Source organism: Dehalococcoidia bacterium (genome assembly GCA_025060295.1).
Classification (GTDB): domain Bacteria; phylum Chloroflexota; class Dehalococcoidia; order Lucifugimonadales; family HRBIN23; genus HRBIN23.
Map to the genome: position 1 here is coordinate 112,308 of JANXCH010000002.1, position 56,726 is coordinate 169,033.

Genomic DNA, 56,726 nt, shown 5'->3' on the forward strand with positions numbered 1-56,726 from the left:
GGGTCAAGGCGAGCACGCGGGTTTTGGCGCGGGGGGCCACCAGGCGCACCAGCCCCGCCACCGTGTGGGAGCCGCCGGAGCCGGCGTCCACCACCGTGCACACCCCGCTATGCACCCCCGCAATGTCGGGATCAATCCCGTTGGGTGTCGCCCCGGGGTAGACATGGGTGTGGATGTCGATTAGCCCAGGCACCACCAGGCATCCGGTGACCCGAACCACCCGCCGGGCCACCCCCTCGGCGATGTCGGGGGCCAAAGAGGCGATGCGTCCTCCACTGACGGCCAGGTCCAGGCGCTGGTGGAGGTTCTGGCTGGGGTCCACAACGGTTCCCCCCTTCACCAGTAGGTCATAAAGGGGGACGGCGGGGGCTGTAGTCATGCACACCTCCCCAGGGTACTGGGCTTATTGTACTACGACGGTGCCGTGCTGCCCACTGGGCTATTAGGGCGGCAAGGAGATGCAATAGAGGCCCTTCTCCTCCCGCACTTGCACCAGGCCCTCGCGGTGCAGGGCGTGGGCCAGCTGATACCCCAGGGCGGTGTCCAAGCCTATGTGCACACAGAGGTCCTCCAGAGGAACACTCTGCCCCGTTGGCACCCGGCGTAGGAAGGCCAGCATCCGTCCCCGGAAGTAGCGGGGGGAACCTGGGAAAGGGGCTGGTCGCCGTTGCGGGGAGCCGGGGGGCATCCCCCGTGCCCGCCATGCGCACAGGTCACGCCACGGACATATCCCACACCGGGGCAGTCGGGCCACACACACCGTCGCCCCCAGGTCCATGAGGGCCAGGTTCCAGGTCCGTCCCATCCCCTGCGGCACCAAGCCCTCCGCCACCTCCCGCAGAGCGGACGGCCAGGCGTCTTTTTCCCCCAAGATTGCGCGCGCCAACACTCGGCGCACATTGGTGTCCAGCACGGCCACATCGTGGCCAAAGGCGAAACACAGAATGGCGTTGCGGGTGTAGGGGCCGACCCCCGGCAAGGTGGCGAGGGCTCGGGCATCCTGGGGGAGGCGTCCGCCCCAGTGCTGCACCACCCGCTGGGCGATGCGATGAAGCCATACGGCCCGCCGATTATAGCCCAAGGGCTCCCACGCCCGCACCACCTCACCGAGAGGGGCTTGCGCCAGGGCTTCCCAGGTGGGCCAGCGGGCCAACCAGTCCTTGTATTTGGGGAGCACCCGTTCCACCCCTGTCTGTTGAAGCATGATTTCGGAGACCACGATGGCGTACGGATCCCGGGTCTCCCGCCAGGGTAGAGAGCGGGTGTGGGTTGTGTGCCACTGCAGGAGGCGTTCCTGCAAAGGGGTGAGGGTCATCGGGCGAAGCGCTCCAACCCGAACGGCCCGATGGGGATGTCGGTGTAGCCCTGGGTGATGAGGTCGGCGATGGCCTTGCCCATAGCCGTGCACAGCAGGATCCCCTTGCGCCCGGCTCCCCCCGCTACATAGGCCCCTCGCAACCCTGGTACGGGGCCGATAATGGGCAGGTTGTCCGCCGAAAGGGGGCGCAGGCACGCTGTCTGCAGCACCACCTGGGCCTCCCCCAGGTCGGGCAGGACGCGCCATGCCTCTTCCAATAGATAATGGCGCACCTCGGGCGTAGGAGCCTCGTGGAAGCCGATGTCCTCCTCGGTGGTGCCGACCCAGATGAGGCCGTCGGGCTTGCTGGCAGCATAGCCGATGCCCCACCACAAGTCAGCCCCCAGGGGTGGGCCAGGATGGCGCAGGCGCAGGATTTGCCCCTTCAAGGGGCGCACGGGCACGGGTATGCCCAACCAGGGCACTAAGCCCATCCAAGGGCCTAACGCCACCACCACCCTATCGCAGGGGATAACCTCCCCACTGCGCAGGCGCACCCCCCGCACCTGGCCCTTGTCCACCACCAGGCCCACCGCCTCTCCGTGGCGCACCATTCCCCCCCGTTGCTCCACTGCTTGCACCAGGGCTAGCACCAACTTATAGGGGTCTAACATTGCCGTGTCCTGATTATGCACCGCTCCCCTGAGGGCCGGGGTCAGACGCGGCTCAATAGAACGAGCCTCCTGGGCGTCTATCCAGCGGACGCGAAAGCCGTGGCGGCTCTGCCAAGCCAGGGTCTCCCGCAGCTCGGCCTCCTGCTCCTCGGTGAGGGCCAGGTGGAGGCTCTGGGTCATGCGGAACTCTGTGCTAATGCCCGTCTCTTCTTGTAGGAGGGGGTGGAGGGTGTAGTGGAGGGTGAAGGCGGCGCGGGTGATGGGGTGGTAGGCATCGCCGTAGGGGAAGACGCCTTCCGAGGGAGCCAGGCCCCCTAGGGCAAAGCCCGAGGCGTGGCTGGCCAGGGCATCTCGCTCCACCAGCAAGGGGCGCACACCCTGACGGGTCAGGTAGTAGGCAACGGCACATCCCGCTGCCCCCGCCCCCAGAACCACCACATCGTAGCCAGCGGGGGGCATAGGCACCTCCTCGGGCTTATTGTAGCAAGAGTGACGGGCTTCGTTGGAAGAATGAACACCTCCTCAAGGGAGAGGCGTTGCGGGGGCCGTCTGTGCCCTTGAAGGTTCCGCCTCTATGATAGGCGTGCTTGGTGGGACCTGGGGTTTACTGCATACGGCCCATAGAGGGGCGGGCGTAAGGCAAGGGGTGAGGGTGAAGGCGGTGCAACGGGGGCGCCCGGGCGACGGGGTGAACAAAGTGGAGGCCTAATGGGGGTCGTTTCGCCCCAAGCCCTGTAAAAGGGTAGCCATCTGGATGGCAGCCAAGGCGGCGTCGTAGCCCCGGTTGCCCATTTTGCCCCCGGCCCGCTCTAGGGCTTGGGCCGTGTCCTCGGTAGTCAACACACCAAAGATGCAGGGAACGCCCGTTTCGCGTGCCACTTGGGCGATGCCCGCAGCCGCCTGACTAGCCACATATTCAAAGTGAGGCGTCTCCCCGCGGATGACAGCTCCCAAGCAGATGACGGCGTGGAAACGCCCGCTGGACGCCAGGTGTTTGGCCACGACCGGGATTTCAAAGGAGCCGGGCACCCAGGCCAGCAGGATGTCCTCCTCCCGAACCCCCGCCTCCCGCAGGGCGGCCTGCGCCCCCTCCACCAGGCGCTCGGTAACCAGGGAGTTGAAGCGGGAGGCGACGATGGCGATGCGCAACCCCTCCCCGCGTAGGGAGCCCTGCACCTCCCTCATACCGTCGGCTCCCGCGGGGTCAGGGGTTCCAGCAGGTGGCCCAGTTTCACCCGTTTCGTCTCCAAGTAGTGGCTGTTCTCGGCCGTCGCAGGGGCGATGATGGGCACCCGCTCCACAATCTCCAGACCATAGCCGTGCAGGCCCACCACTTTACGGGGGTTATTGGTGAGCAGGCGGAGTTTGCGTACTCCCAAGTCTACCAGAATCTGCGCTCCCACCCCATAGTGGCGCAGGTCCGGGGGGAAGCCGAGCCGTTGATTAGCCTCTACCGTGTCCCAGCCCTGGTCCTGCAGGGCGTAGGCCCGTATCTTGTTGTGCAAGCCGATGCCGCGTCCCTCTTGACGCAGGTACACGAACACGCCCCGTCCCTCTTGGGCGATCATTTGGAGGGCGCGGTGCATCTGCCAACCGCAATCGCACCGCTTACTGCCAAACACGTCCCCCGTAAGGCACTGGCTGTGCATGCGCACCAACACGGGCTCGCTAGCGGGGATATCGCCCATGACGAGCGCCACATGCTCGTTGGGGTCCACCACTGAGCGGTAGGCGTAGATGGTGAACTCACCCCACTGGGTCGGGAGGCGGGCGGTGGCTACCCTCTGCACTAGGCGCTCGTGCTGGTGGCGGTAGGCGATTAGTTGGGCGATGGTGATGATTTTGATATTATGCTTGCGGCCGAAGGCCTCCAGTTGGGGGAGGCGGGCCATCGTCCCGTCCTCGTTCATCACCTCACACACCACCCCCGCAGGGTACAGCCCCGCCAAGCGGGCCAGGTCCACCGCCGCCTCGGTGTGTCCTGCCCGCACCAGCACACCCCCCTCCTGGTAGCGCAAGGGGAAGATATGGCCGGGGCGTGCGAAGTCCTCGGGACGGGCTTTGGGGTCGATAAGGGCGCGAATGGTCGCCGCCCGGTCGTAGGCCGAAATGCCTGTGGTGGTGCCCACCTTGTAGTCCACCGAAACGGTGAAGGCGGTGCCGTGGGAGGAGGTGTTGTCCTGCACCATCAAAGGGATTTTGAGTTCGTCCAAACGCTGCCCGATGATGGGCACACAGATGAGCCCCCGCGCCTCCTTGGCCATGAAGTTGATGTGCTCCGGGGTAACCTTCTCCGCCGCCACCACCAGATCGCCCTCGTTCTCCCGATCCTCGTCGTCCACGATGAGGACGAAACGGCCGGCGCGGATGTCGGCGATGGCCTCCTCTATTGTGGCGAAGGGCATACTCTACCTCCGTCTCTGGAGGGAACCCTCCAGCAGACGCTCCACATACTTGGCCAGGATGTCGACTTCCAGGTTGACCACATCCCCCACCTGGCGCTGGCCCAGCACCGTGTGGTGGAAAGTGTAGGGGATGATGGCGACGCGGAAGGCTTCCTCCAGCACCTCCACCACCGTCAGGCTAATGCCATCCACGGCGATGAAGCCCTTTTCTACAATATAGCGCATCAGGGGCTTGGGTGCCGAGAAGGTAAAAAGGTGGCTATTGCCCTCGGGGGTGATGGCCAGCACTTGCCCTGTGGCGTCCACATGCCCCTGGACGAGGTGGCCCCCCACACGCCCCCCATAGGGCAGGGGGCGTTCCAGGTTTACAGGGTCGCCCGGCTGCAGCAGGCCCAGGTTGGTCCTGCGGAGGGTCTCGGGGGAAAGGTCTACGGCAAAACCTCGGGCAAGCAGACGGGTTATAGTCAGACAGGCCCCGTTGACGGCGATGCTGTCCCCCACTCGCAGGCCCTCCAGAACCAGGGAGGCGTCCACCTCTAGGAGGGGGCCATCCCGCCGAATCACTCGGCCCACCTCTTCCACAATGCCGGTGAACACGCCCCTCACCTCTTGGGGAGATAGCCTACCACGAGCAGGTCAGGGCCAACGCGCTCCACCCGCACCCGTTCCAGGGTAAGGGCATCAGCGATCCGCGGGATACCCGCCCCTTCCACTGGGGTCGGGGCTGACTGCCCCCCGATCAGGCGGGGTGCGATACAGGCGACCACCTTATCCACTAAGCCATAGGCAAGCAGGGCTGCATTGAGGTTGCCCCCTCCCTCCACCAGGAGGCTGGTTACCGCCCGCTGGCCCAACAGGCGACATAATGCAGGCAAGTCAACGCGCCCGTCAGGGGCGGGTACACGTACCACCTCGACCCCTGCCGCCTCCAAAGCGCGGAGACGCTCCTGCGGGGCGCGCCCGACGGCGATGAGGGTTTTTCCCCCCGGGGCCGTCAGGCACCGCGCCGAGGGTGGGGTGCGGGCGGAACTGTCCACGATGACCCGCAGGGGTTGGCGGGGGAAAAGGGTGCCATCGGGCCGACGGGCGGAGAGGGCAGGGTCATCGGCCAGGACGGTGCCAATGCCCACCATGACGGCGTCGCTGACGAAGCGCAAACGGTGGGCCACCTCTAAAGCGGGGGGACTGCTGATCCAGCGGGCATCCCCGGTGGTGGTGGCGATTTTCCCGTCCAGGCTCATCGCCCATTTGAGGGTCAAGAAGGGGAGGCCCGTGCGGTGCCACTTGGCGTGGGCCTCTACCAGTTCTTGGGCTTCCTCCTGGTGCTCCCCTACCACCACCTCCACCCCTGCCGCCTGCAGGGAGCGCACGGCGTGCCCATTGACCTGGGGGTGGGGGTCCAAGGTGGCGATGTGCACGGAGCGGATGCCGGCGCGCAAAATGACCTGCACGCACGGTGGGTGGCGTTTCCCCTCCCAGGGGTAGGGGCCGCAAGGCTCCAAAGTGGTATACAGGACGCCTCCCCTGGCCTGTTCCCCCGCCTGCTCCAGGGCCACCACCTCGGCGTGGCGTCCGCCTGCGGGTTCGGTTACCCCTTGGGCGATGACCTTGCCCCCTTTGACTACCAAAGCGGCGACTGTGGGATTAGGGCTGGCCTGTCCCTGGTGGGCACGGGCCAGGGCGATGGCCTGGGCCATGAAGTCCGTTGGGGAGGGGGATTCGGGAGACTGCACCAGGGGCTCCGCAGAAACCATATATCAGGTATTGTCCCTGGAGTGTTGGTAGTCCTGATAGGCGCGACTGGGGGTGGGCACCTGTTGCCCTTGGTATTTGCTCCCTAGGCCGGGAGAGCCATATAGGCGTTCGGCAGGGGAGGTGAGGCGCAGGAACGAGATCTGGCCAATACGCATACCGTAATACAAGGTGATGGGCAAACGGGAGACATTGCTCAGTTCCAAGGTCAGATGCCCCTTCCACCCCGGGTCGACATACCCTGCCGTGGAGTGGATCAGAAGGCCCAGGCGTCCCAGGGAACTCCTTCCCTCTAGGCGGGCGACAAGGTCGGCGGGCACCTCCAGGTATTCCAGGGTGCTCCCCAACACAAACTCTCCTGGATGCAGGATGAAGGGGGTGTCGTCGCTGATCTCCTCCATCTCCATCAGGTCGTCCGTGGGCTTGCGCACATCAATGTAGGGGCGGCGATTGTTCCGGAAGACGAGGATGCGCCGGTCCAGGTGCACATCCACACTGGAGGGCTGGATGCACGACTCATCCAGGGGGCGAATGACCAACCGCCCCTCCCGTAACGCTGCACGGATATCCCTGTCGCTCAGTACCACGGTGGGCCTCCCCTGCACGGCCATTGTAGCCCAGCCGCAGGGGCGGGGCAATGCGCCACAAGCCTTTGTGCACCGTCCCCCTGGGAGGACAGTTCCGTGGTACTCCCCAAGGCTGTAGGCAAGAAGCCTGCTACGGGGGTGTGGCCTCCTGTCCTCGCACTTGGGGGGCGAACACCCTCGGCCTTTGGGTTTTTGTCTCTCCCACTGCCGGTGGTCGCCCCTAAAGGGGTTGGCGCAGGTGAGCACAGCAGGCTCAGCAGTCCCACGGGGGCGGATGCCCAACCCACCCCTGGTGGGTGTTTGGGCGGTAAGGTTGCGCCCTGTTAGACCAGAAGGCGGGGGTCTTCGTGTTTAGGGAGGCTGGTGAGAGGACGCACCTTCCCGTTCTCCAGCACCACCGTGTCCTCTATGCGCACGCCCCCCCAGCCGGACAGGTAAATGCCTGGTTCAACGGTAAAAACCATCCCCTCCTCGAGGGGGGTTGCGCTTTCCGGCCCCAGGCGGGGAGCCTCGTGCACCGCCAGGCCGATACCGTGCCCCAGGCTATGGCCGAAGTTCTCCTTATAGCCCGCGTCCTCTATAATCTTGCGAGCGATGCTGTCAGCGTCCCCGGCCTTCATGCCTGCCTGGATGGTGGCCATGGCCGTCAGTTGAGCGGTGAGGACGATGTCATACACCTTGCGGAAGGTGTCGGAGGGCCTCCCGAGGCAAAAGGTGCGGGTGAGGTCGGAGCAATAGCCCTGATAGCGCGCCCCGAAGTCGATCACGATGGGTTCTCCGGCCTGAATGGGGCGGTCGGCGGCGCGGTGGTGGGGCAAAGCGGCGTTGGGGCCGCTGGCCACGATGGTCTCAAAGGCCACCCCCTCGGCCCCCAGGTCCCGCATGGCCCGCTCCAGACGCCACGCCACAGCCCGCTCCGTCTCCCCCTCCCGGATGGTGGGAGCCACCTGGCGCAAGGCCTGGTCGGCGATGGCCACTGCCCGGGCAATGAGGGCCAGTTCCTCTGGATCTTTGCGCATCCGCAAGGCCTCCACTACTCCTTGCGTGGCCTGCAAGGACACCCCCTCGGCTTTGGCCTCCTTCAAAGCGGAGACCAGGGCGTGATAGGTGGCCACAGTCAGGTGCCCGGCCTCAAACCCCACTTTACGGGCACCAACCTCTTGGACCAAGGAGGGGAACCAATCGTAGCCGCTTTTTATGCGCACCACACGGAAGGCGGGGGCCTGCTGGCCGGCCTGCTCCACATAGCGGAAGTCGGTGGCCAGCACCGCCTCGTGGGGGGTAATGAGGAGCCACCCCGCCGAGCCGGTGAAGCCCGACAGCCACCGGCGGTTTTCCGGGGTAGAGACCAGCAGGGCATCCAGCCCCATGTCTTGCAAATGGGCACGCAAGCGGGCAAGGCGCGTCTGCATTACTCCTCTTCCTCCTTGATATGAGCCGATAAGAAATCCAGGGCATACAGGTAGCCGCGCCATCCCAAGCCCGATACCTGTCCCACGGCGATAGGGGCAATGACCGATTTGCTTCGCCATTCCTCCCGTGCGTGGATGTGGGACAGGTGGACTTCGACAATGGGGAGGCGGGCATCGGCCAAGGCGTCCCGCAGGGAGTAGCCGTAGTGGGTCAGGGCGCCAGGGTTGATAATGATGCCCTGGGCGCGGGAAGCGTGCTCCTGGACGAAGTCCACCAGAGCGCCCTCGGCATTGGACTGGAAGAAGAGCAGTTCCACACCCAGTTCTTGAGCGCGCTCCTGTAAGCGCTCCTGGATGTCCTGGAGGGTGAGGGTGCCGTAGAGGGCGGGGTCGCGCGCCCCCAAGCGGTTCAGGTTGGGCCCGTTGATGACCAAGATACGCCGCATACTAGGCCTCCCGCCACACCTGGTAGGCATCCTTCCGATGCACAATGCGTTGGATGATGATGACCTCGCCCGTTATCGTAAAAAGCACCCGACTAGTCGCCGACGCGCAAACGATAGGTGTCTGCGGTTTTCAACCGTTTCACCCCAGGCATACGCCTCCTGGGGTTCTTTTCTAGCATATCCAGTTTGTGTAGGATGCGGGTTGCCGTTTTTGGGGCACCGCGTCTGATGCCTTCCAGATCCTCTTGTGCCTTTTTACTCAAAAGCACCTGTCTGGGCAAAGCGCTCCTTTACCATCGCCAGGGGCACCAGCGCCCCCTCACTACGCGCCCGCTCTGCAGGGTCAGCGGTAGGGGTGGCGGCGAGGAAGCGATCCTCGATCTCCCCCATATACTTGTCCAAAGCTTTGGCTAGAAGGCGCAAAGGCATATGCAGAGCAGGCGCAATCTCTTTGTGATGTGCTACAAAAGCTAGCACGGATATAATAATACCAGCTTTCTGCACTGATCTCCAAGACTCCAGGAGAATGTTTACGAGAGTCCAGTCCACCCTATCAAAGTATTCCACGATGATCTGCAGAAATGTGCGATAACTCTCCAGTGCCTGCTCAAGGCGACGGCGAGTGGGTGGGGGCAAGTGGGGCTGAACCTTCTGGCGGATGGCAGAGAGGCCCTCATCCACGGCCGCCAGAATTTCCGCCTGCATTTCAGAGGGGTGTTTACCTTTAAAGTGGGCCTCAAGAGCTGCGGCTACGCGCGCCGCGAAGTCCGGATAACTGGCAAGGACTTTCTCCACACTGCGCTCCATGTCCCGGGGTGTCCGCGCCTCTAACATTGGGCCTACAAGGGCGTTCAGGTCGTGCCAAAGTTCCTCGTCACTGGGGCGGGCTCTCAACAGCAAGGACAGGGTCAAAGGGGCAGGAATAACCATAGCCCACTCCTCACTACGGTGCAGGGGCTGTCCCCCTTGCATCATACACCGCATCCTCTACCGGGTATAGACTGCACGCCTTTGGGCCAAGCCTACCGCACAGGGGAGCATTTTAGCCCACCGCACCTACGAGCACCGGGGAGGCGGTGCACTCGGGGGTCAGGAGGTGGGCGGGCCATCGTGTCCACCCCTTGCTTCCTCGTTCCCCCTACGGGCGCGGGGATGGCTGGCCAAGTACACCCGCCGCGTCTCGGGCTGGCTGATGTGGGTATAAATCTGGGTCGTTGTGGGGGAGGCGTGCCCCAGTAGTTCCTGTACCGCCCGCAGGTCTGCCCCTCCCTCCAGCAGATGGGTGGCGAAAGAGTGGCGGAGGGTGTGGGGGTGCACCCAGCCGTCCACCCCTGCCCGCACTGCCCATCGCTTCACCACCACCTCCATCCACCGCACCGACAGGGGCTGTCCCCAGCGGTTGAGGAACAGGGCGTCGCAGGTCTGGTCTCCTTTAAGGGCAGGGCGTCCCTCTTGCAGGTAACGGGCCAGGGCCTGCTGGGCCGGCACACCGAAAAAGGCGATGCGCTGCTTGGAGCCTTTGCCCCACACCCGCACCTGGCGCCGAGCCAGGTCGACATCCTGCAGGCGCAACCCCGCTGCCTCACTCACTCGCAGGCCAGCCCCGTAGAGTAGTTCCAGAAGCGCCCGATCGCGCAAAGCCAAAGGGGTAGTGCCCTTCGCCTCCTCCACGATGTGATGGGCCTGGACGCTGTCCAATACTTGCGGGAGGGTGCGCCCCAGTTTCAAGCGGGCGAGGTAAGCCGTCGGATTCTGGGGGATATGCCCTCTGCGGTGCAGGAAGCGGAAGAAGGAGCGGAGGGCGCTGACCTGCCGGGCGATGCTGCGGGGGGCATAGCCGAAGCGTCGGATGCGCCCCCCTACTTGGACCGGCTTCGCCTCGCTCATGAGCCAGTGCAGATAGCGGCGAAGCAGGGGAAGGTTCACCTGCTCCCATTCCTTCACGTCCTCCCTCTCCAAAAGGGTCCAGAAGGGGGCCAAATCGTTTAGGTAGTTGCGCCGGGTGCGGGGTGCCAACCCCCGTTGGGCCACTAAGTATTCCGCATAGGCGGTATAGAAGGGGTGAAGCCAGGATGCCCCCCCAGGGCACCCCGGCCCACACGGCTTGGGGGGATGGGGGAGATGGGGCATCTAGCCCTCCAGGGCGGGCACCGGTTCCCCTTCGGGCACCGGCCCCTTCCATGCACACTGCAGGCATTCGGCCCGTTTGCCCCGCGCCGCCACCACCAGCCCTCCACACTCGGGGCAGGGTTGGGGCAGGGGGCGACGGTGAGTAGCGAAGGCGCAGGTGGGGTAGTTGGAGCATCCATAGAAAAGACCCTTGCCCTTGCCGCGGCGCGCCTTACGCTCCACCAGGTCGCCCCCACACTGGGGGCACACTGCCCCCGTGCGCACCTGGTAGGGCTTAGCGTTGCGACAATGGGGGTAGCCGCTACAGGAGAGGAAGAGCCCATACCGTCCCCGCCGTAAAAGCATGGGGCGCCCACACTGCGCACAGATCTCCCCCGTGCTGATGTCTACCCGTTGGGCGCGGGCTTTGGCCTGCTCCAGGTCGCGGGCGAAGGGCTGGTAGAAGGCTTTCAGCACCTCCACCCGTTGGCGCTTCCCCTCGGCGATGGCGTCCAAGTCCTCCTCCATCTGGGCGGTGAAGTTATAGTCCACAATATCGGGGAAATAGTGCACCAAGAGGTCGTTCACGGCGAAGCCCAAGGGGGTAGGCACCAGTCGCCCATTCTCTCGCCGCACATAGCCCCGCTCCTGTATGGTGGAGACCGTGGGAGCGTAAGTGCTGGGGCGCCCAATGCCCCGCTCCTCTAGCGCCTTAATGAGGGACGCCTCGGTGTAGCGGGGCGGGGGCTGCGTGAAGTGCTGCACCGGCTCCAGGCGGGTGCAGTCCAACAACTCGCCTTTCTGCAGGGAGGGAAGGTTCCCCTCGGCCTCCTCCTCGGGCTCGTCTTTCCCCTCCTCATACACAGTGCGGAAGCCCAGGAACTTCACGGTGGAGCCACTGGCCCGAAACAGATACGAGGTGCCCGATAGGGTGCGGGCGTGAATGTCCACACTGACTGTGTCCAGAACGGCGTCGGCCATCTGGGACGCCACGAAGCGCTTCCAAATGAGGTCATACAGGCGGAACTGGTCGGGGGTGAGGTAGTCCTTGACCTGGGAGGGGTCCCGATGCACCGAGGTGGGGCGGATGGCCTCGTGGGCCTCCTGTGCCCCCTTGACCTTGCTGGTATAGGCGCGTGGCGAGGGCGGGAGATAGTTAGCCCCCCACCGCTGGCGGATATAGCCCCGCGCCTCTTGCTGGGCGGTCTCGGCGACGTGGGGCGAGTCGGTGCGCATATAGGTGATGAGGCCCACAGCCCCCTGGTCGCCCAGGGGAACCCCCTCGTACAGTTGCTGGGCGATAAGCATCGTCTGACGGGCGGACATGCGCAGTTTGCGCCAGGCCTCTTGCTGGAGGGTGCTGGTGATGAAGGGGGGCGGGGGCTTCTGGTGCACCTCCTTGGAGCGCACCTCGGCCACCTGCCAGTGTGCCCCCTGCAGGTCGTGCACGATGCGTTGAGTGGTCTCCTCATTGGGGAGGGGCAGGCGCTCCTTCTCCCCGAGGCGGCTGAACAGGCGGGCGGTGAAGACGGCCCCCTGGGGGCGCTTGCGCAGGTGGGCTGTGAGCGTCCAATACTCCTGGGGGACAAAGGCCAGAATTTCCCTTTCCCGCTCCACCACCAGGCGCAAAGCCGCCGATTGCACCCGCCCCGCCGACAGGGGCCCCCGCCAAATCTTCTGCCACAAAAAGGGGCTCAGGGTGTAGCCCACCAGACGGTCCAGGATACGGCGGGCCTGCTGGGCTTCCACCAAGTGCATATCAATGGGACGGGGATGGCGGAAGGCCTCCCGCACAGCCTGTTCGGTGATTTCGTGAAACGCCACCCGCCGCACCTTGCGGGGGTCCAGCCGCGCCGCCTGCACCAAGTGCCAGGCGATGGCTTCCCCCTCCCGGTCGGGGTCTGTGGCCAGGTAGACCGCCTCCGCGTCCCGAGCAAGCCTCTGCACCTCTTGGATGACAGGGCGCTTGTCGGGCAGGGTAACATAGGTTGGCTCAAAGCCGTTGGCGATCTCCACGCCCAGGCGGTCTTTGGGCAGGTCGCGCACATGGCCTTTAGAGGCCTTCACCACATACCCCGTGCCCAAAATGTGGGCCAGGGTGCGCGCCTTGGCGGGGGATTCCACAATCACCAGGCGATCTGGCATACCACCCTCATCTTGCGCTGTCGGTGCGCACGAAGTGCATCCCCCCCACCTGGCGCACCCGCCCACTAACCTCCAGCATGGTTAAGGTAGCGCTCACCACAGGCATGGGCAGGCCGGTGCGCCGGCGCAGGTCGTCAATGTGCATCGCCTCCGTCCCGAGCGCCTCAAGCACCAACGACGCCTCATCGCGCACGGCCGATGAGGGCGGTGAGGCGGGGGGGCTAGGCTCAAGAAGGAAGGGTTGCACGGCCGGGGTCTCCAGGCGCAGTTCCTCCAGGATGTCCTGCACCTGCGTAACCAGTTTGGCGCCCTCTTGGATGAGGCGATGGGTGCCCGCCGAGGCAGGGGAGGTGATGGGGCCGGGGACGGCAAACACCTCCCGCCCCTGGGACAGGGCCCATTGCACTGTGGACATGGCCCCACTTTCCAAAGGGGCCTCCACCACCAGGACACCCCAGGCTAGCCCGCTGAGGATACGGTTGCGGCGGTGGAACTGGAACGGTTCGGGGCGCGTGCCCAGGGGGTATTCGGTGAGCACCGCCCCCTGGGTGGCGATGCGCCGGGCGAGGAAGCGATGCTGTTGGGGATACAGGCGGTCCAGCCCCCCCGCCACCACGGCGATGGTGCGCCCCCCGGCCTCAAGGGCGGTCTGGTGGGCGCAGGCGTCTATGCCCTGGGCCAACCCGCTCACGATAGTGAACCCCTCCTCCACCAGGGCGCGGGTCAAGAGCCGACATGCCTCTAGGCCGTAGGGGGTGGCCTGGCGGGTGCCCACTACGGCCAGGGCGCGGTCATCCTGCGGTTGCAGGTTGCCCTGCACAAAGAGCACAGGGGGCACGTCGGTGGTCTCCCGAATTTCCTTCAGGCGACGGGGGTAAGCCGTGTCGTGCCAGGTGAGAGCGGTGGCGCCCCAGTGGTGGAGGGTCTCCAGTTCCTGGAAGGGATCGATGCGGGCACGTGCGTGCAGAATGGCGTCTACCACAGGCGGCTCCAGCCCCGCCCCCCGCAGGCGGGAGGCGTCGGCGCGCCACGCCTCCTCCAGGGAGCCGAAAGCCCCCTCCAACAGGCGGAAGCGTGCGGGCGTCATCAGGGGGATGCGGGCGAAGGCGACCCAGTAGGCTAGTCCTTCCATAGGGGGTTCACACGCGCAAGGGTGGCGGAGAGGGTGGGATTCGAACCCACGAGGGCCTTGTGGGCCCTACGCGCTCTCCAGGCGCGCCTGTTCGACCGCTCCAGCACCTCTCCCGGAGGCAATCTGCGGAGAGGGTGGGATTTGAACCCACGATCCCACGGGGGGATACCGCATTTCGAGTGCGGCGCCTTCAGCCTCTCGGCCACCTCTCCGTGCCCTAGCTATTATAGCATAGGTCTAAAACACAAACAGGGGCTTATCTTTGGTGATGATCCGTTGCTCCTCAGCCAGGGCCTGGCGCAGGTACTTGGGGAGGGCGAACAGGGCGGGGTGTATGGTGCCATCGTAGAAGCGCAAGCCCTGCACCTCCCGCTGGGCCAGGGTGGTATCCACCGCAAGCGGTGTCAGGGCGCGAGGGTCGGGGCCGGTGGATGCCAGCACGAAACCCCACGCCTCTCCAAAGGACTGCATCGGCACGATGTAGGGAACGGTAAGGGGGAATACGGTGGACAGGGTGCGGTGAATGGCCGTGAACACCTCGGTGTAGTTGACGATGCTGGCGGGGCCGGCCTGGGTAACAAGGATGCCTCCAGGATTAAGGCGCGACCGCACCAGGCGGTAAAACTCTTGGGTATAGAGCAAGTAGGCCGTCCCGCCCTCGATGGGGTCGGGCAGGTCCAAGATGATGACATCATAGCACGCGGGGGACTGCTCTAAGAAGGCCAGGGCGTCGGCGAAGTGCAGGCGCAGGCGAGGGTCGTCAAAGGCTCCCTGGTGGTGCTGGGGCAGGTGCTGGCGGCACAGATGCACCACCTCCTCGTCCACATCCACCATGACCACCTGCTGGACGGTGGCGTGGCGGAGCACCTCCCGGGCGGTGGATCCCTCCCCACCCCCGCCGATGAACACCCACTGGGGGCGGGGATGGGCAACCAAGGCGGGATGCACCAAAGCCTCGTGATAGACGAACTCCTCCCCTTCTGCGGATTGGGTCTTGCCGTCCAAGACCAGCATCCGCCCGAAGGCGGGGGTCTCCAGGACCTCCACCTGCTGGTAGCGGGTGCGCCCGCTGAACAACACGCGCGAGATACTAGCCCCGTGCAGAAGGTCGGGGGTCAGCGCTTCCAAGAACCATTTGGGTCTACCGGGGAGCATAAACCTCCTAGGAGGGTGAAGCGGCGGCGCGCTGCTCCAGGCGTCCCCGCTCCAGTTCGGTGATGTCGGGCTCCTGGCAGTGGAGCCGCTCAATCACCCACTGGGCGGCCCGATGGGGGCTGAAGCGCTCCCCGCAGGTGAAGATGTCCACCGCCGCATAGCCGTACTCTGGCCAGGTGTGGATGCACAGGTGGCTTTCGGCGATGGCTACTACCCCGGTTACCCCCACGGGGTGGAACTTGTGGAAGGTCTGCCCCACGATGGTCGCCCCGGCTATCTGCGCCGCCTCCAGAAGGGTCTGCCGAATGTACGGCAGGTCATCCAGCAAGCGCGGGTCGCATCCCCGCAGTTCCAGGATGAGATGCCGTCCGAGCGCCTGCAATCACCTTCCCTCCTTTGTATGGTTCACAATTCTCCATTATACGCCGTTCCCCCAGGGGGTCTAGGGGTGTGGGGGCAATTTTCGCCGCAGGGGCCGTGGGGTAGAATAGCCCTTGAGGAGAGCGGGAGTGCCGTCTATGGGGCGCTGGCTTCTGGTGCGCCACGCTGAAAGCACCTGGAATCAGGAGCGTCGTCTGCAAGGGCAATCCGACCCTCCGCTAAGCCCGCAGGGGCAGGCTCAAGCCCAGGCCTTGCGCCAGCGCCTGAAGCGCTTTTCCATTGCCCACACCTATGCCAGCGACCTGACCCGCGCCGTCCAAACGGCCCACATTGTGTTGGAGGGGCGCTCCATCCCCCTCACCCTTACCCCTGCGTTGCGGGAGTTCGCCTTCGGCCCCTGGGAGGGCAAACTGTACGACGTTCTCACCCGGGAGGACCCCATCCGCTTCCGCCAGTTCATGACGGGTGACCCGTCCTTTGAACCCCCACCCGGTGGGGAGACGCGTCAGCAGGTGCTGCAGCGGGTGGGGGCTTTTATCGCCCACGTCAGACAACACCACCTGCAGGACGACATCCTGATTGTCTCCCACGGCGGGTGTTTGCGGGCGGTGGTGGTGGCCCTGTTGGGTTTGCCCGTGGAGACCCTGTGGCGTTTCCGTCTGGCCCCCGCCAGTATCTCCGTCATAGAGGTAGACACCCACAACGCCCGCCTGGTGGTGTGGAACGATGCATCCCATTACCTCAACGGCGACCTGCCCCGCCCGGGCGGGCCGGCCGCCTAGCAGGGCTGTGCACGGCCATGCAGACCCCCCGTCGTCTGGAGCGCACGCTCCTGGAACGCCTGGCACGCCAGGTGGGGTTGGCCGTGGTGGGGTGCACCACGGCGGATGCCTTCCCCCAGGCCCGCCAGACCGCTCTGGAGCGCCTCCAGCAGGGGTTGATGGGCACCCTCCCCTGGTACCACACTGCGCGTGTCTTGCGGGGCACTGATCCCCAGGTCCTTTTGCCGGGGGCGCGCTCTCTCATCGCTGTGGCGGTCAGTTACTGGTGGCCCCAGGAGCCTGCACCCCGCCCCCTGACGGGGCGCGTCGCCCGCTACGCCTGGGGGCTGGACTACCACAAAGCCCTCAAGGAGCGTTTGCGCACCCTGATGCACCTCCTGGAGGCCCAGGTGGGCCCCTTCCGCTGGAAGGTGTATGTGGACGATGGCCCCCTCTTGGAACGGGAGGTGGCCCGGCGCGCCGGGGTGGGCTGGTTCGGCAAGAACACCAACATCCTCACCCCCATCGGCTCCTGGGTGTTTTTGGGCGAGGCCCTAACAGACCTAGAAGTAACGCCCGACCCGCCCCTGAAGAAGACCTGCGGCCAGTGCCAGGCCTGCATGCCCGCCTGCCCCACGGGGGCCCTTATCGCCCCCTATGTCCTGGACAGCCGGCGGTGCATCGCCTACTTGACCATTGAGCACCGGGGGCCAATCCCGCGCCACCTGCGCCCCCTGATAGGCGATTGGGTGTTCGGATGCGACATTTGCCAAGAGGTGTGTCCTGTCAACCGCAAGGCGCAGCCCACCACTTTGCCCGAACTGGAGCCCCGTGCCCCCCACCAACGGGTAGACCTGCTGGAGGTTCTGTCCTTGACGGAGGAGGGGTTTCAAGAGCGCTTTCGGGGCACCAGTATCCGTCGGGCGACACGGGTGGGGCTGCAGCGCAATGCGTGCGTGGTATTGGGCAACCTGGGCGACCCGGCGGCGGTGCCGGCTTTAACCCGCGCCCTGCGGGAGGGGGAGCCATTGGTGCGGGGCCACGCCGCCTGGGCACTCGGGCGCATCGGCACCTTTGAGGCCTTGTCCGCTTTGCATAGTGCCCTGTCCACCGAGCCTGACCCCTGGGTGGGGGAGGAGATACGCATGGCCCTGCACGATGCTACACTACCCCTAAGTGTGTAACGGGGGTGTCTATGACACTTAAGGATAAGGTCGCTATCGTTACGGGGAGCAGTCGGGGGATTGGGAAGGCTATCGCATTGGCCTACGCCCGTGAGGGGGCGAAGGTGGTTGTTGTCGCCCGTTCCGAGACGGAGGGGCGCTTGCCCGGCACCATCCACCAAACGGCCCAGGAGATTCGCGCCCTGGGGGGCGAGGCCTTGCCCATCCGCTGTGATGTAACCGACGAGGAGCAGGTCAAAAGCATGGTGGCCCAGGTGATGGAGCGCTACGGGCGCATTGATGTGCTGGTTAACAACGCCGCCATTATCCTGCGCACGCCTATTGTCCAAACCGAAACCCGCCACTGGGACTTGCTGATACGGGTCAACCTGCGGGGGCCATTCCTGTGCTGTAAATATGTGCTCCCGATTCTGATGGCCCAACGCCAGGGCAACATCCTCAACATCACCTCCCGGGCGGCGGAGCGGGCTGTGCCGGGGGGGGTGCACTATGCGGTGAGCAAGGCGGGGCTGAACATGTTCACCCTGGGCCTGGCCGAGGAGGTGCGGGAGTATAACATCGCTGTCAACGCTCTGGACCCCGGCTTTATCAAGACCGAGGGGGCCGTCCTCACCCGCCCGGCCAACTTTGACTGGTCGGGGGCCGAGCCCCCCGAAGTGGTGGGGCCGGCGGCCGTGTGGCTCGCTCAGCAGACGGCCCAGACCTTCACCGGGCGCATCGTGCGGCGGTCCGAGTTTGGGAAGACCTGGCCCTAGCCTCTGTCCATCTGCTGGGCCAGAAACTCCGCCAGGTGCAGGGGGCGCACACCCGTCCCATGCTCCACCTGCATGAAGCACGACATCCCTGTAACCACCACTGGCGCCCCCGGATTGGCCCGCACCGCCGGGAACAACCGCCTCTCCCCAATCTTCAACGAGATATCGTAGTGCTCCTTTTCGAAGCCGAAGGCCCCCGCCATCCCACAACACCCTGCGTCCACAAACTCCACCTGGGCCTGGGGCACCATGCGCAGTGCCTTGAGGCTCGCCTCATACCCCACGAGGGCCTTCTGATGGCAGTGAGCGTGCAGGAGCACTTTCCCCGCATACGCCCGGAGGGGCAAGTCCAGGGCGTTCTGCTCGGCCAAGCGTACCAAAAAGGTGTCCAACAACATGGCCTGCTGGGCAACGATCCGCACCCGCTCATCTTTGGGTAGCAAATCGGGATACTCGTCCCGCAAGGTCAACAGGCACGGCGGCTCGCACCCGACGATAGGTATCCCCTTCTGGGCGAAGGGATATAGGATCTCCACATTGCGCCGAGCGTGCTCCCGCGCCCGGTCCAGCATCCCTTTGGAAATCATCGGCCGTCCACAGCACACGTTGCGGGCCAACACCACCCGATACCCCGCACGCTCTAACAGGTGCACCGCCCCCTGTCCCATAGAAGGGTGGTTGTATTCCATGAAAGTATCGTGGAACAGGACCACTTCCCCTTTGCTGCCCGCCTGCGGTAAGGGGGTATGCCGACGGAACCAGGCGGAGAAGGTGGGGCGGACGAAACGCGGCAAGGAACGAGACGGGTGAATACCTATGCGGGCCAACGCCCATCGCCCCAAAAAAGAAGAGGCCATCCAGTTGGAGAGGGGTGCCGTGGCGCTTCCCAGGCGTCCCAGCAGGGCGATGTGGGCAAACAGGCGCGCCCGCAACGGCCAGCCGTGGGCCTTGTAGTAGTGGGCCAAAAACTCGTACTTCAGTTTGGCCATGTCCACGCTGGACTCGCATTCGGCCTTGCACCCCTTGCACTCCAGGCAGAGGTCTAGCACCTGGTAAAGGCGCTGGCTGGTGAACTCGCTGGGGGGCAGGAGGCCCGATAGCACCGCCCGCAAGGCGTTGGCCCGCCCGCGGGTGGAGTGCTCCTCCTCCCGGGTAACCATATAGGAAGGGCACATGGTGCCCGAGAGCATCTTGCGGCACGCCCCCACGCCGTTGCACATCTCCACTGCCCGGTCAAAGCCCCTATCGGCCGAGAAATCCAGGTGGGTGCGGATGGGCACCGTGCGGTAAGAAGGGGAGAAGCGCAGGTCCGTGGTCAAGGGGGGGCAGTCCACAATCTTGCCGGGATTAAGGATGTTCTGGGGGTCGAAGGCCCGTTTCACCTCCCGAAAGGCCTGGTAGAGGCGCGGGCCGAACATCTTCTCGTTGAACACGCCCCGCACGCGTCCGTCCCCGTGCTCCCCCGACAGCGCCCCCTCAAACCGCAGGACCAGGTCGGCGATGGCGTTGGCGATGCTCTCCATCCGCTGCAGGCCTTCGGCCGTCTTCAGATTGATGAGGGGGCGGATGTGCAGGCACCCTACGCTGGCATGCCCGTAGTAGGCGGCGGACGTCCCGTGCGCTCGCACCACGGCGTCGAACTCGCGGATGAAGGCGGGCAGGCGGGAGGGGTCAACGGCTGTGTCCTCCACGAAGGGCAGGGGCTTGGTATCGCCCTTGATGCCCATCAGCAGGCCCAGTCCACCCCGCCGCACGGCCCACACATCGGCCTGCTGGGCAGGCGTGAGGGCAAAGGTAACGGCGTAGGCCAGCCCCCTGCGTTGGGCGCGGGCCTGGATGCGCTCCAGGCGGGAGCGCACCTCCGCCTCACTTTCCCCGAACACCTCCACGACAAGGATGGCCCCTGGCTCCCCCTGCACGAAGCCCATGCGACGGGCCAAGCTGAGCTGCGTGCGGGCCTGGCGCAGGATGGTATCATCCACCAGTTCAATGGCGGCGGGCTGGTCTTCCAGGATAGGAGGGGTATCCTCACCCGCCTCGAACAGGGTGCGGTAGTGGAGGATGGCCAAGCCTGTGCGCTTGGGGAGGGGCACCAAACGCACCGTCAGGGCCGTATACACGGCCAACGTCCCCTCTGACCCGACGATGAGACGGCAGAGGTTGGTCTCCCCCTCCAGGAACAGGTCCAGGTTATAGCCCCCCACACGGCGCTGGATTTTGGGATAGCGGCGCAGGATTTCGTCCCGGTGCTCGCGGACGAGGCGGTAGAGGGTGCGATAGGCGTTGCCCTCCATGCCCGGGGCGGACAGTTTGGCCTCCCACTCCTGGGGTGAAAGGGTGCGGAAGGTAGTGGGGGTGCCGTCGGCCAGGAAGGCCTCCATCGCCAGCACGTGGTCCACCGTCTTGCCGTAGAGGATGGAATGGGCACCGCAGGAGTTGTTGCCACTGGCCCCGCCCACGGTGGCGCGGTTGGTGGTGGTGGGGTCGGGGGCGAAGTGGAGGCCGTAGGGGCGCACGGTGGCGTTCAGTTCGTCTATGGTGATGCCCGGCTGGACGCGCGCCCACCCCTCCTGGGGGTTGACCTCCAAGACCTGGTGCATATACTTGGTGAAGTCGATAACGACGGCGTGGTTACACCCCTGGCCGGCCAGGCTTGTGCCCCCGCCCCGTGGCAGAAGGGGCACCCCCACATCCCGACAGGCCTCCACCACCCGTTGCACATCCTCAGCGTCCTTGGGGAGCACCACCCCGACGGGCACCATTTGGTAAATGGAGGCGTCGGTGCTGTAGAGGGCTTGGGCGTAGGCGTCAAAGCGCACCTCGCCCTTGATGCGTCCCTTGAGGCGGGCCTCCACCTCCTGGGCCTTTGCGCGGGAGATGGGGCCGGCGGGAAGCCAAGTGGGGGTGGGCATAGGCGTCCCCTAGCGGCGGGCCCTTTTCAGCAGGGCCTCCAAGCGTTCCAAGGCGCGTGCGATGTTCTGGCGGGAGTTGGCATAGGAGAGGCGGATGAACCCCTCCCCATACTGGCCGAAGGCGGTGCCCGACAGAAGCGCCACCCCCGCCTCTTCCAAGGCGCGCCGTTCCAACTCCCGGCTGGTCAGGCCCGTGCCCCGGATATCAGGGAAGGCGTAAAAGGCCCCCTCGGGCAGAGGGCACACCACGCCGGGCAAGGCGCGCAGGCCCGCCACGATGAGGTCGCGCCGAGCGCGGAACTCGGCCACCATCGCCTGCACGCTGTCTTGGGGGCCGTCCAAAGCCGCCAAGGCCGCCTTCTGGACGAAGGCGGGGGCGCAAGAGACGCTGTTGATCACCAACCGCACCACCGGCTCCACCAGGGTCTTGGGGAAAATCCCCCAGCCCAAGCGCCAGCCGGTCATGGCGTAGGTCTTGGAGAGGCCGTCTAGGACAATGGTGCGCTCGGCCATCCCGGGGAGGGAGGCGATGCTCTGGTACCGACCGTTGTAGAGAATAGCGTGGTAGACCTCATCGGAGAGCACATACACCTGCTCCCACCGGCGCAGGAGGTCGGCAATAGCCTTGAGTTCCTCGGCGGTGAGGGCGGAGCCGGTGGGGTTGTGGGGGGAGTTGAGGATAAGCAGGCGTGTGCGGGGCGACAGTTTCCGCTCCAAGTCGTCCAGGTCAAGATGGTAGCCGCGGGAGGGGTCTAGGGGCAAAGGCACGGGCGTCGCCCCGCAAAAGGTAACCACCGAGGCGTAAATGGGGAAGCCCGGGTCCGGGTAGAGAACCTCGCTTCCCTCCTCAGCTAAAGCCAGAATAGTGTAGAAGATAATGGGCTTGGCCCCTGGCGTAATGACCACCTGGTCGGCCGCCACGGGGATGCCCAAGCGCTGGCGGGCGTGGCGGGCGATGCCTTCCCGCACCTCGGCCAGTCCTGCCGAGGGGGTGTAGTGGGTATACCCCTCCTGTAGAGCCCTGTAGGCCGCCTCCACAATATGGGCAGGTGTAGGAAAATCGGGCTCGCCGATCTCCAGATGGATGATGTCCCGCCCCTGGGCCTCCAAAGCCTTGGCGCGAGCCAACACCTCAAAGGCTGTCTCTGTGCCCAGGCGGGCCATGCGTTGGGCAAGCATATCCCCTCCAGTCATGGGATGTGATGTGGGATGGTTAGGGCGTTGGGGCCTCCTCCCGCAGCTCCCGGGGTAGGACGAAGGAGATGTGCTCTTCGGCCAGGGTCAAATGGCGGACGCGCTGGGGGGAGAGGGCGTCCACCACGGCCTGCACTAGGCTTTCGGGTGTGCTGGCCCCTGAGATGATACCCACCTTTTGGGCCCCTGCAAGGTATTCGGGGCGCAGTTCCTCGGGGCCGTTGATGAGGTAGGCGGGGACGCCCTGGGCCTGGGCCACCTCCCGCAGGCGGTTGCAGTTGGACGAGTTCTGGGCACCAATGACCAAAATGACATCGGCCTCTTGGGCCAGAGCCTTCACCACCGCCTGGCGATTAGTGGTGGCGTAGCACAGGTCGTTGCGCACGATAGCGTGGGGGAAGCGCTGGCGAATGGCCTCCACCGCCTTAGCCGTATCGTCCACGGAGAGGGTGGTCTGGGTGAGGACGGCCACGGGGGTGTCGGGATCCCAAGGGGGGAGATGGATGCCCTCCCGCTCATCAAGCAAATACATGGGTGTCTGCCCCATGGTGCCCCGCACCTCTTGATGACCCCGGTGGCCGATGAGGATGATGCGTCGTCCCTCCTTGGCATAGCGACGGGCCTCGTTGTGCACCTTGGTGACCAGGGGACAGGTGGCGTCGATCACCCGCAGATGGCGGGCACGCGCCTTCTCATAGTCCTGGGGCGGGGAGCCGTGCGCCGAAAACACCACCACCGAGCCGGGAGGAACCTCGTCCACATCCTCCACCGTGATGGCCCCTTTCGCCTCCAGGGAGGCCACCACCGTGGGGTTATGAACGATTTGGTGCTTCACATACACGGGGGGGCCGAAGCGCTGAAGGGCCAGTTCCACGATATCAATGGCCCGTACCACCCCTGCGCAGAAACCTCGGGGCGAGCCGAGAATCACTTCCATAGCATGCACTCCTCGTCCTCATCATAGTGGCATGAGGGGCCTTTGACAAGGGAAGCCGTGTCCTCAAAGGTGTGGGAAGGGTTTCGGGTGCCCCGACGGGGCGGGCTCGGCGAAAACGTGGGCAGGGGGCCCCACCCCTTGACAAACGGCGCCACAGTGGTTACATAATAGGGCACAACCGTGCCACGCCTGGAGAGCGTCTGTAAGGAGGGGGATATGGCCTGTTGGTTCCGAGGTGTGCAAAGGTATGGTCTGCTTGTGCTGGCTCTAGCCCTTTTGGCGGTAGTGGTTGGATGTCGGGCGGCGGCGCCCACACCTACTCCCACCCCTGCTCCTGTAGCCGCCCCGGCTGCCCAGCCCACCCCGGCCCCCCGTCCCACCCCCACCCCGACGCCTGCGCCCCCCTTGCGGATAGGGGAAATTAACTCCTATTCTGGCCTCTCTACTGTTTACACCTTCCCTTATCGTGAAGGCCTGCGCATGGCGGCCGAGGAGATCAACGAAAAGGGTGGCATCTTGGGGCGGAAGATAGAGTTCATTTTCCGGGACGACAAACTGCGTGCCGACGAGGCGGTGAAGGCAGCCCAGGAGCTGGTGTTCCAGGAAAAGGTGGAGTTCCTGGTGGGGTGCATCAGTTCCACGGTGGGGCTGGCCCTCTCGGAGTGGGCCAAGGCCAACAAGGTGTTCTACTTCGCCACCCACTGCCAGACCAGCCGTCTGACGTGGGACCTGGGGCATGAGTATGTGGCCCGCACCAGCAACAATGTCAACCAGTACATTCGCGCCCTGGCCAAGCGGGTGGTGGAGGACTATCCCCAGTGCAAGCGGTGGCTCTCTATCAACCAGGACTACGAGTACGGGCGGGCGGTGCACGAGGACTTCTTTGAATATATGCGGAAGCATCGCCCCGAGACCACCATCGTGGCCGAATACTGGCCGCGCCTGGGCGAGACCGACCACACCTCCTACATCACCGCTATGATGGCCCAGAAGGGCAAGGCCGACTGCATCCTCACCTCCCTGTGGGGCTCCCAGAGTATCACCTTCATCAAGCAGGCCACCCCCTACGGCCTGTTCAAGGAGTTCCAGCTGGTGCACGCCAGTGTGGGCAACCTGGACGAACTGGGCGGCCTGGGCAGGGAGGCCCCTGTGGGTGCGGTAACGCCTCCTTTCATCCCCACCTATCTGCCTGAGGTGCTCCAGGCCAACCCCGAGTTGGCGGCGTGGGTGAAGCGGTATAAGGACCGCACGGGCGGTTCGGAACCCACTACGGGCTCCGCCTTTGGGTATGTAACGGTCTACATCATCGCCGAGGTGCTCAAGCGCACCAACGGCTCCACCAAGCCGGATGACATCCATAAGGCTCTCAGCAGCGGGGACTTTAGCGTGAAGATGCCGTGGGGCGAGGTGATCATGCGGGCGTGCGATCAGCAGGCTCTGCCGCCCCTCTGGACGGGGGTGGTGGATGTGAAGCCCGATGGCACCCCCTATGTGCGGGACCTGAAGACCCTGCACGGCAAAGATGTGGTCCGCTCCTGCGACGAGGTGAAGGCGTTGCGGGAGAAGGCGAAGAAAGGGTAACCGTACCGAGAGCGGGGGGCCGGCGCACCCCGGCCCCCCTTTCCCCCTATCCCCCGCGCGGAGGGCATCCCCGTGGACTGGCTTGCTGAGAATACCCCCCGCATTGTGGTGCAACTCCTATCGGGCATCAGCGTGGGCGTGCTCCTGTTCCTGGTCGCTTCCGGTCTGTCTCTCATCTTCGGGGTGAGCCGGGTGGTGAACTTCGCCCACGGGGCCTTGTATATGGTGGGGGCCTACCTGGCTTATACCATTATGCGCACGGTGCCGGGCTCGGGGCTGTACTACTGGTTGGCCCTGGCGTTGGCCCCCATAGGGGTGGCGGTTGTGGGGTTGCTCATAGAGGTGCTTTTCCTGCGCCGCATCTACCAGGCGGAGCACATTTATCAACTGCTCTTGACCATCGGGTTGGCCTTTGTGATTGGGGATATTGTGCGCATCATTTGGGGTCCGGAGAACCGCTCTGTCACGCGCCCTGAGTTTCTGACGGCCTCCCTTCCCATTCTGGGCCAGCCCTTCCCCAGTTATAACCTGGTGATTTTGGGGCTGGGGCCGCTGGTGTTGCTGGCCTTGTGGTGGGTGTTCTACCGCACCCGGTGGGGGATGCTGGTGCGGGCGGCCACCTGGGACCGGGATATGCTGGGTGCCTTGGGGGTGAATACCCCCCTGGTGTTTACCACGGTGTTCGTCTTCGGGGCGTGGTTGGCGGGGTTGGGCGGGGCCCTGGTGGCCCCCATTCAGGGGCTTGCGCCTGGTATGGACGCGGCTGTCATCATCCTAGCCTTCGTGGTGGTGGTCATTGGGGGGTTGGGGAGTTTCTTCGGCACCCTGGTGTCGGCAATTTTGATTGGGGTGGTGCAGGGGTTGGCGGTGCTCAACCCCTTCCTGCGCCATTACGACCTGGTGCTTCCCTTCGCCTTGATGGCGTTGGTGCTCATTCTGCGGCCGGTGGGCCTGTTCGGCAGGCCCGAGTCCTAACGTGAGGAGGCGACGGTGCAGGAGGTCGCACGCAAAGGAGTGGGGCGCTGGCGGGTGCCCCTTGTGGGAGCCTCAATGCTCACCGTTGGGGGATGGCTGGCTTTTTTGGTGGTTGCCCTGATCTTTCCCCAGATTGCCCCTGTGTTCTGGGTGCAGTTCGCCATTGACCTTTTCGTTCTCACCCTGTTCGGCCTCTCCCTGAATTTGCTGATGGGGTATGGGGGGATGGTCTCCTTCGGGCATGCCGCTTATTACGCTCTGGGAGCCTATGCCGCTGCCCTGTTGGTGAAGCGGGCGGATGTCCCCATGCCCTTGGCCTTGGCCCTGGGCCCCTTCTTCGCCGCCGGGGGCGCTATGGTGTTCGGCTTCTTCGCGGTGCGCCTGACCGCCATCTACTTTGCGATGCTCACCTTGGCCTTCTCCCAGATCGTCTACGCTGTAGTGTTCAAGTGGACGAAGTTCACGGGGGGCGATGACGGGATTCAAGGGGTATGGCCCATTCGGGCATTGGCTGCGCCACCGGTGTCCGATAACTATTACTACTTCACTTTGGGTGTGGTTCTGGTGTGCACTCTCATTCTATATCTCATCGTCAACTCGCCCTTTGGCTATACCCTACGGGCTGTTCGGGAGAACCCTCGCCGCGCCGAGATGGCAGGGGTGAATGTGCGTCTGCACCAGTGGGTGGCCTTTGTGATCGCGGGCTTCTTTGCGGGGGTTGCTGGGTCGCTGTTCGTGTTCTTCCAGGGGAGTGTGAACCCCGACTACGCTGGGGTGGCGCGGAGCACCGACCCCCTCATCGTGGCCCTGCTCGGGGGTATGCACCACTTCCTGGGACCAGCCGTGGGGGCGCTCCTCTATAAGATCATCTTCTTCTATGTGGGACGGGAGTTCCCCTTCCTGTGGCAGTTGCTGGTGGGCCTCATTTTGGTGGGGGTGATTCTCCTGTTCCCTGGGGGGGTGATGGGGTTCCTCACCGAGCGGCGCTGGCGGACACTGCGGTGGTGGCCCCGCAAGGCGGGGGCTACCCCCACCCCCCGGGAAACCGGCCCCCAACCCTCGTCCAGTGCTTCGGGAGCGAGTCCAGATGGTAACGCCTAAGGTGATCTTCTCCTGTAAGGGGTTGAGTAAGGCCTTCGGGGGGCTGAGGGCCGTGGATGGAGTGGATTTGGCCGTGCGGGAGGGGGAACTGCGTGCTCTTATCGGCCCCAACGGAGCGGGCAAGAGCACCTTCTTCAACCTGGTGACGGGGCAACTGCGCCGGGACAAGGGGGAGGTGCACTTCAACGGGCACCGCATAGATGGCCTCGCCCCGTATCAGGTGATGCGACGGGGCATCGCCCGCACCTTCCAGATCACCAGCACCTTCCGCCGCCTCACCGCCTTGGAGAATGTGCAGGTGGCTTTGTTTGTGCATCACCAGCGCCATCTGAACCCCCTCGCCCTGTTTATCCCTGCCCATCGCAGTATGCGGGAGCGGGCGATGTTTCTGCTGGAGCAGGTGGGTCTGGCCGACAGCGCCTTCAAGCCGGCGGGTGTCCTCGCACACGGCGACCAGAAGCGGTTGGAACTGGCTATTGCCTTGGCCAGCGCGCCCCGCATGCTCCTGCTGGACGAGCCGACGGCCGGTATGGCGCCGCACGAGCGCCGCGAGGCTATGTCCCTCATCACGCGCATTGCCCGAGAGCAGGGCCTGACCCTCCTGTTCACGGAGCACGATATGGATGTGGTGTTCGGCTATGCGGAGCGCATCACGGTGATGCACCAGGGGAAAGTGCTAGCCGAGGGTTCGCCGGAGGAGGTGCGGGCCAACCCCGAGGTGCAGCGGGTCTACCTGGGGGAGCACGGGTAGGGGGACAGTATGCCCTTGCTGGAAGTGCAGAACCTCAACACCTTCTACGGCCAGAGCCATATTCTCTTTGATGTAACTATGACGGTGGATAGGGGGGAGGTGGTGTGCCTGTTGGGGCGCAATGGTGCGGGCAAGAGCACCACTCTCAAGAGCATTATCGGTTTGGTGCCCCCCCGATCGGGCAGTATCCGCTTCAAAGGGCAGGAGATCACCGGCTTGCCTCCCTATCGCATCGCCCGCATGGGAATTGGCTATGTGCCTGAGGAACGGCGCATTTTCGCCAACTTGTCGGTGCGGGAGAACTTGGAGGTGGCTCGGCGCACGGCTCCCCCCTCCACCGACGGCCACCCCTGGGATGTGGAGCGTGTGTTGACCCTGTTTCCCCGCTTGCGCTCCTTCTTGGAGCGGCGCGCCGGCACCCTCAGCGGGGGCGAACAGCAGATGCTCACCATCGCCCGTACTCTGATGACCAACCCCGACCTTCTGCTCCTTGATGAGCCGTCGGAGGGGTTGGCGCCGGTGGTGGTGCAAGCCCTCAAGGAGCAACTCCAAAGCCTCAAAGCCACCGGCCTCACTATCATCCTGGCGGAGCAAAACGTACGCTTCGTGAGCGGGCTCGGCGACCGGGTCTACATCTTAGAGAAGGGCCACATCCGCTACCAGGCTCCTATGGAGCGCTTCCTGGCCGATGAGGGCGTTCGCCGGGCCTATCTGGCCGTGTAGGTGGCCATTCGGGTGCAGAGTACTCCCCGTTGCCCTTGGGGCACGCCCATGCTATCCTTTCCCTAGCCCACGCCCAGGAGGAGGACTATGGCCAGCACGATAGAGGTGCTCCTGCCTATCGCGGAAACAGAGGATGGGCACAAACTCCGTCTGGCCCCCCGCCTAGAAACCCTGGCGGGCAAAACCATCGGCTTCATCAACAACGACTGGATCTCCTTGGACATCACCTACGATGAGTTCAAGCGCCTTTTGCAAAGCCAGTGGGAGGTGCGGGGTTTTGTGGAGAAGCGCAAGGCCAAGTCCAGCCCCCTCCCTCCCCACGATATTGACGACCTGGCACGCCGTGCCGATGCGGTCATCACCGGCCTGGGCAACTGAGGGTCGTGCACTACGTGGTGTATCCACGACAGCATCCAACTGGAGAAGCGGGGCATTCCGACGGTAACCCTGTCCACCAAGTTCTTTGAGGCCCTGGCCATGGCCACGGCCCGCGGCAAGGGGGCGCCCGATTTGAAGCAGGTGATTCTCCCCTATCCCTACGAGACTTTGCCCGAGGCACAGGTGCGGGAGGTGGCCCGTAAGGCCCTAGCAGCGGTGCTCCAGGCCCTCACCGACCCCAACGCCCCCCGTAAGGTGGACATCACATAAACGTCAGCTGTGAGGGCGTGATGACTCCGCGACGCCTTTCCTCCACTCGCCAGGTCCTCCCCGATGTGTGGGAGGAGGTGCAAGAGTTCTTCATCCAGCGGGGGATGACCGACGGCCTGCCGGTGGTTCCGCCCACCGAGGAGCGGGTGTGGCGAATGATCGACGCCCTGGGGCGTCCCCCCGACGAGGTGGTGGCGGAGGTTCCCCCCGCCTTAGGACGGGCCACCATAGAGAAACTGGCCATCAACGCTGTGATGGCTGGGTGCCGGCCGGAGTACTTCCCCGTCGTGGTGGCGGCGGTGGAGGCCCTCTGCGAGCCCAAGTTCAACCTGACGGCCATCCAGGCCACCACCAACCCGGTAGGGCCACTGCTGATTCTCAACGGGCCTATCCGTCGGCGCATCGGGGTGAACTGCGAGGCGGGGTGTTTCGGACCGGGTTGGCAGGCCAACGCCACCCTGGGGCGGGCGGTGCGCCTGGTGCTCCTAAACATCGGAGGGGGTGCCCCCGGCCCCGTGGACAAGGCGGTGCAAGGCTATCCTGGCAAGTATACCTTCTGCTTCGGCGAGAACGAGGAGGATTCCCCCTGGCCCCCTTTGCACACCGAACGGGGCTTCCGCCCCGAGGACAGCGTGGTCACCGTGGTGGGTGCCCAGGGCACCAGCAATATCCTGGAGATGAGCCCCCGCCCTGATGACCTTCTCCACACCCTCGCCCATGGGATGATCAACATCGGGGTCAATAACTTCCTCCTCGGGCAGGGCGAGCCCCTGTTAGTGCTTAACCCCCTGCACGCCCGCATCCTGGCCGAGGCGGGCTGGACAAAAGACAAGGTGCGCGAGTACCTCTACGAGCATGTCCGTGCGCCCCTCTCCTGGTTTTCTCGGCGCGCACGGGAGAGCCGCATCTTCCACGATCGCATCGTGGGCGACACGGTGCGCATAGTGCGCGACCCCCAGCAGTTTATGATCGTGGTGGCCGGCTCCACGGGCGGCCATCACAGCACCTTCATCCCCACCTTCGGGGATACCTTGTCGGTAAGCCGTCGGATACCCTAACGTCTGACCCTTGCCTTGGGAGGTGGACATGGATGCGGCGACCGCCACCATTGAGAGCCTGCTCCAGGAGGGACGGGTCTTCCCCCCGCCGGAGGCCTTCCGCCACCAGGCCCATGTGCGGGATATGCGTGTCTATACGGAGGCCGAACGCGACCCTCTGGCTTTCTGGGAGCGGGCAGCCGGGGAACTGCACTGGTTCCGCCCGTGGGATAAGGTGCTGGAGTGGAACCTCCCCTATGCCAAGTGGTTTGTCGGGGGGAAACTGAACGCCTCGTATAACTGTGTTGACCGCCACCTGACCACCCTCCGCAAGAACAAGGCGGCCATTATCTGGGAGGGGGAGCCCGGAGAGGAGCGGGTGCTCACCTATCAAGACCTTCACCGGGAGGTGTGCCGCTTCGCCAACGCCCTGAAGTCTTTGGGGGTGAAGAAGGGGGACCGTGTTACTATCTACTTGCCTATGGTTCCTGAACTACCCATTGCGATGTTGGCCTGTGCGCGCATAGGAGCACCCCACAGCGTGGTGTTCGGGGGGTTCAGCGCTGACGCCCTGCGCGACCGCATCCAAGATGCCCAGGCCAAGGTGCTCATCACCGCCGACGGGGGGTACCGCAGGGGGGGTGTGGTGCCCCTCAAGCGCAACGCCGATGAGGCTGTTGCCCAGTGCCCCACCATTGAAAAGGTCATTGTCCTGCGGCGCATCGGGGGTATCGCCGATATCCTGATGCACCCCGGCCGCGACCTCTGGTGGCATGAAGTCGTCCAGGGGCAGTCGGCCGTCTGCCCCCCCGAGCCTATGGACGCGGAGGATCTCCTCTTTCTCCTTTACACCAGTGGCACCACTGGCAAGCCGAAGGGCATCATCCACACCACCGGGGGCTACCTGACCCATGTTACCTTGACCGCCAAGTGGGTCTTTGACTTGAAGGAGGAGGACACCTATTGGTGCACCGCCGACATCGGCTGGATAACGGGGCACAGTTACGTGGTCTATGGTCCCCTGAGCAACGGGGCCACCACTGTCATGTATGAGGGTGCCCCCGATTACCCCGACCGCGACCGCTTCTGGGCCATCGTGGAGAAGTACCGGGTGAACATCTTCTACACTGCCCCCACAGCCATCCGCTCCTTTATGCGCTGGGGGGAGCAGTATCCCCAGCGGCATGACCTGTCCAGCCTGCGCCTGTTGGGGACGGTGGGGGAGCCGATCAATCCGGAGGCGTGGGTGTGGTATTGGAAGCACATCGGCGGGGGGCGTTGTCCTATCGTGGATACCTGGTGGCAGACGGAGACGGGGGGAATCCTCATTACCCCCCTGCCGGGCGTGGTAACCCTCAAGCCGGGTTCGGCCACTTTGCCTTTCCCCGGCGTGGGGGCCGAGGTGGTGGACGAGCAGGGAAAGCCCGTCCCCCCAGGACAGGGGGGGTATCTGGTGCTCACCCGCCCCTGGCCGGGCATGCTGCGGGGCATCTACGGCGATCCCGACCGGTACGTGCGCACCTATTGGAGCCGGTTCCCCGGCCGCTACTTCACGGGAGACGGGGCGCGCAAGGATGCCGACGGTTATCTGTGGCTCTTGGGACGGGTGGATGATGTCATCAAGGTGTCAGCCCATCGCCTGTCCACCATGGAGATTGAGAGCGCTTTGGTGGATCACCCCTTTGTGGCCGAGGCCGCCGCTATCGGCAAGAGCCACGAGGTGAAGGGGGAGGCCATCGTGGTGTTCGTTACCCCCAAGGAGGGGGTGAAGACTTCGCCCCAGTTGGCCGAGGAGCTGAAGGCCCACGTGGCCAGGAAAATAGGAGCCATCGCCCGCCCGGACCAGGTCATCTTCACCGCTGCCCTGCCCAAGACCCGCAGCGGCAAAATCATGCGGCGCCTCCTGCGGGACATCGCCGAGGGGCGGGCGTTGGGGGATGTAACTACCCTGGAAAGCCCCGCCGTTGTGGAGGCCCTCAAGGAGCAGTACGGCGAGGAACGGGAGGGATAAGACCTTGCGCAGTGGGGCCTTGAAAGGCTGCCTGCTCTAGGGAGGGAGGCTCACCAGCCCGAGTGTGCGCCCCTGGTATGCTCCACCAGAAAGGAGGTTGGCATGCCTACTATTGGACGCGCGGCGGTCTTTGAGAAGGCGGGCAAGCCCTTCACCATCGTTCAACTGCCTGTCCCGGAGGTGGAACCGGGGGGTATCCTCATCAAGGTCACGGCGGCGGGAATCTGCGGGTCTGACCTGCACTACTGGCGCGGGGATAACCCCGTGCCCATCACCGTGGGCGAGCCTGGCCCCGTGATTCCCGGGCATGAGTTTATGGGGGTGGTGCACACTTTGGGGAAGAACATCAAGACCGACTCCCTGGGCCGTCCCCTGAAGGAGGGGGATCGGGTCGTGTTCCCCTACTTCTTCCCGTGCCAGCGATGCTATTGGTGCGCTCGGGGGGAGCTGCACGCCTGTCCCAACCGCGTGATCCGCCCCTCTATCAAGACCTACCCCTACTGCAACGGAGGGTTCGCCGAGTACTTCTATTTGAGGCCGGGGCACTGGGTGTTCAAGGCTCCCGAGGGGCTGTCCGAGGAGGCGCTGACGCCTGTCAACTGCGCCCTCTCCCAGGTGCTGTTCGGCCTGCACCAGGCCCGCCCCCGCTTTGGTGATACGGTGGTGGTGCAAGGGGCAGGGGGATTGGGCCTGTACGCTATGGCCGTGGCCCGGGATATGGGCGCAGAGAAGGTCATTGCGATAGATGGTCAGGCGCCCCGCCTGCAGATGGCCGAGCGGTGCGGAGCCACCCACACCATCAACATCACGGAGGTGACCCGTCCCGAGGACCGCATTGCTCGAGTGCGGGAACTGACCGATGGGCGCGGGGCCGATGTGGTGGTGGAGGTGGTGGGTTTCCCCCAGGTGGTGCCCGAGGGCATCGCCATGCTCCGCCGGGGCGGAACCTATGTGGAGATCGGCCACATCAGCCCCAACAGCAACGCCACCTTGGACATGAGTTACCTGGTCAGTCGCCAAATCCGCATCTTGGGCATTATGCACTACGACCCCTGGGTGATTCCTGCGGCTCTGGACTTTTTGGTGCGCACCCGCGACCGCTATCCCCTTACGCAGGTGGTCTCCCACAAGTTCCCCCTCGAGCGCATCAACGAGGCCTTCCAAGAGGCGGAGTGGAAGGGACGGGAGGGAGGCTCTCCGGTGGTGCGGGCCATCGTTACACCCTAGGTGCGCCATGCGCAAGGTGGTCTTGTTCTCTTTGATGCGTGAGGAGGTGCATGGGGTTGATGGTGTCCTTCGCCCCGCCGGGGTCTGGGGGGTGGTGCACCCGCCCGCCACGCCTCCAGAGGAGAAAGCCCGCGTGCGGGCAGATGCCGACTTCCTCGGCTGCGCTTGCCCAATGTGGTGCTGTCGCCCCATTCGGCGGGGACGGCCTACAGGGGGTGGGCGCGCCGTGTCCGTTTCGCCTTCGCTAACATCCCAAGGGTGTGGGAGGGCAAAGCCCCCGAGACGCTGGTACAACCGGAAGAGGAGTAGATGACAGGTGGCTGGGTGTTTGGGCTTAGGGCCCTCTGTTCTGTTCGGAAGGGCAGGCTGGGCACGCTCCTTTTAGGGGCATGGCTTCTCGGCGCTCTGCTTTTGGGGGGTGTGGGATGTGGTCCGCCGTTGGAGCAGGTGGTGGCAACAGCGGTGGCCCGCGTGCCCACCCCCACGCCCCTACCGGGAGAGGCTATCGTGGCCACTGTGGTGGCGGGTGTGCCCACACCCACACCACAGCCTACACCTACCCCCATACCCTTGGCCGACATTGTTGCCACGGTGGTGGCGCGTCTGCCCACTCCTACACCCCAGCCGACGCCGACGCCCATTCCCCTAGAGAGCCTTATCGCCACGGTGGTGGCCCGTCTTCCCACGCCCACCCCCACGCCCCTTCCCCCAGCGGGAGCGGGGCTCCCTTCTGCCTCGGCTCCCACCGTGGGGCAAATCCTTCAGGGTGTGGCCCCCTCGGTGGCGTATATTGAGACCTTCACAGGGCAGGGGAGTGGGTGGGCTATCGGCCCTGATTTGATTGTAACCAATGCCCATGTCGTGGGGCAGGCGAGGCGGGTAACAGTGCGGTGGCCCAGCGCTCCCCCTGTGGAGGGGAGTGTCATCGCCACAGACCCCACGCGCGACCTGGCCCTTATTCGCGTGTCGGCCACGGCTCCGCCACTCACTCCCCTGCGCACCCGCTCCTTACTGGACGAGGATATCGGGGCGCCCGTGTTGGTGGTGGGCTACTCTTTGCGTTCCCCCCAGGGGGATGGGACCATGGGCCTCCCCGTGGTGAAGGCGGGCATCCTGTCGGGCACTCTGCGAAGGGGGGGTGTCTCCCTGCTTCGGGTAGACGCCCCTATGGACCCCGGGGACAGCGGCGGCCCGGTGCTAGACCGTAACGGGGTCGTCATCGGTGTCAACCAGGTGCAAGTAACCGAGACACGGGGTGGGCAAAGGGTGGTGGGGGTGTTCTATGCCATCGCTATGGGGGAGGTGGAGGGCTTCTTGCGGGATTGGGGCATTCGGCCCTAGCACACCTCATACATCCAGAATCACCTGGATGCGCCACCCGCCCTCGTGGGGGGCAATGGTGAGGGCGTGGTAGGTGGCCGACTTGATAAGGCATTGAATGCGGTGGCGGGTGCGGTCCACCGGCTCCCCCCACAGGCGGGCACGCAGGTGTGTATCACTCATCTCCACCACCTCCACCCGCTTCACCAGGAACCCCCGCGACTCAAACAGGAAGTTCAACTCGTTCAGGAAGTCCACCAACAGGGCATCCCTGTCGGGGGCGGAGACTTCCACCTCCCGCACCTCCCGTTCCTGGACGGTGGAGGGGTCGGCGATGATGGCGAACATACCCATGCCGGCGAAGGCGAAGGCCTCCTTGAGATCTGCCCCCTCGGCGACGACGCCCACATCGGCGGTATGTTCCAGGAAGGTGAAGCGCCCCATGGGTGACCTCGGCGCTAGCCCACGCCCGCCAGGGCCTGGCCGGCGTCCAAGAGGGCTTGCACCCGTTCGGGGGAGTCGGCCTCGGCGTAGATGCGCAGGAGGGGCTCGGTGCCGGAGAAGCGCACCGCCAGCCACCACTGCCCCTCCAGCACCCAGCGCCAGCCGTCGGTGGTGTCCATCGTCCGCACGGGTAGACCTGCCAGAGTGGGTGGGCGTGCACTGTGCAGACGCTGACGAATGGCCTCCCGTTGATCGGGAGGGAAGGGAAAATCCCGACGGGCGTAAAAGTGAGGGCCAACGACCTGGTGCAACAGGCGCAGGAGGTCGGAAAGGGTCTTGCCCGTGCGGGCCATGAACTCCAAGAGCAGCAGGCCCGAGAGGATACCATCCCGCTCGGGAATGTGTCCCTGGAAGGCGTAGCCCCCGCTCTCCTCGCCCCCGATGAGGGCGTTGTGCTCCATCATCAGGGGGGCCACATACTTGAAGCCCACAGGCGTCTCGTAGACGGGCACACCGTACCGCTCCCCTAGCCGCAAAAGCATGCGGGAGGAGGTGAGGGTCTTCACCAGGGGGCCACGCTGACCACGCACCTCTAGCAAGAAAAAGGCCAGCAGAGCAAAAGCGTCCAGGGTGGTTAGAAAGCCCCCCTGCTCGTCCACCACGCCTAGGCGGTCGGCATCGCCGTCAAAGGCCAGTCCCACTTGGGCCGCGTGGGAGCGCACCGCCTCCACCAGGGGGGCCAGGTTGTGGGGGATGGGCTCGGGGTTATGCATGCCGGGGAAGAGGGGGTTGCGCTCGGCGCGGATTTCTACCACCCGCGTGGCTCCCCCCGCCAACAGACGGGGCACGTAGCCTGCCCCCGCCCCGTGCATAGCGTCAACCACCACGGTGAAGCCCGCGGCCCGCAGGAGGGGCAGATCCACCAAGCGTGCCAGTTGCTGGTCATAGGAGGGGTTGGGGTGAAGGGGGCGCACCATCCCTTGCGCCACCGCCTGCGGCTTGGGCAGGCGGAGCACCTCCTCGGCCCCCAAGCGGTTGATGCGGTCCTCCAGTTGGGCCACTTGCTCGGGAGGGGCGCTGGAGCCGTGGGGGGTCTTCACTTTAAAACCGTTCCAGCGGGCGGGGTTGTGGCTGGCCGTGATGATCACCCCCCCCGCGCAGCGGTGGGCCACGATGTTCCAGGCTACCACAGGGGTGGGAGCGGGGCGGTCGCACAACAGCACGGGGAGGCCATTGCCTGCCAGCACCTCGGCGCAGGCGTCGGCGAAGTCCTCGGAGGCGAAACGGCAATCATAGCCGACGACCCAACACCCGGGTGGGGCGTTCTGGCGTGCCCACACAGCCAGCCCCTGGGCGGCACGGCGCAGGTTGGCGAAGGTGAAGTCCTCGGCGATGATGCCCCGCCAGCCGTCGGTGCCGAAACGAATGACCACTGGCTGCTCCTGCTAATAGCTGTCCAGCATGCCTATGGAGCGTGGAGGCAGATGGGTGCCTGGGGCTAGGGTGATGCCCCGCTCCAAACGGTTGCCTTCCCCCACCACGACGCCATCGGCCAGCACGCACCCTCTGCCCACGCTGGCCCTGGCCTGGAGGCAGACGCCTGCCCCTAGGATACACCCCTCGGCCCGCGCATGGGGATGCAGAACCACCTGCTCCCAAAGGAGAGCCTCCACGATGTGGCTCCCCTCGTGGAGGTGGCAGCGGGGCCCCAGCACAGCCGGCCCCACCACCTTGGCGCCGGGGCCGATGGTGCACCCCTCTCCCAGCACAAGGGGGCCTTTGAGAATGGCTGTCTCATCCACCGAGGCAGAGGGGGCGAGCCACACCCCCGGCTGGCGCTCGGTTACGCCATCCAGGGCAAAGGGGGAGGAGACTAACCCTAACAGAAGGTCGCGATGGAGGCGCATATAGGTGCGGGGGTTGCCCATGTCCAGCCAGTAGGCGCGGGAGCGGAAGGCGAACACGGGCTGGCCGGCCTCCAACAAGGCGGGGAACAGGCCGTGCTCCACCATATACTTCTGGCCAGGGGGCACCCAGCGGAGCACCTCCGGCTCCAGGATGTAGGTGCCAGCGTTGACCCACAGGGTGGTAACCTCGTCCCGTGAGGGCTTCTCCTTGAAGCGCAGGACGCGTCCATCGGGGGCCGTCTCCACCATGCCGAAGGGGGTGGGGTCATCCACCGCCGTGAGGACGATGGTGGCCAGTGCGCCCTTCTGACGGTGAAGGGCCAGGACCTGGCGTAAGTCCAGGTCGGTGAACACATCCCCGTTGCATACCACGAAGGTGCTGGTGAGGCGGTCAGCGACGAACTTCAGGGGGCCGGCTGTTCCCAAAGGGAACGGCTCCACCACATAGTGGAGGCGCACTCCCCAGCGGGATCCATCCCCGAAGTAGGAGCGGATGGCATCGGGGAGGTAGTGGAGGGCCAGAATCACCTCCGTGACACCGTTCTGCCGCAGGTGGGCGAGCATGTGCTCTAAAAAGGGGCGATTAAGGACGGGGAGCATGGACTTGGGGCGGGTGTAGGTCAGGGGGCGTAGACGCGTCCCTTCGCCACCCACCAGGATGACCGCCTGCATAGGCCAGCGCTCCGCAAGAAAGGATGCTAGCGGCGCACGCGATGGGCACTGACCAGGTCGCGTAAGGCGTCCACTTTATCGGTCTGCTCCCAGGGAAGGGAGAGGTCATCCCGTCCGAAGTGGCCGTAGGCGGCCAGGGGGGTATAGATCGGCCGGCGCAGGTCGAGGTGCTGGATGATGGCTAGGGGGCGCAGGTCAAAGAGGTGGCGCACCGCCCGCTCCAGCACCTCATCGGGCACCGTGCTGGTGCCGAAGGTCTCCACGGAGATGGAGATTGGGTCGGCCCGCCCGATGGCATAGGAGACCTGCACCTCGCACCGTTCTGCCAGGCCTGCGGCAACGATGTTGCGCGCCACATAGCGGGCACCATAGGCGCCCGAGCGGTCTACTTTGGTGGGGTCTTTGCCGGAGAAGGAGCCTCCCCCGTGGCGGGCGGAGCCTCCGTAGGTATCCACCAGGATTTTGCGCCCGGTGAGGCCGCTGTCGGCGGCCGGCCCGCCGATGATGAAACTGCCCGAAGTGTTCACCAGGAAGCGGGTGTCTGTATCCAGCAGGCTCTCTATGCCCATGTCTTTGGCCAGGGCGCGGATGACCACCTCCTGCACATCCTGGCGGACGCGCTCCTCAGGGATGTCGGGCTCGTGCTGGGCGGCGATGATAACGGTGTGGATGCGTTTCACCTTGCCGTAGGCGTATTCCACAGTAACCTGGGACTTGCCGTCGGGACGCAGATACGGCAAGATGCCCTTTTTGCGCACCTCGGCTAGGCGGCGGCAGAGGCGATGGGCCATGTAGATGGGGAGGGGCATGTGGGCGGTGTCCACCATTTCGGGCTTGCCGGCGTTGAGCACATACTCCTGGCAGGCGAAGCCTACCATCATCCCCTGGTCGCCAGCTCCCACCTTGCTGGGGTCGGTCTCCTCGTGCTGGCCCACAGCGGCGGCGATTTCGGGGGCCTGCTTCTGCAACGCCACCAACACGGCGCAGTCGTCGCACCCGATGCCTAACTCCGCACGGGTGTACCCAACTCGTCGCAGAGTCTGGCGGACAGTGGTGGGCACATCCACCACGCCCTTGGAGGTGATCTCCCCCATCACCAGCACAAAACCTCGGGTGGTGATGGCTTCACAGGCCACACGGGCATAGGGGTCTTGGGCCAAATAGGCGTCCAGGACGGCGTCGGAGATTTGGTCGCACAGTTTGTCGGGATGCCCCTCCGTTACCGACTCGGAGGTGAACAGGTAGGAAGAGGAGGTGAAGAAACTCATCGGCATGCCCTGCCCTCCATGCGAGATGTGTGTGGCGATATGGCCATTAGACAGTGCCGGCCTCCCAGGACTGGAGGTAGCGCCGTTGCTCCTGGGTGAGGGAGTCTATGCGGATACCCATGCTGGCCAGTTTCAGCACGGCCACGTGGTGGTCAATCTCCCGGGGCACCTTGTAGACGCCCGGGGTGAGGCTTCGCCCCTGTTTTACCAGGTATTCTACACTAAGGGCCTGGTTGGCGAAACTCATATCCATGACGCTGGAGGGGTGGCCTTCGGCGGCGGCCAGGTTGATGAGGCGTCCTTCCCCCAGCAAATACAGGCGTCGCCCGTCCACCAGGGTGTATTCGTCCACAAAGGGGCGGATGCGCCGTTTCGCCGTGGACATCTTCTCCAAGGCGGGGATGTTCACCTCCACATTGAAGTGTCCGCTATTGGCCAGGAGGGCCCCGTCCTTCATGAGGGCGAAGTGCGCCGCGTCCAGGACATGGATGTCCCCCGTCAGGGTGATGAAGATATCGCCGATGGGCGCCGCCTCCAGAAGAGGCATCACCTGATAGCCATCCATGACGGCCTCCAGGGCGCGCAGGGGGTCTACTTCGCAGACGATCACCTGGGCACCCATGCCCCGGGCGCGCAGGGCGACCCCCCGTCCGCACCAGCCATAGCCCACCACCACCACCTTCTTGCCCGCCCATAGGATATTCGTGGCGCGAGTAATGCCGTCAATGGTGCTCTGGCCGGTGCCGTAGCGGTTATCAAAGAGGTATTTGGTCTCGGCGTCGTTGACGGCGATGATGGGGTAGCGCAGGCGCCCGTCTTGGGCCATGGCCCGCAGGCGGATGACACCGGTGGTGGTCTCCTCGGTGCCCCCCAAAACATGCGGGAGGAGGTCCGGGCGCTCCTTGTGGAGGGTACTGACCAGGTCTGCGCCGTCGTCCAGGGTGATGTGGGGCTGGTGCTGGAGGGCCTGGTGGATGTGGCGGTAGTAGGTGGAGGTGTCTTCCCCTTTGATGGCGAAGGTGGGGATGCCATACTGGGCCACCAGGGCGGCGGCGACTTCGTCCTGGGTGGACAGGGGGTTGCTGGCGCACAGGGCCACGTGGGCACCGCCCGCCTGGAGGGTGAGGGCTAGGTTCGCCGTTTCGCTGGTGATGTGTAGGCAGGCGGCGATGCGCACCCCTTGCAGGGGTTTCTCTTTGGCGAAGCGCTCGCGAATCAGGCGCAAGACAGGCATCTCCCGGCCGGCCCATTCGGTCTTCAAGACGCCCTGGGGGGCCAGGGAGGGGTCGCGCACATCGCCCGGGGCGGTCTGGGTGGCCACAGCGCCTCCTTAGGACAAGGCTCACGGTTTACCCTTTTAGGGTAGCATACGACAAAGCGGGATACGGGGGACGCCGTATTTTTGCCTGGATGGTGGGGGGTGCTGGCGGACGATGCCCCCGTCCTGCACCTATGCGGCCTGGACTGAGTGCCTAATGATACTCCCGGAGGTTGCCCAAACAACAGAGATCACACGGTCTTGATTTATGATATCATGGGTGTGCTGGCGAGCCATCTGTGGGGACGCGTGGGCTCGACAGGGGATGGCCTTGCGGGACAGCAGGCCGAGGTGCCGTCCACCTCGCTAAACAGGCGGCGCAAAAGTAACTGGCGAGCGGCAACTCGCTCTGGCGGCCTAACACAGGCCCCTGTCTGCCCCGCCCGGCCCCGAGGGGCGGGAGCGGGCACCACTCACTCGGGGTGCGGCCTTCCCCGACGCCGATAGGGGGATGCCTAAGACGCTCTCGGCTGGCCCCAGGGGAGCCTGTCGGCGGGCGCCCCACGGGCGAGACCCAAAACACCGACTAAGCCTGTAGGCGGTCCTAGCGGGGAGTCCTCTGGACGGGGAGTTCGACTCTCCCCCGTCTCCACCATATCTTTTTATGCGGTGAGGGTGCCTTTGGTGCTGGGGACCTCGCCCCCCAGACGGGGGTCTGGGGCAACCGCCTGGCGCAAAGCCCGGGCCAGGGCTTTGAACAGCGCCTCGGCCTTATGGTGATTGTTTCTCCCCTCCAGCACGCGGGCGTGGAGCGTCATACGCGCCTCGTAGGCGAAGGATTCCAGCATATGGCGGAGGAGGTCGGCCTCCAGTCCCTCCACCTCCCCCTCAATCCCCAACTCCACAGACGCGTAGCCCCGTCCCGACAGGTCTAGGGCGACTTGGGCTAGGGCCTCATCCAAGGGCACCAGGGCGTGGCCGAAACGGGTGATGCCTTTCCGTTCCCCGAGGGCCTGGTGCAACGCCCTCCCCAAGCTGATACCGATGTCCTCCACCAGGTGGTGCCAACCCGATGGGTCGCGCCGCCCACGGACGGTCAGGTCTATGAGGCTGTGGCGGGCCAGTTGGGCCAACATGTGGTCCAGGAAGCCGAGGCCCGTGTCCACCTCCCAGTGCCCCTGGCCATCCAAGTTCAGGAGCACCTCCACCCGTGTCTCTCCTGTCTCGCGCAGCACCCGTGCGGAGCGGGACATGGCCTATTTCCCCCCCAAGATGGAGCGCATGGCAGATACCAGGGCGTCGGTGTGATGGGGCAGGCCCACGCTGATGCGGACGCACTCCACCAGGCGAGGGTGGCTGAAGGTGCGCACCAACACCCCTCGGCGCGCCAGGGCAGCGGCCACTGCGTCCCCTCTGTGGCCCGGCAGGTGCACCAACAGGAAGTTGGTCTTGGAGGGGTAAACCACTACCCCCCCGATGGCGCGCAAGGCGTGGGCCATGCGCTCCCGCTCCTCCACCAAGGTGCGGACGCGCTGGAGAAGGGTGTCGGTATCTTCCAGGGAGGCCAGGGCTGCCAGCTCGGCAGCCACGCTGATGTTATAGGGGGCCTTGATGGCCAGCACACGTTGGACAATCCGGGGGGACATAATGCCATAGCCTAGGCGTAGACCCGCCAATCCTGCCCACTTACTCAGGGTGCGCAGGATGACCAGGTTTTCATAGTGGGCGAGCCAGGGCACGGCCGTGAAGCCACAGAACTCGTGGTAGGTCTCGTCCACCACCACCAGGATGCCAGTCTCGGCTAGGTCTAGGACAACCTCAATAGGGGTGAGGTTGCCGGTGGGGTTGTTAGGGTTGGCAACGAACACGACCTTCGTGCGCTTGTCCACAGCGCGGCGCACGGCGGAAGGGTCTATCTCCCACGCGGCGTCGCGGGGCACATCTACCACAATCCCCCCGTTCACCTTGGTGCAGAAGGGATACATGCCGAAGGAGGGGGAAAGGTCGATGACCTTATCTCCCGGGGAGAGGAACAAGCGCAGGAGGAGGTCAATGAGTTCGTCGCTGCCGGCCCCAGCCACCACCTGGTCGGGCTGGACCCCTGCATAGGAGGCCAGGGCAGAGCGCAAGCGACGCTGCAGGGGGTCGGGGTAGATGTGGTATCCCGCATAAGAGCCCAGGGCTTGACACACCGCGGGGGAGGGGCCGTAGGGGTTCTCGTTGCCGTCCAGTTTGACGATGCGTTCTGGGGGAATGCCCAAACGGGCGGCTAACACCTCAGGAGGGTCTATCCCCTCGTAGGGGCGCAAGTCCAAAAGGTCGGGGCGCATCAGGTTTTCCAGTAGGGGTGGCATAGGCGTCTCCTTAGGGGCGGTGGGTGCGCCAGCGTTTCAGGCGCACCTGGATGGCCCGACTGTGGCCATCCAACCCCTCCGCACGGGCCAGGGTCATGGTGTCGTGGGCCAAACTGGCCATCTGCTCGGGGCTAGAGGCGACCACACACACGGCCTTGAGGAAATGGTGCACGCTGAGGGCGGAGGCGAAGCGGGCCGTTCCCCCGGTGGGCATCACGTGGCTGGGGCCGGCCAGGTAGTCGCCCAGGGTTTCGGGGGTGTCTTCTCCGACGAACACGCCCCCGGCGTGGTACACCTGGCTCACCCAGCGCCACGGGTCGGCGACGGCCAGGCACAGGTGCTCGGGGGCGTAGAAGTTGGCCAAGTCAAGGGCCTCTTCCAAGCTATCCACCAGAATGATGAGGCCTTGGTTGCGGAGGGCTTGGGCGGTGATGGCAGCGCGGGGGAGAGTGCGCTGTTGACGCTCTATCTCCTGCAGGAGGGGGTGCACCAGGGCCTCGTGGGTGGTGATGAGGATGGGGGAGGCCAGGGGGTCGTGCTCCGCCTGGGCCAGCAGGTCGGCGGCCAGGTAGGCAGGGGTGGCGGTAGCATCGGCGATGATGACCGTTTCGGTGGGGCCGTAGAGGCCGTCAACCCCCACCACGCCGAACACCATCTGCTTAGCCAGGGTTACAAAGATATTGCCTGGCCCGCAGACCATGTCCACTTTGGGGACGGTTGAGGTGCCGAAGGCCATGGCCGCAATGGCTTGGGCACCTCCAATTTGGAACACCCGTGTGGCCCCCGCCAGGGCAGCGGCCCCCAGGATCCAGGGATGGGGGCCATCGGGACGCGGGGGTGTGCACAGAATCACCTCGTCCACCCCCGCCACCAGGGCCGGCACCACTGTCATAATCACCGTGGAGGGGTAAATAGCGGTTCCGCCGGGGATGTAGATGCCCACCCGTTCCATGGGGACGAACATCTCCCCCCAGCCCCGCTGGAAATCCACCCAACTGCGGGGAAGGCAAGCGGTGTGATACTCCACGGCGCGCTCCCAGGCGGTTTCCAGGGCGGAGCGGAGGCGTCGGGGCATCTTGTGCAGGGCATCCTGGCACGCTTGGGGGGACACCTCCAAGCCTTCCACCGGCACCTTGTCCAGGCGTTCGGTGTAGAAGCGCACGGCCGTGTCCCCGTGCTGGCGCACGTCGGCCAGGATGCGCTCCACCGCCTCGCGCACGGTCAGGGGGCTGCCGAAAGCCTCTGCCAGGCGCTGAGACGCCTCGGGGGGAAGGGTGTAGTCCCCGAGGGGACGGCGGGTGAGGGCTGCTTTGCCGTTGTCATAACCCTTTACGATGCGCACGCTAGCCACTCCTCTGCCTTTTGCGCCCAGGTGCGCTGGCACGCCTGGGCGAAGCGGGCGACCTCCTGGGGAGAGACCCGCGCCCACAGGCTGGCCAAACCCGCCTGGGGATCGCGCAGAAACGCCTCGGCGATATGGTGGGCAAGGGGGTTACCATGGGGAAACAGCCGGCGGGTGAAGTTGCGCAAGCGCTCCCAGGCGAAGGGGCGTCCGCACACCTCTTGCACGATGCTCCGCCAGCGCCCCAAGTCCTGCGCGGGGAGGAAGGGCAGGTGGACCTGCCCTTCGCTGCCGTCCAGCAGGGGCAGAAGCGGTTGCACCTGGGGGTGCACCTGCTGGTCCAGGCTTAGTTGCAGGGCGCGGTCCAGCACCTGCCCCTCTTCCGGTATGGGGAAAAGGGTGGTGTTGCCGAAGAAGGGGCGAAAGATGTGCACCACCCACGCCATATCGGCGATAAGGTGGGAGAAGTACCCCAGCAGGAAGGCTTGGGTCGCCTCGTCTAGAGCTGTGGGGTAGCGCAGGTGGGGATAGACTTGGAAGAGGCCGGTGATGCCTGCCGTAACCTCCTGGCTGGAGAGGGGGGCGAAGTGGGTCTCCTCCCGAGGGGCACGGGTCATAGCGCGAATGTCGGGGGCGGTGGCCCCCAGCAGAAACACCCCCAGGTGCCGGTGCACAAGGGGATGGGGGAAGCCCTGGGCGCACTCCCACGCTAGGGCCAGGTGATAGGTCAGGTTAGGCATGGCCTCTCCTACAGGGCCTCCAACGCCTGCAGGAGGCGTTGATAGGCCTGACAGGTCTCCTGGAAGAAGTAGGCCGACTGGACGACGGTGATGCCGTTGCCCCCCATGCGACGCAGGTGCTCCACCGCTTCCAGCAGGCTCTGTTTGGGCACCAGGACAGTTACAGCATACCAGCCCCGCCCGTCGGCACTGAAGACGGGGGCGATGGTGGGGCCTTGCACTCCGGCCACCTCCCGTCGGCGCAGGACATGGGCTGCCACTGCCTCGGCCGACTCCCCCTGGAGGTTGGCGGTAACCTGGTAGTACTCCTGGGCGCGCAGGTGGGCCTCCATCCGCTCCAAGAGCACGCGGGCCAGGGCCAGGCGCTGGGGATCTTCCTTTAGGCGCACGAGGTTGCCGATGAGGCACGCCTGGGACGAGAGGATGACCCCGTCAGAAAGGGGTTTGAGGCGGTTCTCCCGCAAAGTGGTGCCACTGGAGGAGATATCCACAATGAGGTCGGCGAAGCCCACCACGGGTGCTACCTCCAAGGTGCCGCTGGAGGGAACGATGGTGAAATAGGTAACGCCCCGCTGGATGAGGAATTGCTGGGCCAAACGGGGGTATTTGGTGGCGATGCGCAGGGTGCGCCCCCGCTCCCGGAACTCCCAGGCGAGGTCGGCCAGGTCTGCAGTGCTGGTTACATCCACCCAGGCGTCGGGCACGGCCACCACCAGGTCGCATCGCCCGTACCCTAGATCGTGGAGGAGCACCGCGGCTGGCCCCCCCTCTCGGTGGACCTCTAAGAAGCGGTCTAAACCCACGATGCCCAGGTCGGCGGTGCCCTCCTCCACCTTCAGGGCGATGTCGGTGGTGCGCTGGAAGAGCACCAGCACTCCCGGCACGCCCCCCAGGTGGGCGGTGTAGCGCCGGGCGCTGGAGCGTTCCACAGGAACCCCACACGCCCCTAAGAAGCGGAGGGTCGGCTCGTGGAGTTCGCCGTCGCTGGGGATGGCAAGGCGCAAACGGTCTTCACGGCCAGAAGTAGTCACAAGAGCCACCTTTGTGCACCACCACAATGGCATGCCCCTGTTGTGCCCATCCCTGACGCTCGGCGGGGGAGAGGGGGGCAAAAGCCACCGCTACGGCATCCCCCCCGAACCGGAGAGCCTCAGCGATACGCAGGGCGTCGGGATAGGCGTCGGCGTCGGCAGGGGCAACGAGCACCCGCCGGGGACTGCGCCGGGGCGCCACAGAGGGCGACACCTCCATCAGCCGCTCCAAGCTCAGAGCGAAGCCCAGGGCGGGCACATCCTCTCCCAGTCCCAGAGCACTCACCAGGCCGTCGTAACGGCCACCCCCGGCCACCACCTGCCCCGTGGGGGTGTGCACCACCTCAAAGACCATACCCGTGTAATAGGCGATGTCCCGCACCAGAGCCAAGTCTAGCAGCAAGGGCATGCCCGGCGAGCGATGCAGGGTCAGGGTGTCCAGGAGGGCCTCCACCTCTACTAGGGGGGCGGGGTCCAGATTCCAGTGGCGCGCCAGGGCATAGGCCTCCGCAAGCACCTGGTGAGGCTCGCCCCGTAGGCGCGCCAGGTCTGTGAGGAAGTGCACTGCCTTCTGGAAACGGGGAGGCTCGTCCAAAGCGTGGAGTTTGCGGGCCAGGCGAGCCAGAATTTCCTCGCGGGTGCGTCCCCCAAATAGAGGGGACACCGCCTCCTTGTCGCCTGGGGAGGGGGAGTCCACACCCCCATTAAGGGTGGAGACGAGGGCTTCCAGGTCGGCTGGGGGACCGGCACCGCGGAAGAGGGCCAGGCTGTGGGCCTGTTCCAGCAGGCGTTGAGGGCCGTGCTCCCCACTGCGGAGAAGGGGTATACCCCTGAGCAAAAGGGCTTGGGCACGGCTGGAGAGGCCAAAGGGGGCCAGCAGGCGATCCAGACACCCCCGATGCCCCACCGTCAGGACAAACCCCGTCCCCTTCAGGGCGAGGATGCACTCCTGGGTCAGAGCCAGTAGTTCCGCATCCGCACGGGAGCCGGAGGCCCCGATCATCTCCGCTCCCACTTGGGTGAACTGGCGCAAAGCGTGCGGGGAGGGATCGAAACGGAACACGGGCCCAACATAATGCCAGCGCACGGGGAGGGGCAGGCCCGAGCGCACCTCTAGGAAACGGCGCATGACGGCGGTGGTGAACTCGGGGCGCAGGGCCACCACCTGTCCCCCCGGCTCGGTGAAGGAGTAAAGGCGGGTGATGAGTTCCGCCCCCGACTTGCGTAGGAACAGGTCGGTGCGCTCCAGGAAGGGGGTATCGATCCAGGCATACCCATAGGAGCGGAGGACCTGCTGCAGGGCCTCCACCGCGGTGTGCCGCTGCATACAGGCCTCTTCGTCCCAATCCCGCATCCCAGCCAGGTGCAGGGGTTGCACAGCCGTCTCCTGAAGGCTATTGTAGCGCAAAAGCCCTTGCTGACGGGGCGGGAAGGGCTTATCCCCCCTTTACGACGGGTCGCCTCCTCTGCGGGCCAATCTACTGGCCCCGGAAGGTGGGTTGGCGCTTCTCCAGGAAGGCGGAAACCGCCTCCCGATGGTCGTCGGTAAGGAAGGTGATGCCCTCCAGGGAGAGGGAGGTGTCCAGCACCAGGTTCATATACTCCTTTACAATCTTGTTCACGGAGTATTTGGTCCACTTGATGGCCTTGGTCGGCCCTTTGGCCAAACGGGTGGCGAACTTGAGGGCCTCCTCCAGGGCCTGGCCTTCGGGCACCACCTTGTTGATGAGGCCGATGCGCTCGGCCTCGTCGGCCGTTAGAAGGTCGCCGGTCAGTAGGTACTGCTTGGCCCGTGCCACACCGCACAGCAGGGGCCAAATCACTGCTCCCCCGTCTCCCGCCACCAGGCCCACCCGCACATGGGGGTCGCCGATGCGCGCGTTGCGGGCGGCGAAGATGACATCGCAGAACAGGGCCAAAGTCGCCCCCAGGCCTACGGCGTCGCCGTTGACGGCGGCCACAATGGGGGCTTCCACCTCCAGCATGTTGCGGATGAGGTGGCGTCCTCCGCGGGTGGGCGAGATGCCCCGCACCGGGTCAAACCCCCGCTCCCGCATGCCCTGGATGTCGCCCCCGGCGCAGAAGGCCCTCCCGGCCCCTGTCAGCACGATCGCTCGCACCTCCGGATCCCGGTCCAGGTCCACCCAGATATCCTCCACCTCCAGGTGCATAGGCGGGTGGATGGCGTTCAGGCGGTCGGGGCGATTGAGCGTCACGATGGCGACGCCGTCCTGCTTCTCCACCTTCAGAAACTGGTAGCGACCGTAGTCGGGCATGCCCACCTCCTTTGCCTGGTATGTGCGCTGGGAACCTTGCGGGGTAGTTTCAAGGATAGCATAGACCCCTCTGTTTTAGAGGGGGGGTCTACGGGTGCGGTCGGGGAGGATCTGCTCCAGGGCATAGCCCACCCGTAGGATAGTGGCCTCCTCAAAGGGGCGGCCGACGATCTGGAGGCCGATGGGGAGGCCCTCGTGGCTCAGGGCACAGGGCACCGAGAGGGCTGGCAAACCGGTGAGGTTGAAGGGGCTGACAAAACGGGTAAGGGCGGTGCGCACATCCACCGAGCGCCCCGCAATAGTCACCCGCTCCGCCCCAATGGGCGGGGCGGGCACCGGGCATGTGGGGAGCAGAAGGGCATCCACTTTTTGCAGGAGGGATAAGACGGTCTGGATAGCTGTGCGCCGCACCTGGTGGGCCTTCAGGTAGAGGGTGCCGGGGAGGGCCATGCCCGCCACCAGGCGCAGGCGCACATCCTCGCCGTAGTCGAGGGGGCGCTCCCGTACCCAGCGTTGGTGAATAGCTGACGCTTCGGCCATAAGAATGGTCAGGTGCGCGCCGGGTAGCGCCTCTGCTCCCTCCCAGGTTACCTCCTCTATCCGTGCCCCCAGACCCTCCAAGGTGTGCAGAGCGGTGGCGAAGGCCGTCTCCACATCGGTGTCCATTAGGCCGAAGGTGTCCCCGCCCAGTACCCCCAGCACCAGGCCCTCCACGCCTCTTGTCAGCCCATCCAGGTAGTTGGGGACAGGGTGGGATGCAGAGGCGGGGTCCACGGGGTCATACCCGGCGATGACGGATAGGAGCAGGGCAAGGTCTTCGACGGTGCGGGCCATGGGCCCTACATGATCTAACGACCAGGCCAGGGGGAACACCCCCCGACGGCTCACCCGCCCGTAGGTGGGCTTGAGGCCTACGATACCACACAGGGCTGCGGGGATACGGATGGAGCCTCCCGTATCCGTCCCCAGGGAGAGGGGGCACATTCCCGCCGCTAGGGCCGCCCCCGAGCCCCCCGAGGATCCGCCCGGGATGCGGGAGGTGTCCCAGGGGTTGCGGGTGGCCCCATAGTGGGGGTTGGTGGTGGTGATGCCATAAGCAAACTCGTGGAGGTTGAGTTTCCCGAGCAGGATAGCCCCCGCCTCCTTGAGACGGCGCACCACAAGCGCATCCTCTTGGGGGGTGTGGGTGCACAGGATACGGCTTCCCACAGTGGTGGGCAGGCCGGCCGTATGGAAGATGTCCTTCAGGGCGATGGGCACACCGTGCAGGGGGCCGCGCCACGCACCCCGTTGCGCCTCGGACTCCAGGCGGCGGGCCTCTTGGAGTGCCGCCTCCGGATACAGGGCGATGTAGGCGTTCAGGGTGGAGTTGAGGGCGTCACTCCGCTCCAGGCAGGCTCGGGTCAGTTCCACGGGGGAGAGACGCTTGCGCCGAATGAGGCGGGCTGCCTCCCGTGCGGAAAGCCAATGGAGATCTGGGGAATCGGTTCGTGAACGCACAGTGCACCTGCCTACAACGTCTTGGTCGCGCGCAGGATTACCAGCACGCCCCCCAGGTAGCGCTCGAGTCGATCAAGGGCGAAGCCTGCTCGCTTAACCAGGGCCACCGTATCCCTGTTGAGATGGCACCCCCCAGCCAGGTGCTTCCATAAGGGGGTTATGACATGCTGCACCCATGCCAGTGGCTGTCGGGGGGAGCGCACGTGCTCCAAAGCGACCAAGCTTCCCCCAGGACGGAGCACCCGATACACCTCCCCCAGGGCCCGCAGGGGCTCAGGGATGGTGCACAGAACCAGTTGAAATACCACCAGTCCGAAGGTGGCATTGCCAAAGGGGAGTGCCTGGGCGTCCCCTTGCACAAGGAGGAGGGGGTGGTGCCTTCGCAGAGCTCTGTGCCGGGCCCGCTCTAAAGCGGGGCGTTGGGGGTCTAGGCCCACCACCGCCTGCCCAGGGGCGTAGGCTTGTAAGCCCAAGCCAGTCCCCACGCCCACCTCCAGGGCCGTCTGGTGAGGGATGCCTGTGAGCAGACGGCGTCGCAACGTGGCCAGGCCCAGGCGCTCCAGGGGGATAAGGCCCCAGTCGTACACAGCCTCACAGAGCCCCACATCCATTCTCCTGGGGAGAATCATGTTCCTTCCACTCTATCTATGTGTTGGGGTCAGCGTCAAGGGTAAGGAGGACTGTATCGTTCCTAGCAGGGGGGTTGGGGGTCTGAAACCCGCTCAGGCGTCCTTTGCTATGATAAAAGGCCGAGGACGGGCTTCCACCTTTGACTATGGGGAGGATGCGCATGGAATGGGAAGCGGTCATCGGGCTGGAGGTGCATGCCCAACTGCTTACCCGCAGCAAGATGTTCTGCCCCTGCCCTGCCGACTACCAGTCCGCCGAGCCCAACACCCGTGTCTGCCCCATCTGTCTGGGGATGCCGGGGGTGCTCCCCGTCATTAACCAGCAGGCCGTGGAGTTCACCATCATGACGGGCCTGGCCCTCCAGTGCACCATCGCCTCCCAGACCCACTTTGACCGTAAGAACTACCCCTACCCTGATTTGATGAAAGGCTACCAGATTTCCCAGTATGCTCATCCCATCGCCTACGACGGGGCTCTGGAGATAGAGGTGGATGGGCAATCCCGGCGCATCGGGATTGTGCGGGTGCACCTGGAGGAGGATGTCGCCAAACTGCACCACTTTCGCCAGCCCACCGGCGAAGCCTACTCCCTGGTGGATGTCAACCGTTCGGGTGTGCCCCTGATGGAGATCGTGAGCAAGCCTGATCTGCGCTCTCCTGAGGAGGCGCGCCTGTATCTGATGCGCCTGCGCACCATCCTCCAATATCTGGGTGTCTGCTCCGGGGATATGGAGAAGGGCACCTTCCGCTGCGATGCTAATGTGAGTATTCGTCCCAAGGGCTCCACCACCTTTATGCCCAAAGTGGAAGTGAAGAACATGAACTCCTTCCGTGCGGTCCAGCGGGCTCTGGAGTATGAGGTGCAGAGGCAAATCCAGGTGGTGGAAAGCGGGGGGCGGGTGGTCCAGGAGACGCGGGGGTGGCTGGAGGAGAAAGGGATTACCGTTCCCCAGCGCACGAAGGAGTTCGCCCACGACTACCGCTACTTCCCCGAACCGGATCTTCCCCCCCTGGTGATTAGCCGTGCGTGGGTGGAGCGCCTGCGCCAGCGCCTCCCCGAACTGCCCGATGCCCGCCGCGAGCGTTTCATCACCCACTACGGTCTGCCCCGCTACGATGCCACTTTGCTGACCGCCTCCAAGGAGATGGCGGACTACTTTGAAGCGTGCCTGCGCATCCGCCCCCAGGAGGGGGAGGCCCTCCGCCGCACTGCCAAAGCCATCAGCAACTGGCTCTTGGGGGAGGTCAGCCGTTTGCTCAACCTTCACGGTAGGGAGATCAGCCAAGTCAAGGTATCCCCTGCTGACCTGGTGGCCCTGCAGGACTTGGTGGACAAGGGCACCTTGAGCATCAGCATGGCCAAAACGGTGTTGGAGGAGATGTTCGCCACCGGCCATCCCCCCGCCCGCATCGTGCAGGAGCGGGGGATGGTGCAGGTGAGCGCGGTGGAGGAGGTGCTCCCGGCCGTGGAGGAGGCCCTGCGCACCAGTCCCCAAGCCGTCCAGGACTACTTGAAGGGAAAGGAGACGGCCTTGCGCTACCTGGTGGGGCAGGTGATGAAAATAACCAAAGGGAAGGCCAACCCCACCCTGGTGAACACCCTGCTGAAGGAGCGCCTCGAGGCCCTGAAAAAAGGGGGGTAGATACCCTATCACAGCAGAGGCTGGCCCCCGCGGGGCTGTCCCCGCTGGGGCTTTTTGGGCGGTGGGCCTTCGGCTCCACGTGGTTTTTCAAGGACACCAGGCCGGTTACTCCCCCACCCCCGTTGGCGGCACGCACCATTCCGTGTGCTTCGTGGCCATAAGTGAGGTGGGCCGCGCCTGGGGGTAGCCCCCTGTGCTAGGGGTTTACCCCGGCTGGAGGGTCTCCGTTATCAGGGCGTGGAGGGTGGCCCCTATGCTCACCAAAGCCTGGCGTCCGGGGAACAGCAGGTGCCCCACAAAGCCGTGGATGTTCCCCATATAGCGCAGACACACGGTGGGCACCCCCGCCTGGGCCAGGCGTTCGGCATAGGCCTCTCCTTCGTCCCGCAGGGGGTCGTATTCGGCAGTGAGGATGATGGCGGGGGGGAGGCCCGTCAGGTCGGGGGCGCGCAGGGGCGACGCCAGGGGATGTGCCCCGTCCTCTGCTCGGGCAAGATAGTGGCCCCAGAACCACCGCATCCCCTCGCGGGTCAAAAGATACCCTTCGGCGTTTTGCAGGTACGAGGGGCGGTCCAAGGTGTAGTCGGTAACGGGGTAGATGAGCACCTGGCCAGCAAAGGATGGCCCACCCCTCTCTTTGGCTCGCAGGGTAACGGCGGCCACCAGGTTGCCCCCGGCGCTGTCCCCCGCCAAAGCCACCCGCCGCGGGGAAAGCCCCCAAGCGGACGCGTTCTGCACAGCCCAGCGGGCTGCGGCCTCGGCGTCGTCCACGGCGGCGGGGAACTTGTGCTCCGGGGCACGGCGATAGTGCACCGCTATGACTAGGCATTGGGATGCGTTGGCCAAGTGGCGACAGGGGGCATCGTGGGTGTCCAGGTCGCCCAGCACCCAGCCCCCACCGTGGTAATAGACCACCAGCCCCACCGGCGTCCCCGTCTGGGGCCAGTAGAGGCGCACGGGTATCGGCCCGCCAGGGCCCGGGATGGTGCGGTCCTCCACTTTGGCCACGGGGGGACGAGGGGCGCGGGCGGCCAAGGTGCGCATCAGGTTCCGTGCCTCCTCCACGGAAAGCAGATGGAAGGCGGGGATACCTGCCTGGGCACGCTGTTGCAGGAAAGCCACAACGGCCGGGTCCAGGGCCACCATCGGTCACCTCCACGGGGTTACTGTAGGAAGTCAAGGATGGTGGGGAGAACAGTGTCCAGGCGCTCCAGGTGAGGGAAATGGTTTGCCCCCTCCACCAGCACGGTGCGGGCGTGGGGGATGGCGCGGGCGAAGTCCTGGGCATAGGAGGCGGGCACCACCGCATCCTGCTTGCCCCAGACGAGCAGGGTGGGTGCCCGCACCCGATGCAAGCGTTTGGACAAACCCCGGTCGGGGATGGGCCACCAAAACTTCCCGGAGCATCCCATCGCCCAGACGCGCCGGGCTTGGAGGAGGGCCTGCTCTTGGGGGTCGGAGGCAGTGGGGAAAGCCCATCCTACCGCGGGCGAGGCTGGGTCGAGGAACAGGAGCTTAATAAGGTCTTGCTGGTGGAGGACAGCCATCCAGTTGGCGATGGGACGGTCGGCGCTCCACAAACCGAGGGGGGCTATGAGCGCCACCCGTCGGGGCAGGTCGGGCCAATGGGCCGCCGCCTCTGCCGCCAGCATACCCCCGAAAGAATGCCCCACCAGGGCCGCACGCCCCACCCCCAAGCTGTCCAGCACCTCTCCCACAACAAATACCAGGTCCCACAACCCGTCCAACTGGTAGATGGCGTTGGGGTCGGTGCCCGTCCCAGGCAAGCGGGGGGCATACACGGTGTACTGGCGGGCTAACCCCTCCAGGAACGGGTCCCACTGGAGACCCCACGCTCCGTGGAAGAACACCACAGGCGGTCCTGTCCCTGCCCGCTCCACCTGCACCGTCAGCCGATTCCCTAAGGCGGGCACCGAAAGGGTTTCACCACGAATAGGGTTAGGTGTGCTCATAAGTACAGCCCCGTGCTCTCGTGTTAGGGTTTGGGCGCGGCAGATGAGGGGTGGCTGTTGCGCAGGGCTTGGGGCCACCAGTGGTTCACCCATCCCTCGTCGTCCCAGATGGGGCGCAGGTGGGGCAACACCTCTCGAGCGAACAGGTCAATGTTCTTGAGGGTGAGGTGGTGGGGCATAGAGCCAATCTGGAGTAACACCATCAGGTTGCCCACCCGCAGGCGTCGGATGGCCTCCTCCAGCTGGTCGCGCACGGTGGCGGGGCTCCCCGCAATCACATTCCCCTCCCGCACGAAGTCAGGGTAGCGTTTGTCCTGCAGATTGAACAGGCGGCGTCGGTCCATGGCCGAACGGCGTACCATCTGCACCAGGGTCTCCCAGTCGTGGTAGCCGGGGGGATAGGTATAGCCGTTGTAGACATGCAGGCACTTGTGGAAGAAGTATTCCACGTGGGGGGCGTAGTCCCGCTCGGCGGCGGCGTCGCTTTCGGCCACTGCCACCAGTTGCAGAAAACCCAAGCGATAGGGGTTGCGGTCTTTGCCCTTGGCCTGCACCCTGGCCCAGTAGCCGTCCACCATCTCCTGCGCCCAGCGCCACCCATAGTAACTCAGGTAGCAGTAGCAGTGGTCGTAGTCCACGGCCAGGTCCCAGGTGCTCGGGCTTCCCGAGCCGGGCACCCACACGGGGGGGTGGGGTTTTTGAAAGGGCCGAGGCCACAGGTTGATCATAGGTAGTTTCCAGTATTTACCATTCCAGGCGAAGATGTCTCGACTTGTCCAGGCCTTCAGGATGAGGTCGTGTGCCTCCCGGTAGCGCTCCCTCTGCTCAATGGGGGGGATGCCGTAGCAGAAGTTCACATCCATGGCCGTGCCCAGGGGCATGCCGGCCACGAGGCGTCCCCCGCTGATGCAGTCCAACATGGCGTATTCCTCGGCTATGCGGATGGGGGGGCTGGTGGTGGGTGGGGTGGCCCCCATCTGGACGATGGCCACGGGCAGGCCGTTGGTGGCTTTGGCCAGGTAGGCACCCATGATGTTGGGGTTGGGCATAAACCCGTAGGCGTTCTGGTGGTGTTCGTTGGTGCACACCCCGTCCAGACCGGCTCGCGCCGCGTAGAGCAGTTCATCCAGCGTCCAGTTGTAGTACTGGGACACTTTTTCGGGGTCGGCCAGTTCCCCCCAAGGAGGGTCAACCCAGACGGAACGGTAGCGCTTTTCGAAGTCTTCGGGAAGATCCCGGTAGGGCATGAGGTGGAACATGGAGATTTTCACGGCATCCTCCTCCCCAGGGGCAAGTGTGGCCCCATTGTAGGCAGAGGGGTAAGGCCTGTCAAGGGCGGGGCGATTCCTCCCCCCTTTCGGGGGTTTTCCGTGAGGAAAAGGTCAGTATGTGCTACCATGCGTGGGGATCTTTCCCACCGTGCCAGGAGGAACACTATGCCCCACCCCCTGCGGGATAGATACTGCATCGTGGGTGTCGGCGAAACCGAGTATTCCCAACACTCGGGCCGGTCCACACGGGCCATGGCCGTGGAGGCCGTCAAAAAGGCCATGGACGACGCCGGCCTGACCCCGAAGGATGTAGACGGACTGCTCAGTTATCACATGGGCGACTCTACGCCTTCCACAGCCGTCGCCTCCGACCTGGGCATCCGCCCCAACTTCTTCATGGATGTGAGCGGAGGGGGGTCCAGCACCGAGGCTCTGATTGGTCTGGCGATGGGGGCGATAGAGGTGGGTATGTGCCACACGGTAGCCATCTATCGCTCCATGAACGGCTACTCCCAGGTGCGCATTGGGGGGACAGGGGTGCGGGCGGCGGCGCCCTTGAGTGGGAGTGCCCTCCTGACGCGCCCCTATGGACTGATAAGCCCTCTCCAGCAGTTCGCCTTTGCCTTCACCCGCCACATGATGGAATACGGCACCACCAACGAGCAACTGGCTATGGTAAAGGTGGTGCACAGCCGCCACGCCAGCGCCAACCCCAAGGCCTTCAAGAAGAACCCTGTAAGTGTGGAGGATGTGCTGAACTCCCGGTGGATCGTCAAGCCGGTGGCGCACCTGCTGGACTGTTGCCTGGAGACGGATAATGCCACCTGTATCATCGTGACCTCGGCGGAGCGGGCGCGCACCTTGCGGCAGCGCCCGATTTACATCATGGCGGTGCAGGGACGGGGCACCCGCCCCTTCCCGGACAACCCCTGGGCCGAGGCCCCCATCACCCGCATCGGGGGAACCTACATCGCTCCCCGCATCTTTGAGCTAGCGGGTGTGGGGCCTGAAGATGTAGACATAACGGGATGCTACGACGCCTTTACCTTTACCGTGGTGCTCCAGTTTGAGGCCTATGGCTTCTGCAAGGTGGGTGAAGGGGGACACTATGTCAGCAGTGGCATTATCGCCCTGGGGGGCAAACGCCCCAATAACACCAGCGGTGGCCACCTCTGCGAAGGCTACACTCACGGTATGAATATGGTGATTGAAAACGTGCGCCAACTGCGGGGCCAAGCCGACGACTACTGCCCCGGCTGGCGGGAAGGGAGACATACCTACCACTACGGGCCGGGAGGGTGCCGACAGGTCAAAGACCCAGAAATCGCTATGAACATGGGCTGGGGCACGCCGGGATACGGGTCGGCCCTTATCCTGCGGAGGTAGGTATGCCCACCTACGAGTATCGGGGTCTCGTTTTGCATCTGCCCGAGCTGGACCAGGAGCATTGGGGCTACTTTGAAGCGGCCCGACGCCATCAACTGGTGGTCAAGCGGTGCCTGGACTGCAATCTTCTGCGTTGGGAGCCGGGCCCGTCCTGTCCCTTCTGCGCGTCCCTCCGCTGGGAGTGGGCGCCGGTGAGCGGCAAAGGGGAGATTTACAGTTACCAGATCGTCTACCACAGTGTGCACCCCGGCTTTCGGGACTGGGTGCCTTACCCCATCGTCTTGGTGGAACTGGACGAGCAAAGGGGTATCCCCACCCCAGGCTACGGTCTGCGTATTGCGGCTAACCTGGTGGACGCGCAGTTCCGTCCCGAGCGGGAGGAGCGGGTGGCCATCGGGGCGCGGGTGCAGGTGGTGTTCA

Annotated in this window: 53 protein-coding genes, 2 tRNA genes and 1 other RNA gene (2 of these 56 cut by a window edge); 18 read left to right on the forward strand and 38 right to left on the reverse strand. The window is 65.0% G+C overall.

Annotated elements, in window-relative coordinates:
* From NZ951_01840 to speD, 18 genes are all read right to left on the reverse strand, one after another.
* Positions 1–379, reverse strand: the beginning of a protein-coding gene (locus NZ951_01840) for an amidohydrolase/deacetylase family metallohydrolase (GenBank protein MCS7206665.1). It extends 824 nt beyond the left edge of the window; 379 of the gene's 1,203 nt are visible here — the first part of the coding sequence; the start codon lies at positions 377–379; its stop codon lies off the left edge, out of view.
* A 63-nt stretch (positions 380–442) separates the two neighbouring features.
* Entirely contained in the window at positions 443–1,315 is an 873-nt protein-coding gene (locus NZ951_01845) for an A/G-specific adenine glycosylase (protein MCS7206666.1), read from the reverse strand.
* A complete protein-coding gene (locus NZ951_01850) occupies positions 1,312–2,430 on the reverse strand; it encodes an FAD-binding oxidoreductase (protein ID MCS7206667.1) in 1,119 nt (372 codons plus the stop codon). Before NZ951_01850 ends, NZ951_01845 begins: the two co-directional genes overlap by 4 nt.
* 246 nt (positions 2,431–2,676) lie before the next feature.
* Entirely contained in the window at positions 2,677–3,156 is a 480-nt protein-coding gene (gene ribH, locus NZ951_01855) for a 6,7-dimethyl-8-ribityllumazine synthase (GenBank protein MCS7206668.1), read from the reverse strand.
* On the reverse strand, positions 3,153–4,376 hold the full coding sequence (locus tag NZ951_01860) for a bifunctional 3,4-dihydroxy-2-butanone-4-phosphate synthase/GTP cyclohydrolase II (protein ID MCS7206669.1): 1,224 nt from the start codon (positions 4,374–4,376) through the stop codon (positions 3,153–3,155). The genes ribH and NZ951_01860 overlap by 4 nt, the downstream gene beginning before the upstream one ends.
* Before the next feature lie 3 nt (positions 4,377–4,379).
* Positions 4,380–4,973 carry a riboflavin synthase gene (locus tag NZ951_01865; protein ID MCS7206670.1) on the reverse strand — a complete coding sequence of 198 codons (594 nt, stop codon included), beginning with the start codon at positions 4,971–4,973 and terminating at the stop codon, positions 4,380–4,382.
* Positions 4,974–4,978: 5 nt separating this feature from the next.
* Positions 4,979–6,109, reverse strand: a complete 1,131-nt coding sequence (gene ribD, locus NZ951_01870; protein MCS7206671.1) for a bifunctional diaminohydroxyphosphoribosylaminopyrimidine deaminase/5-amino-6-(5-phosphoribosylamino)uracil reductase RibD — start codon at positions 6,107–6,109, stop codon at positions 4,979–4,981.
* A 24-nt stretch (positions 6,110–6,133) separates the two neighbouring features.
* Entirely contained in the window at positions 6,134–6,715 is a 582-nt protein-coding gene (dcd, locus tag NZ951_01875) for a dCTP deaminase (protein MCS7206672.1), read from the reverse strand.
* Between the two features lie 323 nt (positions 6,716–7,038).
* Positions 7,039–8,127 (reverse strand): Xaa-Pro peptidase family protein, encoded by a 1,089-nt coding sequence (locus tag NZ951_01880; protein ID MCS7206673.1) that lies wholly within the window; start codon positions 8,125–8,127, stop codon positions 7,039–7,041.
* Positions 8,127–8,573, reverse strand: a complete 447-nt coding sequence (aroQ, locus tag NZ951_01885) for a type II 3-dehydroquinate dehydratase (GenBank protein MCS7206674.1) — start codon at positions 8,571–8,573, stop codon at positions 8,127–8,129. The genes NZ951_01880 and aroQ overlap by 1 nt, the downstream gene beginning before the upstream one ends.
* Before the next feature lie 255 nt (positions 8,574–8,828).
* The gene (locus NZ951_01890) at positions 8,829–9,503 is read right to left on the reverse strand and encodes a hypothetical protein (GenBank protein MCS7206675.1); all 675 of its coding nucleotides are present in this window, start codon (positions 9,501–9,503) and stop codon (positions 8,829–8,831) included.
* A gap of 159 nt (positions 9,504–9,662) precedes the next feature.
* A complete protein-coding gene (locus NZ951_01895) occupies positions 9,663–10,703 on the reverse strand; it encodes a tyrosine recombinase XerC (GenBank protein ID MCS7206676.1) in 1,041 nt (346 codons plus the stop codon).
* A complete protein-coding gene (gene topA, locus NZ951_01900; GenBank protein ID MCS7206677.1) occupies positions 10,704–12,827 on the reverse strand; it encodes a type I DNA topoisomerase in 2,124 nt (707 codons plus the stop codon).
* A 7-nt stretch (positions 12,828–12,834) separates the two neighbouring features.
* On the reverse strand, positions 12,835–13,959 hold the full coding sequence (gene dprA, locus NZ951_01905; protein ID MCS7206678.1) for a DNA-processing protein DprA: 1,125 nt from the start codon (positions 13,957–13,959) through the stop codon (positions 12,835–12,837).
* Positions 13,960–13,981: 22 nt separating this feature from the next.
* Positions 13,982–14,072 (reverse strand) — tRNA-Ser (locus NZ951_01910).
* 13 nt (positions 14,073–14,085) lie between these two features.
* A tRNA-Ser gene (locus NZ951_01915) sits at positions 14,086–14,171 on the reverse strand.
* A 25-nt stretch (positions 14,172–14,196) separates the two neighbouring features.
* The gene (gene speE, locus NZ951_01920; GenBank protein MCS7206679.1) at positions 14,197–15,114 is read right to left on the reverse strand and encodes a polyamine aminopropyltransferase; all 918 of its coding nucleotides are present in this window, start codon (positions 15,112–15,114) and stop codon (positions 14,197–14,199) included.
* 7 nt (positions 15,115–15,121) lie between these two features.
* A complete protein-coding gene (speD, locus tag NZ951_01925) occupies positions 15,122–15,496 on the reverse strand; it encodes an adenosylmethionine decarboxylase (GenBank protein ID MCS7206680.1) in 375 nt (124 codons plus the stop codon).
* Between the two features lie 136 nt (positions 15,497–15,632).
* Between speD and NZ951_01930 the strand changes: the two genes are divergently transcribed.
* The 3 genes from NZ951_01930 to NZ951_01940 are packed head-to-tail and all read left to right on the forward strand — an operon-like array spanning position 15,633 to position 18,195.
* On the forward strand, positions 15,633–16,277 hold the full coding sequence (locus tag NZ951_01930) for a histidine phosphatase family protein (GenBank protein ID MCS7206681.1): 645 nt from the start codon (positions 15,633–15,635) through the stop codon (positions 16,275–16,277).
* Between the two features lie 17 nt (positions 16,278–16,294).
* A complete protein-coding gene (gene queG, locus NZ951_01935) occupies positions 16,295–17,440 on the forward strand; it encodes a tRNA epoxyqueuosine(34) reductase QueG (GenBank protein ID MCS7206682.1) in 1,146 nt (381 codons plus the stop codon).
* Positions 17,441–17,451: 11 nt separating this feature from the next.
* Entirely contained in the window at positions 17,452–18,195 is a 744-nt protein-coding gene (locus NZ951_01940; protein ID MCS7206683.1) for an SDR family NAD(P)-dependent oxidoreductase, read from the forward strand.
* On the opposite strand, the gene NZ951_01945 is transcribed toward NZ951_01940, so the two are convergent.
* From NZ951_01945 to ispH, 3 genes are read right to left on the reverse strand one after another with little or no spacing between them, the layout of a single operon-like run.
* On the reverse strand, positions 18,192–21,107 hold the full coding sequence (locus NZ951_01945) for an FAD-binding protein (protein ID MCS7206684.1): 2,916 nt from the start codon (positions 21,105–21,107) through the stop codon (positions 18,192–18,194). The genes NZ951_01940 and NZ951_01945 overlap by 4 nt on opposite strands.
* Before the next feature lie 9 nt (positions 21,108–21,116).
* Positions 21,117–22,301: a pyridoxal phosphate-dependent aminotransferase gene (locus NZ951_01950; protein ID MCS7206685.1), complete on the reverse strand. Its 1,185-nt coding sequence runs from the start codon at positions 22,299–22,301 to the stop codon at positions 21,117–21,119.
* A 19-nt stretch (positions 22,302–22,320) separates the two neighbouring features.
* Positions 22,321–23,238: a 4-hydroxy-3-methylbut-2-enyl diphosphate reductase gene (gene ispH, locus NZ951_01955; protein MCS7206686.1), complete on the reverse strand. Its 918-nt coding sequence runs from the start codon at positions 23,236–23,238 to the stop codon at positions 22,321–22,323.
* A gap of 216 nt (positions 23,239–23,454) precedes the next feature.
* Here ispH and NZ951_01960 point away from each other — a divergent pair, with 216 nt between their 5' ends.
* The 11 genes from NZ951_01960 (at position 23,455) to NZ951_02010 (ending at position 34,633) form a co-directional block, all read left to right on the forward strand.
* Positions 23,455–24,819: an ABC transporter substrate-binding protein gene (locus NZ951_01960; GenBank protein ID MCS7206687.1), complete on the forward strand. Its 1,365-nt coding sequence runs from the start codon at positions 23,455–23,457 to the stop codon at positions 24,817–24,819.
* 72 nt (positions 24,820–24,891) lie between these two features.
* Positions 24,892–25,794 carry a branched-chain amino acid ABC transporter permease gene (locus tag NZ951_01965; protein ID MCS7206688.1) on the forward strand — a complete coding sequence of 301 codons (903 nt, stop codon included), beginning with the start codon at positions 24,892–24,894 and terminating at the stop codon, positions 25,792–25,794.
* Positions 25,795–25,809: 15 nt separating this feature from the next.
* Positions 25,810–26,895 carry a branched-chain amino acid ABC transporter permease gene (locus NZ951_01970; GenBank protein ID MCS7206689.1) on the forward strand — a complete coding sequence of 362 codons (1,086 nt, stop codon included), beginning with the start codon at positions 25,810–25,812 and terminating at the stop codon, positions 26,893–26,895.
* Positions 26,882–27,646 (forward strand): ABC transporter ATP-binding protein, encoded by a 765-nt coding sequence (locus NZ951_01975; protein MCS7206690.1) that lies wholly within the window; start codon positions 26,882–26,884, stop codon positions 27,644–27,646. The genes NZ951_01970 and NZ951_01975 overlap by 14 nt, the downstream gene beginning before the upstream one ends.
* Positions 27,647–27,655: 9 nt before the next feature.
* A complete protein-coding gene (locus NZ951_01980; GenBank protein ID MCS7206691.1) occupies positions 27,656–28,369 on the forward strand; it encodes an ABC transporter ATP-binding protein in 714 nt (237 codons plus the stop codon).
* Between the two features lie 87 nt (positions 28,370–28,456).
* Positions 28,457–28,747, forward strand: a complete 291-nt coding sequence (locus NZ951_01985; GenBank protein ID MCS7206692.1) for a hypothetical protein — start codon at positions 28,457–28,459, stop codon at positions 28,745–28,747.
* A 99-nt stretch (positions 28,748–28,846) separates the two neighbouring features.
* Positions 28,847–29,017: a hypothetical protein gene (locus NZ951_01990; protein MCS7206693.1), complete on the forward strand. Its 171-nt coding sequence runs from the start codon at positions 28,847–28,849 to the stop codon at positions 29,015–29,017.
* Between the two features lie 20 nt (positions 29,018–29,037).
* On the forward strand, positions 29,038–30,075 hold the full coding sequence (locus tag NZ951_01995) for a hypothetical protein (GenBank protein MCS7206694.1): 1,038 nt from the start codon (positions 29,038–29,040) through the stop codon (positions 30,073–30,075).
* A gap of 28 nt (positions 30,076–30,103) precedes the next feature.
* Positions 30,104–32,065 (forward strand): acetate--CoA ligase, encoded by a 1,962-nt coding sequence (gene acs, locus NZ951_02000; GenBank protein MCS7206695.1) that lies wholly within the window; start codon positions 30,104–30,106, stop codon positions 32,063–32,065.
* A 102-nt stretch (positions 32,066–32,167) separates the two neighbouring features.
* A complete protein-coding gene (locus NZ951_02005; protein MCS7206696.1) occupies positions 32,168–33,292 on the forward strand; it encodes a zinc-binding dehydrogenase in 1,125 nt (374 codons plus the stop codon).
* A 309-nt stretch (positions 33,293–33,601) separates the two neighbouring features.
* Positions 33,602–34,633 carry a serine protease gene (locus NZ951_02010; protein ID MCS7206697.1) on the forward strand — a complete coding sequence of 344 codons (1,032 nt, stop codon included), beginning with the start codon at positions 33,602–33,604 and terminating at the stop codon, positions 34,631–34,633.
* 6 nt (positions 34,634–34,639) lie between these two features.
* Here the strand turns inward: NZ951_02010 and NZ951_02015 are convergent, their stop codons facing one another.
* Genes NZ951_02015 through ahcY form a run of 5 tightly spaced genes read right to left on the reverse strand, consistent with a single transcriptional unit; the run spans position 34,640 to position 40,224 of the window.
* Positions 34,640–35,056, reverse strand: coding sequence for an archease (locus NZ951_02015; protein MCS7206698.1), 417 nt, complete (start codon positions 35,054–35,056; stop codon positions 34,640–34,642).
* A gap of 14 nt (positions 35,057–35,070) precedes the next feature.
* Positions 35,071–36,489, reverse strand: coding sequence for a phosphoglucomutase/phosphomannomutase family protein (locus NZ951_02020; GenBank protein ID MCS7206699.1), 1,419 nt, complete (start codon positions 36,487–36,489; stop codon positions 35,071–35,073).
* A gap of 12 nt (positions 36,490–36,501) precedes the next feature.
* The gene (locus tag NZ951_02025; protein ID MCS7206700.1) at positions 36,502–37,635 is read right to left on the reverse strand and encodes an NDP-sugar synthase; all 1,134 of its coding nucleotides are present in this window, start codon (positions 37,633–37,635) and stop codon (positions 36,502–36,504) included.
* A gap of 26 nt (positions 37,636–37,661) precedes the next feature.
* Positions 37,662–38,903: a methionine adenosyltransferase gene (gene metK / locus NZ951_02030; GenBank protein ID MCS7206701.1), complete on the reverse strand. Its 1,242-nt coding sequence runs from the start codon at positions 38,901–38,903 to the stop codon at positions 37,662–37,664.
* 46 nt (positions 38,904–38,949) lie between these two features.
* Positions 38,950–40,224: an adenosylhomocysteinase gene (ahcY, locus tag NZ951_02035; protein MCS7206702.1), complete on the reverse strand. Its 1,275-nt coding sequence runs from the start codon at positions 40,222–40,224 to the stop codon at positions 38,950–38,952.
* 238 nt (positions 40,225–40,462) lie between these two features.
* Here ahcY and ssrA point away from each other — a divergent pair.
* Positions 40,463–40,816, forward strand: a transfer-messenger RNA (tmRNA) gene (ssrA, locus tag NZ951_02040).
* A gap of 7 nt (positions 40,817–40,823) precedes the next feature.
* On the opposite strand, the gene hisB is transcribed toward ssrA, so the two are convergent.
* From hisB to NZ951_02085, 9 genes are all read right to left on the reverse strand, one after another.
* A complete protein-coding gene (hisB, locus tag NZ951_02045) occupies positions 40,824–41,414 on the reverse strand; it encodes an imidazoleglycerol-phosphate dehydratase HisB (protein MCS7206703.1) in 591 nt (196 codons plus the stop codon).
* 3 nt (positions 41,415–41,417) lie between these two features.
* Positions 41,418–42,515, reverse strand: a complete 1,098-nt coding sequence (gene hisC, locus NZ951_02050) for a histidinol-phosphate transaminase (GenBank protein ID MCS7206704.1) — start codon at positions 42,513–42,515, stop codon at positions 41,418–41,420.
* A gap of 10 nt (positions 42,516–42,525) precedes the next feature.
* A complete protein-coding gene (gene hisD, locus NZ951_02055; protein ID MCS7206705.1) occupies positions 42,526–43,857 on the reverse strand; it encodes a histidinol dehydrogenase in 1,332 nt (443 codons plus the stop codon).
* Entirely contained in the window at positions 43,845–44,597 is a 753-nt protein-coding gene (locus NZ951_02060; protein MCS7206706.1) for a zinc dependent phospholipase C family protein, read from the reverse strand. The genes hisD and NZ951_02060 overlap by 13 nt, the downstream gene beginning before the upstream one ends.
* Positions 44,598–44,605: 8 nt before the next feature.
* Positions 44,606–45,628: an ATP phosphoribosyltransferase gene (gene hisG, locus NZ951_02065; GenBank protein MCS7206707.1), complete on the reverse strand. Its 1,023-nt coding sequence runs from the start codon at positions 45,626–45,628 to the stop codon at positions 44,606–44,608.
* Complete coding sequence (locus NZ951_02070) at positions 45,609–46,982, reverse strand: histidine--tRNA ligase family protein (GenBank protein MCS7206708.1); 1,374 nt, start codon at positions 46,980–46,982, stop codon at positions 45,609–45,611. Before NZ951_02070 ends, hisG begins: the two co-directional genes overlap by 20 nt.
* 124 nt (positions 46,983–47,106) lie before the next feature.
* A complete protein-coding gene (locus NZ951_02075; protein ID MCS7206709.1) occupies positions 47,107–47,904 on the reverse strand; it encodes an enoyl-CoA hydratase-related protein in 798 nt (265 codons plus the stop codon).
* A 75-nt stretch (positions 47,905–47,979) separates the two neighbouring features.
* A complete protein-coding gene (locus tag NZ951_02080) occupies positions 47,980–49,404 on the reverse strand; it encodes an amidase (protein ID MCS7206710.1) in 1,425 nt (474 codons plus the stop codon).
* A gap of 11 nt (positions 49,405–49,415) precedes the next feature.
* Complete coding sequence (locus tag NZ951_02085; GenBank protein ID MCS7206711.1) at positions 49,416–50,009, reverse strand: methyltransferase domain-containing protein; 594 nt, start codon at positions 50,007–50,009, stop codon at positions 49,416–49,418.
* A 185-nt stretch (positions 50,010–50,194) separates the two neighbouring features.
* On the opposite strand from NZ951_02085, the gene gatB reads away from it, so the two are divergent.
* On the forward strand, positions 50,195–51,676 hold the full coding sequence (gene gatB, locus NZ951_02090) for an Asp-tRNA(Asn)/Glu-tRNA(Gln) amidotransferase subunit GatB (GenBank protein ID MCS7206712.1): 1,482 nt from the start codon (positions 50,195–50,197) through the stop codon (positions 51,674–51,676).
* Between the two features lie 204 nt (positions 51,677–51,880).
* Here the strand turns inward: gatB and NZ951_02095 are convergent, their stop codons facing one another.
* The 3 genes from NZ951_02095 to NZ951_02105 are packed head-to-tail and all read right to left on the reverse strand — an operon-like array spanning position 51,881 to position 54,920.
* Entirely contained in the window at positions 51,881–52,822 is a 942-nt protein-coding gene (locus NZ951_02095; GenBank protein MCS7206713.1) for an alpha/beta hydrolase, read from the reverse strand.
* A 17-nt stretch (positions 52,823–52,839) separates the two neighbouring features.
* A complete protein-coding gene (locus tag NZ951_02100; protein ID MCS7206714.1) occupies positions 52,840–53,649 on the reverse strand; it encodes an alpha/beta hydrolase in 810 nt (269 codons plus the stop codon).
* A 23-nt stretch (positions 53,650–53,672) separates the two neighbouring features.
* Positions 53,673–54,920, reverse strand: coding sequence for an LLM class flavin-dependent oxidoreductase (locus NZ951_02105; GenBank protein MCS7206715.1), 1,248 nt, complete (start codon positions 54,918–54,920; stop codon positions 53,673–53,675).
* Positions 54,921–55,085: 165 nt separating this feature from the next.
* Between NZ951_02105 and NZ951_02110 the strand changes: the two genes are divergently transcribed.
* Both NZ951_02110 and NZ951_02115 read left to right on the forward strand, forming a co-directional pair.
* Positions 55,086–56,306 (forward strand): hypothetical protein, encoded by a 1,221-nt coding sequence (locus NZ951_02110; protein MCS7206716.1) that lies wholly within the window; start codon positions 55,086–55,088, stop codon positions 56,304–56,306.
* A 2-nt stretch (positions 56,307–56,308) separates the two neighbouring features.
* Positions 56,309–56,726, forward strand: the 5' portion of a protein-coding gene (locus tag NZ951_02115) for an OB-fold domain-containing protein (GenBank protein ID MCS7206717.1). The gene runs 86 nt beyond the window's last position; 418 of the gene's 504 nt are visible here — the first part of the coding sequence; the start codon lies at positions 56,309–56,311; the stop codon falls past the right edge of the window.

Coding starts and splice junctions, on each gene's coding strand:
- NZ951_01845 (MCS7206666.1), bottom strand. CDS start 1,315: ATGACCCTCACCCCTTTGCAGGAACGCCTCCTGCAGTGGCACACAACC.
- NZ951_01850 (MCS7206667.1), bottom strand. CDS start 2,430: ATGCCCCCCGCTGGCTACGATGTGGTGGTTCTGGGGGCGGGGGCAGCG.
- ribH (MCS7206668.1), bottom strand. CDS start 3,156: ATGAGGGAGGTGCAGGGCTCCCTACGCGGGGAGGGGTTGCGCATCGCC.
- NZ951_01860 (MCS7206669.1), bottom strand. CDS start 4,376: ATGCCCTTCGCCACAATAGAGGAGGCCATCGCCGACATCCGCGCCGGC.
- NZ951_01880 (MCS7206673.1), bottom strand. CDS start 8,127: ATGCAGACGCGCCTTGCCCGCTTGCGTGCCCATTTGCAAGACATGGGG.
- aroQ (MCS7206674.1), bottom strand. CDS start 8,573: ATGCGGCGTATCTTGGTCATCAACGGGCCCAACCTGAACCGCTTGGGG.
- NZ951_01890 (MCS7206675.1), bottom strand. CDS start 9,503: ATGGTTATTCCTGCCCCTTTGACCCTGTCCTTGCTGTTGAGAGCCCGC.
- NZ951_01895 (MCS7206676.1), bottom strand. CDS start 10,703: ATGCCCCATCTCCCCCATCCCCCCAAGCCGTGTGGGCCGGGGTGCCCT.
- topA (MCS7206677.1), bottom strand. CDS start 12,827: ATGCCAGATCGCCTGGTGATTGTGGAATCCCCCGCCAAGGCGCGCACC.
- dprA (MCS7206678.1), bottom strand. CDS start 13,959: ATGGAAGGACTAGCCTACTGGGTCGCCTTCGCCCGCATCCCCCTGATG.
- speE (MCS7206679.1), bottom strand. CDS start 15,114: ATGCTCCCCGGTAGACCCAAATGGTTCTTGGAAGCGCTGACCCCCGAC.
- NZ951_01930 (MCS7206681.1), top strand. CDS start 15,633: ATGGGGCGCTGGCTTCTGGTGCGCCACGCTGAAAGCACCTGGAATCAG.
- queG (MCS7206682.1), top strand. CDS start 16,295: ATGCAGACCCCCCGTCGTCTGGAGCGCACGCTCCTGGAACGCCTGGCA.
- NZ951_01940 (MCS7206683.1), top strand. CDS start 17,452: ATGACACTTAAGGATAAGGTCGCTATCGTTACGGGGAGCAGTCGGGGG.
- NZ951_01945 (MCS7206684.1), bottom strand. CDS start 21,107: ATGCCCACCCCCACTTGGCTTCCCGCCGGCCCCATCTCCCGCGCAAAG.
- NZ951_01950 (MCS7206685.1), bottom strand. CDS start 22,301: ATGACTGGAGGGGATATGCTTGCCCAACGCATGGCCCGCCTGGGCACA.
- ispH (MCS7206686.1), bottom strand. CDS start 23,238: ATGGAAGTGATTCTCGGCTCGCCCCGAGGTTTCTGCGCAGGGGTGGTA.
- NZ951_01960 (MCS7206687.1), top strand. CDS start 23,455: ATGGCCTGTTGGTTCCGAGGTGTGCAAAGGTATGGTCTGCTTGTGCTG.
- NZ951_01975 (MCS7206690.1), top strand. CDS start 26,882: ATGGTAACGCCTAAGGTGATCTTCTCCTGTAAGGGGTTGAGTAAGGCC.
- NZ951_01980 (MCS7206691.1), top strand. CDS start 27,656: ATGCCCTTGCTGGAAGTGCAGAACCTCAACACCTTCTACGGCCAGAGC.
- NZ951_01985 (MCS7206692.1), top strand. CDS start 28,457: ATGGCCAGCACGATAGAGGTGCTCCTGCCTATCGCGGAAACAGAGGAT.
- NZ951_01990 (MCS7206693.1), top strand. CDS start 28,847: ATGGCCACGGCCCGCGGCAAGGGGGCGCCCGATTTGAAGCAGGTGATT.
- NZ951_01995 (MCS7206694.1), top strand. CDS start 29,038: ATGACTCCGCGACGCCTTTCCTCCACTCGCCAGGTCCTCCCCGATGTG.
- acs (MCS7206695.1), top strand. CDS start 30,104: ATGGATGCGGCGACCGCCACCATTGAGAGCCTGCTCCAGGAGGGACGG.
- NZ951_02005 (MCS7206696.1), top strand. CDS start 32,168: ATGCCTACTATTGGACGCGCGGCGGTCTTTGAGAAGGCGGGCAAGCCC.
- NZ951_02010 (MCS7206697.1), top strand. CDS start 33,602: ATGACAGGTGGCTGGGTGTTTGGGCTTAGGGCCCTCTGTTCTGTTCGG.
- NZ951_02015 (MCS7206698.1), bottom strand. CDS start 35,056: ATGGGGCGCTTCACCTTCCTGGAACATACCGCCGATGTGGGCGTCGTC.
- NZ951_02025 (MCS7206700.1), bottom strand. CDS start 37,635: ATGCAGGCGGTCATCCTGGTGGGTGGCGAAGGGACGCGTCTACGCCCC.
- metK (MCS7206701.1), bottom strand. CDS start 38,903: ATGAGTTTCTTCACCTCCTCTTCCTACCTGTTCACCTCCGAGTCGGTA.
- hisB (MCS7206703.1), bottom strand. CDS start 41,414: ATGTCCCGCTCCGCACGGGTGCTGCGCGAGACAGGAGAGACACGGGTG.
- hisC (MCS7206704.1), bottom strand. CDS start 42,515: ATGCCACCCCTACTGGAAAACCTGATGCGCCCCGACCTTTTGGACTTG.
- NZ951_02060 (MCS7206706.1), bottom strand. CDS start 44,597: ATGCCTAACCTGACCTATCACCTGGCCCTAGCGTGGGAGTGCGCCCAG.
- NZ951_02070 (MCS7206708.1), bottom strand. CDS start 46,982: ATGCGGGATTGGGACGAAGAGGCCTGTATGCAGCGGCACACCGCGGTG.
- NZ951_02075 (MCS7206709.1), bottom strand. CDS start 47,904: ATGCCCGACTACGGTCGCTACCAGTTTCTGAAGGTGGAGAAGCAGGAC.
- gatB (MCS7206712.1), top strand. CDS start 50,195: ATGGAATGGGAAGCGGTCATCGGGCTGGAGGTGCATGCCCAACTGCTT.
- NZ951_02095 (MCS7206713.1), bottom strand. CDS start 52,822: ATGGTGGCCCTGGACCCGGCCGTTGTGGCTTTCCTGCAACAGCGTGCC.
- NZ951_02100 (MCS7206714.1), bottom strand. CDS start 53,649: ATGAGCACACCTAACCCTATTCGTGGTGAAACCCTTTCGGTGCCCGCC.
- NZ951_02110 (MCS7206716.1), top strand. CDS start 55,086: ATGCCCCACCCCCTGCGGGATAGATACTGCATCGTGGGTGTCGGCGAA.